The organism is Amycolatopsis sp. FU40 (assembly GCF_021903635.1).
GTDB classification, from domain to species: domain Bacteria; phylum Actinomycetota; class Actinomycetes; order Mycobacteriales; family Pseudonocardiaceae; genus Amycolatopsis; species Amycolatopsis dendrobii.
Map to the genome: position 1 here is coordinate 8976544 of NZ_CP091381.1, position 56477 is coordinate 9033020.

Genomic DNA, 56477 nt, shown 5'->3' on the forward strand with positions numbered 1-56477 from the left:
CGTCGGTACCGTCACTCCCGCAGGACACTCCGAACTGGAGAGCGGGCATGGACTTTTCTCTCATCGTCCTGGTGGTGATCGTCGCGGCGCTGGCTTTCGACTTCACCAACGGGTTCCACGACACGGCCAACGCGATGGCCACTTCGATCGCCACCGGTGCGCTGAAGCCCCGGGTCGCGGTCGCGATCTCGGCGGTGCTGAATCTCGTCGGCGCGTTCCTCTCGATCGAGGTCGCGAAAACCATTTCCGGCGGAATCGTCGACGACACCAAGGTCACGCCGGTGGTGATTTTCGCCGGATTGGTCGGGGCCATCGTCTGGAATCTCGTGACGTGGCTGGTCGGGCTGCCGTCGAGTTCTTCGCACGCGTTGTTCGGGGGGCTGATCGGGGCGACCTGGATCGCGTCCGGCGCCGACGCCGTGCACTTCGCGAAGGTCGTCGAGAAGGTGCTGATCCCGGCGATCGCGTCGCCGGTGGTGGCGGGCGTCGTCGCGATCGCCGGCACGTTCCTCGTCTACCGGATCACCGCCAAGGCGCGCCAGGACGTCGTCGGCAAGGGTTTCAAGACCGGCCAGGTGCTTTCGGCGAGCCTGGTCTCGCTCGCGCACGGCACCAACGACGCGCAGAAGACGATGGGCGTCATCACGCTCGCGCTGATCGCGGGCGGTTCGCTCGCGCCGGGGTCGAACCCGCCGGTGTGGGTCATCCTCGCCTCCGGCGCGGCGATCGCGCTCGGCACCTACTTCGGCGGCTGGCGGATCATCCAGACGATGGGCAAGAAGCTCACCGAAATCCAGACGCCGCAAGGGTTCGCCGCCGAGACGAGTTCCGCGGCGGTGATCCTCGCCTCGTCTCACCTCGGCTTCGCGCTGTCCACCACGCACGTCACCTCGGGCGGCATCATCGGCTCCGGGCTCGGCCGGAAACTCGCCGAGGTCCGCTGGGGCGTCGCGGGCAAGATGGTGATCGCCTGGGCGCTCACGCTGCCCGCCGCCGCGATCGTCGGGGCCATCGCCGCCGCGGTCTCCACGCGCGGCAGCTGGGGAACGGTCCTCGTCGGCGGTGTCGGAGTGCTGCTCGCGCTGGGCATCTGGCTCGCGTCGCGGCGCAACCCGGTCACGCCGGCCACCGTCAACAACGAGCCGGAGGCCGCCGAGGCCGCCCCGGTCGCGGCCTGAGGGAGCACGACATGGCGATCAACTGGGGTGCCCTCGGCATCGTTTTCGTGGTGGCGCTGGCGGCGGTCGTGGTGCTGACCGGGCTGTTCGCGTACGGGGTGCGCGGGTTGTCGGAGCGCGTGACGGCGCGGGCGCACGGTGGCAGCGGCACGGTTCAACTGACCGGCGCGGTGGTGTGTTTCGCGATCTGCGCCGCGGTGATCGGGTACGGGATCTACCTGATCGTGGCCTAAGCGAGCGCCGCCTCCGCGCGGGTTCGCAGTTCTTCCGGAAGCTCGTCGAGCAACGGCCGCACCGTCGCTCGGCGGGCTTCGTTCAGGTGGGCCAGCACATCCAGCGCCGGTGCCCACAGCGACTCGTCCGCCGCGGCCGTGCGGACCAGTGCGGGCAGGCGGTCGTCGCCGAGCAGGCCGAGGACGTGGTCGATCCGGCTCCGGTCGTCCAGCACGTACGCGGTGTGCAGGAGACCGGCGTCGTCCAGCAGGCCGATGCAGCGGCGGACCGTGTCGTCCGGCAGATGGCCGACGAATCGGCCCAGCGTGATCCAGTCTTCGCGGCGGGTCAGTTCCTCGGCGACCGCCACGACGGTAGCTACCGGGATCCGGGTGATGATGGACGTCGCGCGCCGCGGATCCAGTTCCGCCGCGACCGAGGCGAGGAACTTCGGCGACAGCCGCTTCGCGACGTCGACGCCGCGCGACACGTCGACCAGCCCGGCGATCCGCGCGCACAGCAGCGGGCCGAACACCTTTTCCGCGATCTTCGCGGTCACCCCGGCCGGGAGCAGCCTGCTCGCCAGCGCCATCCGCTCCAGCACGACGAGGTTCGCGTCGAACAGCGTCGTCGTCATCTGCTCGCGCAGCAGCCGCACCTCGCCCTGGTCGACGTCGGCGAGGTAGCCGAGCCGGGCGGGGTCGACGTCCAGCACCCGCGCGAGTTTCAGGATTTCCGGGTTCACAGGCCGACCGCTTTCCGCACCGCGCCGCGCAGCAGGGCGGGCACGTACTTCAGGCTTTCCTCACCCGCGCGGGCGAGCGCCTGCGCTTGCCGGTGCCGGGCGTCCCGCAATGCCGAGGACAAATCCTGTTTGTGCTGCTCAGGCAGGGATTCGATGCCGTCCGGCAGCGGGGAGCCGAGCTGTTCGGCCAGGGTGCGTTCAGCCATGGTGACCCATCATGCCTCACGATCTCGACCTTGACTTTCGGCAGTGGTGACGAATCGGGCGGCCCTTGTAGCGTCAGCGGAATGAAGGAGGCGACGCGAGTCCGCTGGCGCGTGACGTTCGACGTGCTGCTCTGGGCCGCGTTGTGCGGGTTCGTCATGCTCGACGGCCCGCTCGACCCGAACGTCTGGGAACTCGTCTACGGCCTGGTGTCGGTCACCTTGGCGATGGCCACCGCCCGCGTCTACCCGGCGTTCGCGCTGGCAGTGGCGATGTCGACGGCGCTCGTCATCGCGTTCGGCTGGGGCGGGCGGGTGGCGGTGTGGGAGTTCTTCCTGATCGTCGTGATCTCGTACCTGGCCGGTCTGCGGCTGGCCAGGGCGCGTGTGGCGATGATCTGCTTCTTCGCCATCGCGGTGGCCGGGATCCCGCTGGCTTTCCTGCCGAAGGCGGGCTTCGACGCGTGGGGCGCGGTGCTCGGCACGCTCGCGTTCGCCGGGGTCGCGCCGTGTTTGCTCGGCAGGCACGTGCGGCTGCGGCGCGAGCTCGCGCAGGACGGGTGGCGGCGCGCGGAGGAGATGGAGAGCAGGCACCGGCTGGTCGCGCAGGAAGCCCGGCTGCGGGAGCGGGCCCGGATCGCCAGCGACATGCACGATTCGCTCGGCCACGAGCTGAGCCTGATCGCGGTGCGCGCGGCGGCTTTGGAGGTCGACAGCGAGCTTGGCGAAGAGCAGCGCGAGGCCGCTGGACAACTCCGGGCGGGCGCGGCGACGGCGACGGAACGGCTGCGCGAGATCATCGGCGTGCTGCGCGAGGACGCCGCGCCGATCGAGCCGGTGCAGGGCGATCTGGGGGAATTGATCGACCGCGCGCGGGCGTCCGGGATCGAGATCGGCGCGCGGATCGACAAGCTGGACGGCGCACCGCCGATGGTCGCGCGGGCGGTCTATCGCGTGGTGCAAGAGGCGCTCACGAACGCGGCGAAGTACGCGCCCGGCGCGGCCGTCACGGTAGTGGTGACCAGCACTGATGAGTCGACTGACGTCCGGGTCCGGAACGCGCCGCCGCCTGCCGGACCGCTGCCCGGCCGGTCTGGGCAGCGGGGGCTGATCGGCCTGCACGAGCGGGTGCGGCTGGTCGGCGGGAGCCTGACGGCGGGCCCGGCGGACGGCGGGTTCGAGGTGGCGGCCAGCCTGCCGCACGATTCGGCGCCCGTGCCGGAGCAGGACGACGACGGGATCGGGCAGGCGGCGCGCGAGCTGGAACGTGCCCGTCGCGCCGTCCGGTCGAGCCTGGTGCAGGCGATCGTGGTGCCGCTGGCGCTGTTCGGAGTGGTCGTCGGCGGGGCGGGCGTGACGTTCCTGGTGCAGTGGTCGTCGTCGGAACTGCCGCCGGATTCGTACGCGCGGATCCAGCTCGGCATGCCACGCTCGGCCGTCGAACCGATGCTGCCCGGCCGCCAGCGCACGACGCTGCCGTCGATCAACGTGCCGCCGCAGCCCTACCGAAGCATCTGCGAGTACTACGGAGCCGGCCGGAGCTGGCTCAACTTCAACTATGCCGTCTATCGACTGTGCTTTGTGGACGATCGAGTGGCGAGCAAGGATCTTTACAGTGAGGACGAACCGTGATCCGCGTACTGCTGGCCGACGACGAAGCGATGATCCGCGCCGGCGTGGCCGCGATCCTGGCCTCGGACAAGGAAATCGAGGTAGTGGCCGAGGCCGCGGACGGTCGCGAGGCGGTCGAACTGGCCCGCGCGAACCGGCCGGACGTCGCGCTGCTCGACATCCGCATGCCCGGTCTCGACGGGCTCGCCGCGGCCGAGGAGATCCGCAAGCTGCTGCCGGACACCGGCGTCCTCATGCTGACGACGTTCGGGGAGGACGAGTACATCGAACGCGCGCTAGGCCTTGGCGCGAGCGGGTTTCTGCTCAAGGCGGGCGACCCTCGTGAGCTGCTCGCCGGGGTGCACGCGGTCGCCGATGGCGCGGCGTTTCTGTCGCCGAAGGTCGCGCATCGGGTGATCACGCGCTTGTCCGGCAGCCGGTTCACCCGGGCCGCGACCGCACGCGAGCGGGTGAACGTCTTGACGAACCGCGAGCGGGAGGTGCTGGTGCTGCTGGCCGAAGGACTGTCCAATGCGGACATCGCAGCGCGGATGTTCGTGGTGGAGGGCACGGTGAAGGCGCATGTGAGCACGATCCTGACCCGGTTGGACGTGCGGAACCGGGTGCAGGCCGCGATCACGGCTTTTGAAGCGGGGCTGGTGTGAGCCTCGGCGGTTGCCAGCGGCTGATGCTGGCGCCGACTCGGGTCGTGACCGCTGCGGGCAACAGCCGGGTGAAAGTCGCTCGCAGCGCGACCGCCGCCGGGTTCCGGAGGAGCGGCCCGCTGGCACCGGCCTGGATCGACGACTTCGCGACCTTCTGCGTACGCGGGCGTCGTTCCGCGTCGTAACGGCGGAGCGCTTCGTCCACTGTGGACGCCTGGACGTGTGAAGCCAGTACCACCGCGTCCTCCAACGCCTGGCAGCCGCCTTGCCCGAGAAACGGCGGCATCGCGTGCGCGGCGTCCCCGAGGAGCGCGATGCGGCCGCGGGTGTAGCTGGGCAGCGGCGTCGCCAGGTGATGCGTGTCGTGCAGCAGGATTTCCGGGGTGGCGTCGATGAGCTGCGGAATCGGGTCGTGCCAGCGGCCGTACTTCGCGCTCAGGTAAGCGCGCACGTCGTCGTGCCGGATCCCGGCCGGGCGGGCTTCGGAGACCCACCAGTACACCTCGTCGTCCAGCAGCGGCAGGACGCCGATCTCGATTCCGGCCGCCCACGTCGTGCTCAAGGTGGGCTTGAGCGGCAGTTTGGCGATCCCGCGGAACGCCGCGCCGCCGCTGTACTCCACGCGCGCGGCCGGGAAAAGCGCCTGCCGGATCGGGCTGTTGATTCCGTCGGCCGCCACGATGAGGTCCGCCTCGATCGAGCCGGAATCGTGGTGCACCAAGCCGTTCTGCTCAACGCTGGTCACTTCGACCCCGGTCTTGAGGCAGTCGTCGGGCAGCGCGGACCGCAGCGTTTCGATCAGATTCGCCCGGTGGATCGCGCCCAGCGGCAGTCCGTGGCTGCGCACGAAGAGGTCCGCGTCCCAGCTGGCCAGCCGACGCCCGCGCCAGTCGACCAGTCCACCGCCGCGCTGCGCGGAGATTCGCGGCTCGACGCCCAGTTCAGCCAGCGCCCGCTGCGCGTTGGGCCACAACGAGATTCCCGCGCCGATGGCGGTGAACTGCGGTGCCCGTTCGAGCACCGCGACGTCCCACCCGACCCGGCGCAACCCGATCGCCGCGGCCAGTCCGCCGATGCCGCCCCCGACCACGACCGCGCTTCGCGAAGCCATGCCGACCTCCTCTACGTCTGTAGAGGACTCTACACCTGTAGTGTTCCGAGGGTGGAACGGATAGCTGTGATCGGCGACGCAGCCATCGAGGTCATCGCGGCCGAGGGCATGCGCGGGCTGACTCACCGCGCCGTCGATCGTGCGGCCGGGCTGCCCGCGGGTTCGACGTCGTACTACGCGCGCACCCGCGTCGCACTGCTGGAACTGGCCGCGGACCGGATGGTCGCGCTGGACCAGGCCGAGGTCGCCCCGCCGGAAGGGAAACTCGCGGAGTTCCTGGGCGCGATGGTATACCGCTCGATCACCGCCGGCCGCACGAGAATGCTCGCGCGTTACGAATTCGCGCTTGAATCGACCCGGCGGCCGGAGTTGCGCGCCCGATACGACGCTGGCGGCCTGGAATTGCGCCGCCGATGTGCGGAAGTGCTTGCCGCGGCCGGTTCTCCGACTCCCGAGGACCACACCCGAGTGCTCATCGGCTGGCTCGACGGATCGATCTTCGACGCACTGGCAGGCACGGGCTCCGTCAACCCGCCGGCCGAAGCCGAACTGGTTGCCGGAGCCCGTGCCGTGCTCGCCGGATTGGGATTGCCGCGGGCTTGATCAGGCGTCGCGGCGGTTCAGCAGCGCGGTCCCGGCGGCGATTCCGGCGACCGCCCAGACGAGGCAGACCAGCACGCCGACCCAAGGCCCGTACGGCGGCGGGCTGCCGAACAACGGGTTCACGTCGCCAGGCGGCACCATGGCGTTGATCCCCGCGAAGGCCGGGAAATAGTCCATCGCGCCGGGAAGCACGTACGAGGACATCAGCATCGGCAACGGCAGCAGCAGCACGATCACCACCACCAGCGTGCCCGCCGCGCTGCGCAGCACGAACGAAATCCCCAGGCACAGCACGCCGAGCAGCGCGAAATACGTCCCCATACCCAGTGCGGTGATCGCCCCTTGTGACAGCGACGTGGAACCCCCAGCCCCACGCATCAGCACCGAGGCGACCCCCATGCCGAGAGCCGCGACGACCACGCCGTAGACGAACAGCACCGGTACCAGCACCGCGGCTTTGGCTGCGGTGACCCGGGCCCGCACCGGAACCCATTGCAGCGTCGAGCGAATCGACCCGCTGGTGTACTCGCTGGTCACGAACAACGTCGCGACCGCGAGCACGCAGAACTCGACCAGGTAGATCGCGCCGCTGTTGACGATGCCGTGCGCGGTCTGCTGCCGCTCGTCCCCGACGTGCTGGGAAATCCCCGAGACGACGGAGTAAAACGCCATCAACAGCACTCCGCCGATCAGCGACAACCACGTCGCCCGCACCGACCAGAACTTGGTCCACTCCGCCGAAATCGCCAGCTTCGTCATGCCGTAACCCCGTATTCCACCGATCCGGCGGTCAGTTCCATGTACGCCTGCTCGAGCGAAGCGGTCCGCTCGGCGAGCCCGTGCAGCCGGACGCCCAGTTCGTAGGCCAGATCCCCGATCTCGGCGGCGGTCGCCTCGTCGACGAGCAGTTCGCTGCCCTCCCCGGGCAGCACCGACCGGCCGTTGCCCCGAAGCCAGTCCGCGAGTTTCGCGCGCTCCGCCGGATCCGGCACGAGGACCGCGACCGACCGGCTCGAGTTGCCCGCGATGAAGTCGCCGATCGCCGCGTCGGCGAGGATCGACCCCTTGCCGATGACCAGCAGCCGGTCCGCGGTCAGCTGCATCTCGCTCATCAGGTGGCTGGACACGAACACCGTGCGTCCTTCGGCGGCGAGCGAGCGCATCAGCTGCCGCACCCAGCGGACGCCGTCCGGGTCGAGGCCGTTGACCGGCTCGTCGAACATCAGCACGCCGGGGTCGCCGAGCAGCGCGCCGGCGATGCCGAGCCGCTGGCTCATGCCGAGCGAGAACGTCCCGGTGCGCTTGCCCGCGACGTCGCTCAGTCCGACCGTCGAGAGCACTTCCTCGACGCGGCTCGCGGCGATCCCGTTGCTGCGCGCCATCGCGAGCAGATGTTTGCCCGCGCTGCGTCCGGGATGCATGGCTTTCGCATCCAGCAGCGCGCCGACTTCCCGCAGCGGAAACCGTAGTTCTGCATACGGTTTGCCGCGGATCAGCGCGTCGCCGGAGTCCGGCCGGTCGAGTCCGACGGTCATCCGCATGGTGGTGGACTTGCCCGCGCCGTTCGGGCCGAGGAACCCGGTCACCGTGCCCGTCTCGATGACCGAGGTCAGGCCGTTGACCACCGTTTTCTGGCCGTAGCGCTTCGTCAATCCGCGAAACGTGATCATAGGGCGAAGTCTGCGCCCGCGCGGGGTGCGCGGACATCAGCCGACCGTCCCGCGCCGACCCCGACTTTAGGCAGGGGTCACCGCGCCCTGCGGGTGGTGTGCCGGGTCGGTGTGGCGGTCGCGGGGTCTTCCGGCCACGGGTGTTTCGGATAGCGGCCGCGGAGGTCGGCGCGGACGGCGGCGTATCCGGTGCGCCAGAAGGATTCGAGATCGGCGGTGACCGCGGCCGGGCGACCGGCGGGCGACAGCAGGTGCAGCACCACCGGAACGCGGCCGTCGGCGAGCGACGGCGTCTCGGTCCAGCCGAAGGTCTCCTGCAGCTTCACCGCGAGTACCGGCTGGTCGCCGCGGTAGTCCACGCGGTAATGCGAACCGGACGGGACTTCGAGCCGGTCCGGGGCGAGTTCGTCGAGCCGCGCGGCCTCGGGCCAGGGGAGCAGGCCGCGCAAGGCGGTTCCGGCGTCGACGTTCGCCAGGTCGGCCCGGCGGCGGACCTTCGAGAGATCCAGCCAAGTGGCTGCCTCGGACAGCAGTGACTCGTCGTCCACGGAAGGCCACGGATCGCCCAGTACGCGGTGCAGGAAGGCCAGGCGTTCGCGGAGGCGGGTTCCGTCTTGGCTCCAGCGCAGCAAACCGAGGCCTTCGGCGCGAAGTCCGGTGACGACTGCGTCGTGGACCAGCTGCGGATCTGGTTTGGGTAAGGGCTTTTCCGACAGAACGATCGCGCCCAGGCGGCGGACGTGCCTGGCGACGACATCGCCGTCCCAACGCACTTCGTCCACTTCGGACACCAGGGTCGGCGCGGCTCGGGTCGCCAATGCTTCGTCGGCGGTCGCGGCGAGGCGGATGGTGCCGTGCACCCGGCCCGGGTCGCGGGTGGCTTCGGCGACGGCCAGCCATTCGGCGTCGCCCAAGCCGCTGCCGCTGGGCAGTTCTGCCGCGGTGCCGCCGGCCATCAGATACACCGGGGCCGATCCCGCGCGCCGCCGCGCCAAGCGTTCCGGATGGGCGAGGGCGACGACCAACGCGGCGTCCGGATTTGCTTTCGTTGGGGAATTGACCAATGCTGCCAACCGTTTCGCGTCCCGCTGCCATCGGCGGGCCGCGTCGTCGTGTGCGGAACGGAGCCGTCGCAGTTCCGCTTCGACGTCGGTCAGCGTCGCTCCGGTATCGAGCAGCGCGACCACTTCTGCCGCGGCCCGAGCACCGACGGCCTCAGCGCCGTCCAGCAACGCGCGCGCCAGCCGGGGATGCAAACCGAGGTCGGCCATCTTCTGTCCGCGCGGTGTGACCGCACCATCGGACGTGGTCGCGCCGAGCGTGACGAGCAGGCTTTGCGCGGCAGCGAGCGCGCCTTCGCCAGGCGGGTCCCACCAGGCGAGGCCGGTTCCGTCGGGGGTGGACCAGCAGGCGAGCTCCAACGCGAACCGCGCCAGTTCGGCGGTGCGGATTTCCGGCTCCGGATACGCCGGGAGCGTTGCTTGCTCGTGCTCCGGCCAGCAGCGGTACGCCCGGCCAGGCGCTTCACGGCCCGCGCGACCAGCGCGTTGTTCCGCCACCGCCTCCGAAACCCGCACCGTGGCGAGCCCGGCGAGACCGCGTCGGTGGTCAACTCGGGGGACGCGCGCGAGACCCGAGTCCACGACCGCGCGGACACCGGGAACGGTCAGGCTCGATTCGGCGACGGCGGTCGCGAGGACTACCCGGCGACGGTCGCGGGGCCGTAATGCTTCGTCTTGCCGGGCAGCGGAAAGCCGTCCGTGCAGTGGCAGCACATCCGCGTCCAGCGAACTCAACAACGCTGACGTACGCGCGATTTCCCCGGCGCCCGGGAGGAACGCGAGCACGTCGCCGTCGCCTTCGGAGAGGGCTTTCCGGACCGCTGAAGCGACCGCGGCTTCCGGACGTTCCCCACGCGCTGGAGCGCGGTAGCTCAGCTCAACCGGATACGTGCGGGCGTGTGCGGTGATCACCGGCGCGTCGTCGAGCAGTTCGGCCAGCCGTCCGGACGCGACCGTCGCCGAGGTCGCGAGCAGCCGCAGGTCGTCGCGCAATCCGGCACGGACGTCGAGGAGCAAAGCGAGCAGCAGATCGGCGTCGAGATGGCGTTCGTGGCATTCGTCCAGCAGCACCGTCGACACGCCGGCCAGTTCGGGATCGTGCTGCACCCGCCGCACAAGCAGCCCCGACGTGACCACCTCGATCCGCGTGCGCGAAGACACCTTCCGGTCGCCGCGCACGGCGTACCCGACCGTCTCGCCTACGGGTTCGCCCAGCAGAGCGGCCATCCGCCCGGCCGCGGCCCGAGCAGCCAGCCGACGCGGCTCGGCGACCACGACGCGTCCTTCGCCGCGGTTCAGCGCGAGCGGCACGAGCGTGGTCTTGCCGGTGCCGGGCGGGGCGACGAGCACCGCGGCGCCGTGGTCGTCGAGCGCGCTCAGCACGGACGGCAGCACCGCGCGGACGGGCAGGTCCGGCAGCGAGGCTAGGTCGGTCACTGCTCGGTGATCTCCGGTGGATTCGGCAACGGGTAGTTCGACGGCCCGATGTTCGTCTCCAGCGACTTCCGCCAGGCCCCGGTCGACACCATCTTCCGGATCGCGTCGTCGACCGCGTGCTGGCCCTCGGTGTCGCCCTTGCGCAGGCCGACGCCGTACCGCTCAGTGGAGAACGGGCGGCCGACCACCTTCAGCAGCTCCGGATTCTGCGCGGCGTACCCGGCGAGGATCACCGCGTCCGTGGTCACCGCGTCGACCTGGTTGGCCAGCAGCGCGGTCACGCAGTCCGGATACCGCGGGTACTCGACCAGCTTCACCATCTGCGCGAACTTGTCCTTCACCATCTGCGCCGGCGTCGAGCCGGTGACCGAGCACAGCCGTTTGCCGTTGAGGCTTTCCGGACCGGTGATGTCCGGCGAGGTGAGCCGCACCAGCAGGTCCTGGCCGGTGACGAAGTACGGGCCGGCGAAGCCCACCTGCTGTTTCCGCTTGTCGGTGATCGAATAGGTGGCCACGACCAGGTCGACCGCGCCCGAGGTCAGGTCCGTTTCGCGGCGGGCCGGGGTGGTCTCGTGCCAGGTGATGCGGTCCGGTTCGACCCCCAGTTCGCGCGCGACGAAAGTAGCGACGTCGACGTCGAAACCGGCGAGCCTTCCGTCGACGGTTCGCTGCGAAAGTCCCGGCGCGTCGAACCGGATTCCGATCGTCAGGTGGTTGCCGTCACGCGCCCGGGTGGGAAGCGGATCGTCCTTCGATACCTCCGAAGAACCGCACGATACGCAGCTGACCAGCAGAAACACGGCGGCGAGCACTGCGCGAAACCGCATCGGTGCCTCCGCTTCGCCGGTTGGCTGCTCACATAGTTCTCAGGTCAGACGGCTAGCCTAAGCGCGTGCGCCGACTGCCCCAACCTGTACTCGACACCATCGGCACGCTCGCCCGGCTCGGGCTGGCTGCCGTGTGGCTCGTGTCCGGCGGCCTGAAGATCGCCGATCCGGGACAGACGTACATCGCCGTGCAGGCCTACGACGTGCTCCCGCACGCGCTGGTGCGCCCGGTCGCCACCGGGCTGCCGCTGCTGGAGCTGGTGCTCGGGCTGCTGCTGCTCGCCGGGCTGGCCACGCGCTGGGTCGCGGGAGCCTCCCTGCTGCTGCTCGCCGTGCTCGTCGCGGGCATCGCGCAGTCGTGGGCACGCGGTCTGAGCATCGACTGCGGCTGCTTCGGCGGCGGCGGGCGCGTGGACGCCGGGCAGACCGAATACCCGCAGGAGATCCTGCGCGACACCGGCTTCGCCCTGCTCGCGGTGTGGCTGCTCGTCCGGCCGCGCACGTGGCTCTCGGTCGACGGCTGGCTCGGCTGGGGCAAGAGCGGGAAAGCCGGGAACTCGGACGAGGCCCCGGACGACTACCCCCAGAGCATCGCGGAAGGGAATTAGGAACAGTGGGTGGAGCTGCGCGCAACGCGCGGAAAAGCCGTCAGCAGGCGGCGGCCGCGAGGTCGGTCGCCCAGGCGCGGGGCTCGAAGAGCGACCGGAACAAGATCATCGCGATCGTGGTCGCCGTCGTGGTGGTCGCCGCGCTCGTGATCGGCGGCGTGCTCTGGATCAACTCGAGCAAGAACGCGACGCAGGACAGCGCGATCCAGCCGGGCACGACCTCGGCGCTCGGGCCGGGCGTGGTCGAGAAGCGCGACGGGGCTGTCGTGTCGGTCGGCAAACCGGGCGCGCCGAAGACCATGGACCTCTACGCCGACTTCCTGTGCCCGTACTGCGCCAAACTGCAGCAGGACTTCGGGCAGCGGATGGAGAAGGCGATCAACGACGGCCAGCTCACCGTGCGCTACCACATGGTGATCCTGCTCAACAAGAACTCGGACCCGCCTGGCTACTCGCTCGAATCGGCGAACGCCGCGCTCGCCGCCGCCGACCAGCAGAAGTTCACCGCGTTCCACGACGCGCTGTTCAAGAACCAGCCGCCGGAAGGCGGTCGCGGGTACGACAAGGCGCAGCTGATCAAGCTGGGCCAGGACCTCGGGATCAACGACCCGAAGTTCGCGCAGGCGATCAACGCCGGCGCGTACGACCAGCAGTTGCAGGCAGCGTTCCAGCAGATCCAGAACGACCCGAAGCTGCAGCAGGACTTCGGCAACGGCCAGGTCGGCTTCGGCACGCCGACGGTCGCGGTCGACGGCAAGGCCGTTCCGGCGCAGGGCGACTGGCTGACGAAGATTCTGGGCGGCTGACCTGATCCGGTCATTTCGCCTGTCCGGGCACAACCCGTCCGCTAACCTGGGCCGCAGGGTTCAGGGGAGGGGCGGGTTGTGTCCGGTTTTCATGTCGACGACGGCGCGTATGAGAACTACGCGAAGCAGGTCGACCCACTCGGCGACGAGGTACGTTCCGCGGCGAAAGCACACCTCGGTCCGCACGTGACGCTTTCTGGCGACGGGTTCTCCGCGATCGGGGACGAATCCGGGTTCGCCGGCGCGTACGGCGCGCGGATGCGGGCGTTGCAGGAACGGATGCACGCGCTCGGCGGCGGCTGGCACAACGTCGGCGAGGCCGCTCGCCGCACGCAGGGCAACTACGCCGCGGTGGAGCAGGAACACGGCGACGCGATGCGCAGGCTTTCGTGAACGCTCCCGTCGATCATCTGGTCCGCAACGGGCTGGACACCACGAATCAGTTCGCCGCGAAGCTGAAGCACGATCCGTCGGCGATCAACGGCGCGCGCGACGGGCATGTCGCGCTGCAGACGTCCGTCGGCCAGGCGAATCAGCACGCGGGTGCGCAACGGGTGAATCTGGCGCAGGCCAGTTCCGGGGCGACCTCGGAGCGCGCGGTCCAGACGTCGAAGGACCTGGAGAAGGAAGTCCAGGACCTTCTCGACGAGAGCGCGGAAATCGAGCGGGCGGTCGCGGAGGCGGCGGAGACGCTGCACGTCGGCGAGATCCGCAACGATCAGGTGCGGGACCAGATCCTGCGGGAGATCGCGTCCTCGATGAAGGCGCTGGCGGCGGTCAACGGGATTCAGCCGCCGGAGAGCCGGGCAGCCGCGGCTCGGCAGATTCTGCTGCAGCTGCAGACGAAAATCGGGCAGCTGACCGGGCAGGCGGCCACGTTCACCGAGGAGACGCTCGGGAAACTGACCGGACTGGGGCAGCGGCTCGGCGGATCGGAATCGACGTCCGCGAGCAGCGCTACGACGTCGGTGCCGCAGGCATTCAACAACAATGGCGCGCACGTCAGCCACGGTGGTGGCGGAGGCGGTGACATCGGCGGCGGAGGCGGCGGCGGGTATGCCGGGAAGCCGCGGTTGCCGGTGGCCGTTCCACCGCAGCCGGGCAGCGGCGTCGGGATCAACCTGCCGGGCGGGAAAACCGTGATGGCACCGAACGAAACCGCGGCCAAGGCGGTCCGGGCGGCGTTGTCTCAGCTGGGCGTGCCGTACGTGTGGGGCGGGACCGCGCGCGGGCAAGGGCTCGACTGCAGCGGGTTGACCATGACGTCCTATCAGGACGCTGGGTTGCAATTGCCGCGCACGGCGAAGCAGCAGACGGTCGGGGCCGAGGTGCCGTCGATCGATCAGTTGCTGCCGGGGGACTTGGTGGTGTGGTCCGGACACGTCGCGATGGTGATCGGCGACGGGCAGATGGTCGAGGCCGGGGATCCGGTGCAGATCAGCAAGATCCGCACGACCAACGCCGGACAGCAGTTCATCGGGTTCTACCGGCCGACGGGGTGAGTGGTGGCTGAATTCGACATGGACCGCGCGGTGGCGCGGGTGAGGGAAGAGGCCTCCCGGACCGGGGAAGCGGCTGCCGCCCGGTTCGAACGGGCCGGGCCAGTGGTCGGGAAAGCCGCTGCTGGCGGGGTTTCCGTCGAGGTCGCGCCTGGTGGGTTGCTGACTGGGCTGACGTTGACGCGGGCTGCGTTGCGTGGCGGGTCGGAGGCTGTCGCCGCGCAGATTCTGGAGCTGTCGCGGCGGGCCGAGCGGCGGGCCGCGGATCGGATGCATCAGGTTCTGTCGCCGGTATTGGGGGCGGAAGCCGTGGCTGCGCTGGGATATACGGCGTTGACTGAGGATGATCCCGATTTTTATGACGAAGAGCCGGTGGTGTTGTGAAGACTCGGGAGCTTATTGAGCTGGCGCGGGACCGGGAGGCGGCGTTGGCTCAGGTCGCGTCGTTGATGGGGGAGGCGCGGGGGTCGGCTCATGCCTTGGATGGGTCGGTTGAGGTGACTGTGGATGCGTTGGGGGCGTTGAAGCGGTTGTGGCTTGCGCCTGCGTTGGGGTCGGCGGATCCGTCTCGGGTTTCTGCGCTTGTGCTTGAGGTGGTACGGGTGGCTATGGCTGAGGCCGAGCAGGATTGCTACAACCGGGTGGGGTTGTTGCTGGGGGAGGAGGCCGGGTTGCTCGTGGAGGCGTTGTCTGGGCGGGCGGCGCCGGCTCGTGCTTCGGACGATGATCCGGGGATGACTGTGGAGGAGTTTCAGCGGTTGCGGGGGGAGCGGTTGGGGGAGAGGCGGTTTCCGGCTCCTGCGCCTGCTGCCGAGTCCACTGCGGAGTCTGCGGTGGAGGAGGAGTGGGAGAGTTTTGATCCGGCTTCGTTGCGGTCGGATCGGTGACGGGGGCCGGGTCGGTGAAGGGCCCGTCGGTTCGGTGTTTGGTGAGTTGAGCCGCTGGGTGGTCGGAGCCGTTTTGTGGAGGGCTGACGCCCCCATCGGGGGCGGTGGTTGCGTGGGGCACCCCGATTTTTGAGTGTTTTTGGCTTCGTATCGGGGGCGGGGGAGGTGTGGGTGCTTCGAGGGGTGGGTGCTTCGGTGCGGTTTGCGGTGGGGCTAGCGCTCCACTGGGCGGTTTGCAGTGGATTCGCTGAGGCGGTGTTGAGAGTCGGCAGGTTGGAAGGGGGCGCGGTTCTCTCCCTTGCGGGCTTGGGATCGCGCGTGGGCACTCCGCGTGCTCGGGGGTGCGCGGCTTCGCTCCCGTGCGGGCCTTGGCATCGCGAGCGTCGGGTACTCGCGCGATGCTGAGAAAACCCCGGTGGGCGGGCCGGATTCGTGGCTGGATGTGCGTGCGGGGAACCCTGTGGGAAGCAGAGTTCCTCAGGGTTCCCCGTACGGCTGGTGCTAGCCGCGTTCGATGAGGTGGCCTACTACTTCTGGGCCTGGGTGGGCGTGGCCCGAGCCGTCTCGCCGGAGGTCGATTTCCGGGAGTTCCACTGGGTCGCCGGTGCGGCTCGCGCCTGCTGGGCGGGGGCCCACCCAGGCGACCTGGACTTCGGTTTCTCCCTTGAGGAAGCGGTGGGTTCGCACGCCGCCGGTGGCGCGGCCCTTGGCGGGGTATTCGCTGAAGGGCGTGACCTTGACGCTCTGACCCGTTGCCGTCACGACCATCGGTTCGCCGTGTTCTTCGTCGTCGGTGCGGATGGCTCCGAAGAAGACAGCCTTGGCGTTCGCGGACAGTTTCACGCCTGCCATGCCGCCGCTCTTGGTGCCTTGCGGGCGGATCAGGCTCGCGGCGAAGCGGAGCAGGGACGAGTCGGACGAGATGAACGCCAGGGTTTCGTTTCCGTCGGTCAGCCAAGTCGCGCCGACGACCTCGTCGCCGGGCTTGAGGCTGATGACTTCGAATTCGTCCGAGCGCACTGGCCAGTCGGGAGCGCACACCTTCACTACGCCGCCGCGGGTGCCGATGGCCAAGCCTGGCGAGTTGCCTGCTTGTTCGCCCAGCGGGGCGATGCCTACGACGCGTTCACCCTTTTCCAGCGGTACCAGCTCTTTCGCTGCCATGCCGCCGCGCAAGGAGACAGTGCCTGCTTGTTCCGGCAGCACGGGCAGGGGCAGCACGTCTGTCTTGAACGCGCGGCCCCGGCTGGTCACCAGCAGCACCTGGCCGCGTGCGGTGGTGTGCACGACGGCTGACACGGCATCGTGTTTTACCCGGCCGTTTCGGCGGCGGACTTCCGACGCTTCTTCGGATTCCGCTGCGGTGCGGGCGACCAGGCCGGTCGCCGACAGGATCACCTGGCACGGGTCGTCCGCTACTTCCAGCGGGCCGGACGGCTTCGACGCGGCCAGGACTTCCTTCAGGTCGCCGTCGATGAGGCGGGTGCGGCGTTCGGTCGGGAAGTCCTTGGCGATCTTCGCCAGTTCCGTCGACACGAGCTTCTTCAGGACCGACTCGTCCTCGAGGATCGTGGTCAGCTCGGCGATTTCCGCGCGCAGCTTGTCCTGCTCGTTTTCCAGTTCCAGGCGGTCGTACTTCGTGAGGCGGCGCAGCGGGGTGTCCAGGATGTACGTCGCCTGGATCTCGGACAGCTTGAACTTCGTCATCAGGCCGTCCTTCGCGGCGGCCGCGTTTTCGCTTTCGCGGATCAGCCGGATGACCTTGTCGATGTTCAGCAGCGCGATCAGCAGACCGTCGACCAGGTGCAGGCGTTCCTCGCGCTTGCGGCGCCGGTAGCGCGTGCGCCGCGTGACGACCTCGTAGCGGTGCCGCAGGAAGACTTCCAGCAGCGCCTTCAGGCCGAGCGTTTGCGGCTGTCCGTCGACCAGCACCAGGTTGTTGATGCCGAACGACTGCTCCAGCGGCGTAAGGCGATAAAGATCCGCAAGCAGCGCCTGCGGATTGACGCCCACCTTGCACTCGATGACGAGCCGGGTGCCGTTCTCGCGGTCGGTGAGGTCCTTGACGTCCGCGATTCCGGTGAGCCGCTTGGACTTGTTGACCTCGTCGGTGATCTTCTCGATCACCTTTTCCGGGCCGACGCCGTACGGCAGCTCGGTGACCGTGATGGCCTGCCTGCCGCGGCTGCCTTCCAGCGGGCCGGTCTCGACGTTCGCGCGCATGCGGACCACGCCGCGGCCGGTTTCGTAGGCCTTGCGGACCTCGTCCAGGCCCAGCAGGCTGCCGCCGGTGGGCAGATCCGGGCCCGGGACGTACTCCATCAGCTTGTCGAGCGTGGCGTTCGGATGGTTGATCAGCCACCGCGCGGCGCCGATCACCTCGCCGAGGTTGTGCGGGATCATGTTGGTCGCCATGCCGACCGCGATCCCGGACGTGCCGTTGACCAGCAGATTCGGGTACGCGGCCGGCAGCACCGAAGGTTCCTCAAGCGAACCGTCGTAGTTCGGCCGGAAGTCGACGGTGTCCTCGCCGAGTTCGCCGACGAGCAGCATCGCCTCGTTCGACATCCGGGCTTCCGTATAACGCGAAGCGGCCGGTCCATCGTCTGGACTGCCGAAGTTTCCGTGCCCGTCGATCAGCGGGGCGTTCATCGAGAAGTCCTGCGCCAGCCGGACCATCGAATCGTAAATCGCGACGTCGCCGTGCGGGTGGTACTTGCCCATGCAGTTGTGGACGACGAAACCCTCGGCGGCGAATTCGTGGTCCTCGGTGCCCACCTGGATGTCGTAGGTGACCTCGGGCTCGACCCGTTCGACGGAAACGACTTCGAGGAACGAGAACCCGTTCAGTGCGTCGAGCCGGTCCGCGAGCGGGGATCCTATCCGGCGCAGCTTCTCGATCCAGCCGTCCTGACGCGCCCGGGAAAGCCGGAACGAGCGGTCGGCCAGCGCGGTGCCGTGCCGATCCTTTCCGTAGCGGACGGCGGCACCGGTCTCCGCCGACAGTGATGCCCGGAACGCGGATCCGGCGGTGTCGCGGAACCAGCCTCCGCCGCGATGCGCGGCGGAGAACTCGGCCATGATCCCCTTATTGGGCAGCCGGTCGTTCCCTTGCTTTCCGCCGTACTCGTAAGCGATCTCGGTGAGCTTTTCGAGACTGCTCTTCTTGTAACCGATGGTGGTCCACGGCAGCATGACGCGGGCCAGCACCGCGGCATCGGATCCGCTGACGGACAAGCCCAAAAGCGTCTTGTGACCGTTTTCCTTGGGGTTGCTCCAGTGGTGGCCGTGGATGCCGAGATCCGCGAGCATCGAGTAGACCTGCCGCACGAGTTTTTCGCTCGTGCTGACGTAGACGATCTCCCGGTGGTTCTTCCGGATGTAGCCGTCGCCGTCGAAAAGACCGGCGAGGTACGGGGCCCACGAGGCCCGGTCCGAGAGGACTTCCGCTGGGACGTGCTTCGCGTCGCTGAGCGGCTCGCCTGCCGCGAGCAGTCCGTCATGCCGGGCGAAGGTCAGGATGTGCTGGTCGCGCCATTCCGGTTTGGCCGCGACGCGAGTCCCGCGCGACACCCGCACGCCGTTGGCCGTCGCCCACTCGTGCACGGCGTCGAGGGGTTCGATGTCGCACATGTGGATCCGGACGCGTCCGTCCGCGGGGCGATTCCGGTCGACGGCGAATCCTTCGGCCGTGATCAAGCCGAGCAGATAGCTGTACCGGTCACCGCCTTGCGGCAGGCTTTCCCGGCGGCCGCTCCCGTAGGCGACGGTCAGCCGCCCGGTGAGATCGCGGGCGGGCGTCCAGTCCAGGGTCGAGTCTTCGGCCACCGTGCGGAACCGCTGCCCCGGGGTGACAGTCATGGTGTGGCCGTTCGACCAGGTGACGCGGACGAGTTCGTCCGGCGGGTTCTCGTAGACCTCGGCGACCGGCACGGCGTTGCCGTGGCTGTCGAGCACCTGGTCGCCGATCTCGATGGATTCGATCGGCCGGAGACCGCCCGGGGTCGACACCAGCGCGCCGCGCACGAAACAGTCCCCGACCACGCGCGACGACTTCACGTACGCGTGCGTCGGGCGGTAGCCGTTCTCGTTCATCGAGAACAGGATCCGGCGGTGCACCGGCTTCAGGCCGTCCCGCGCGTCCGGGAGGGCGCGCGAGTGGATCACCGAGTACGCGTATTCCAGGTACGAGTCTTCGATCTCCGTCTTCAGCGGGTTGTCGAAGACCTGCGCGCCCGGCGAGTCGAACGCGCTCGGGTCGACCCGGGTCACCGGGCTCTTGCTACGGCGAGCCATGGCTCACAACTCCTTGGGAACGAACGGAAAACTCAGACGTCGATGGCGTCGCGGTCGACGCGGTCGGACGATTCGACCAGCCAGTTGCGCCGTGGCTCGACCTTTTCGCCCATCAGCAGTTCCAGCGCCAGCTCCGCGGCCTCGACGTCCTGGAGCGTGATCCGCCGGACCGAGCGCGTCGCCGGGTTCATCGTGGTTTCCCACAGCTCGTCGGCGTCCATCTCGCCGAGGCCCTTGAACCGCGGCACTGGCGTGACGACCGTCTTGCCCGCCGCTTCGAGTTCGGCGACCTTTTGCTCCATCTCGCGCTGGGTGAAGGTGAAGATGGTCTCCGAACCGCGGCCCTTCGTGGTGATCTTGTGCAGCGGCGGCATGGCCGCGTACAGCCTGCCGTCCTCGATCACCGGGCGCATGTACTTCGCGAACAGCGTGATCAGCAGCGTGCGGATGTGCGAACCGTCGACATCCGCGTCCGCCATCAGGATCACGCGGCCGTAGCGCATCGTCGAGAGGTCGAATGTGCGGCCGGTGCCCGCGCCGAGCACCTGCACGATCGAGGCGATCTCGGCGTTCTTCAGCGTGTCGCCGAGAGACGCCTTCTGCACGTTGAGGATCTTGCCGCGCAACGGCAGCAGCGCCTGGTACTCCGACACTCGCGCCATGCGCGCCGAGCCGAGCGCGCTGTCGCCCTCCACCAGGAACAGTTCGCTGCGCGAGACGCCGGTGGTGCGGCAGTCGACCAGCTTCGGCGGCATCGCCGCGCCCTCGAGCGCGGTTTTGCGCCGGGCGGCGTCCTTCTGCTGTTTCTGGGTGAGCCGCACGCGCGCCGCGTCGACCACCTTCTGCAGCACGATCTTGGCCTCGGACTTGGTTTTCCGGTCCTCGGTCCAGGCGCGCACCTGCTTGTCGACGATGCCCTGGAGGACGCGCGTGATGCCCGCCGTCGACAGTTCGTCCTTGGTCTGCGAGGTGAACTGCGGTTCCGGCAGCCGGACGTGGATCACCGCGGTCATGCCCTCCAGCACGTCCTCGGTGGTCGGCGGGTCCTCCTTTGCCTTGAGCAGCCCGCGCGTCTTGCCGATCACGTCCTGCAGCGCACGGGTGACCGCGCGGTCGAAGCCGCGCCGGTGCGTGCCGCCGTGCACGTTGCGGATCGTGTTGGTGAAGCACTCCACGGTGCGCTCGTAGCCGGTGCCCCAGCGCAGCGCGACCTCGACCTCGGCGTGTCGCTCCACATTGGACTGCATGACGCCGTTGGCGTCCGCCGCGTTCTCCTTGTACGTGCCCTCGCCGGTGATCATCAGCGTGCCGCAGACGGGTTTTTCGCTGTCCGGGGCGAGGAAGTCGACCATGTCCGCCAGCCCGTTCGGGAAGTGGAAGGTCTCCTCGTTGATGGTGTCCTCGAACGTGGTGCGCAGCACGTACGTGACGCCCGGCACGAGGAACGCGGTGTTGCGCAGCTTCGTGCGCACGCCCTCGACGTCCAGCGCCGCGCCGGTTTCGAAGTACCGCGCGTCGTACCAGTAGCGGATCGACGTGCCGCTGCGCTCGCCGCGCTTCATCTTGCCGACGAGGTTGAGCCCGGAGCGGCGAGTGAACTTCGCCTTCGGGCCGGGGCCGTCGAACACGCCGGGCACGCCGTGCGCGAACGACATCTGGTGCACCTTGCCGTCCTGCTTCACCGTGACGTCGAAGCGGTGCGACAGCGCGTTCACCGCCGAGGCGCCGACGCCGTGCAGGCCGCCGGACGTCTTGTACCCGGAACCGCCGAACTTGCCGCCGGCGTGCAGCCGGGTCAGCACCAGTTCGACGCCGGAAAGGCCGGATTTGGCGTGGACGCCGGTGGGGATGCCGCGGCCGTCGTCGTCCACCTGGACGCTGCCGTCGGCGTGCAGTGTGACGACGATGCGCGAGGCGTGGCCCGCCACGCCCTCGTCGGTGGAGTTGTCGACGACCTCGGAGAAGAGGTGGTTGATGCCTCGGCTGTCGGTGGAGCCGATGTACATCCCGGGGCGCTTGCGGACCGCCTCGAGTCCTTCGAGGTGGGTCAGGTCGTCGGCCCCGTACAGAGTCTCAGCGGTCACGAGGTCGTTCTCCCGGATCGAGGCGTGCTGTTCGGTGGGCAAACAGGCGGCCGGAGCAGGGGCCCCGGGCCGTCACCGTACTGCAGGATATCCGCACCCCCTGACAGGAACTGGCCGCTGCGCCCCGGACGGTGTCCGGCAGCGTGTCCCAGGTCACCGGTATAGTCCCGTAGGAATACATCTTCCAAGCGAGTAGTTGTGCCGACAAGCAAGGTAGGAAGCAACCGGCTAGGGAGCGGTCATGCAGTTCGGAATCTTCTCGGTGGGCGACGTCACGACCGACCCCACCACGGGCGTTACGCCCTCGGAGCACGAGCGCATCAAGGCGATGGTCAAGATCGCGCTCAAGGCCGAAGAGGTCGGTCTCGACGTCTTCGCCGTCGGAGAGCACCACAACCCGCCGTTCGCCGCGCCGGCGAACCCCACGGTGCTGCTTTCGAACATCGCGGCGCGGACGGAGAAGATCGTCCTCTCGACGTCGACCACCCTCATCACCACCAACGACCCGGTGCGCCTGGCCGAGGACTACGCCATGCTGCAGCACCTGGCCGACGGGCGGCTCGACCTGATGATGGGCCGCGGCAACACCGGCCCGGTCTACCCGTGGTTCGGCAAGGACATCCGCGAGGGCATCCCGCTGGCCGTCGAGAACTACGCGCTGCTGCACCAGCTCTGGCGCGAGGAGGTCGTCGACTGGCAGGGCAAGTTCCGCACCCCGCTGCAGGGCTTCACCTCGACGCCGCGCCCGCTCGACGGCGTGCCGCCGTTCGTGTGGCACGGCTCGATCCGCAGCCCGGAGATCGCCGAACAGGCCGCCTACTACGGCGACGGGTTCTTCGCGAACCACATCTTCTGGCCGACCTCGCACTTCCAGCAGTTGATCGCGTTCTACCGGCAGCGCTTCGAGCACTACGGGCACGGCAAGGCCGACCAGGCCATCGTCGGGCTCGGCGGGCAGGCGTTCATCCGGCCGAAGTCGCAGGACGCGTGGAACGAGTTCCGGCCCTACTTCGACAACGCGCCGGTGTACGGGCACGGCCCGTCGCTGGAGGACTTCACCGAGCAGACGCCGCTGACTGTCGGCAGCCCGCAGGAGGTCATCGACAAGACGCTGACCTTCCGCGAGCACTTCGGCGACTACCAGCGCCAGCTGTTCCTGATGGACCACGCGGGCCTGCCGCTGAAGACCGTGCTGGAGCAGCTCGACCTGCTCGGCGAGGAGGTCGTGCCGGTGCTGCGCAAGGAACTGGACGCGAAGCGGCCGGCGCACGTGCCGGACGCCCCGACGCACGAATCGCTCAAGGCCGCTCGCGAAGCGCAGGCCGTCACCGCTTGACCTGGGTTTCGCCGGACTTAGTGGAGAGGTCATGACTGCACGCACTATCGCCGTGGTCACCGCGGGTTTGAGCCAGCCGTCGTCGACGCGGCTGCTGGCCGACCGGCTGGCCGAGGCCACCCGCGCCGCACTGGTCGACGAGGACGTGACGGTGAAGGTGTTCGAACTCCGCGACATCGCGGTGGACGTCACCAACAACATGCTCACCGGGTTTCCCAGCCCGCAGCTGCGGGAAGTGATCGACACCGTGACGCGCGCGGACGGCCTGATCGCCGTGACGCCGGTGTTCACCGCTTCCTACAGCGGGCTGTTCAAATCGTTCTTCGACGTGCTGGACAAGGAAGCGCTCGACGGCAAGCCGGTGCTGCTCGCCGCGACGGGCGGTACGGAACGGCATTCGCTCGCGCTCGACTTCGCGCTGCGGCCGCTCTTCGCCTACCTTCGCGCGACCGTGGTTGCGACAGGCGTGTACGCGGCGTCGTCGGACTGGGGCAGCGCCGAGGCGACAGGTGCGTTGCAGCAGCGCGTGGAGCGGGCTGGTCGCGAGCTGGCGCAGCTGGTCGCGGCGGCGCCTGAGGCGAAGCCGGACGACGAATACGCGTCGGTGTCGTTCGAGCAGTTGCTGGCTGGTCACTAACGGCGGCTCCTAGCGGTCAAGAGTGCCTGCGGCGCCGGGGTTTCCGGGTTGAGGAGCAGTTCGGCCTCGACGGTGAACCCGGCGTCTCGCAGCCATGTCGTCATGCGTTCTCGTGGGCGGCGGTGCACCTGGACCTTCATCGGGTGGCCGCCGTAGCCCTCGGTTTTGAGCCGGGTCTCGTCGCCGACGTGGAAGAGCAACTGAAGCAATCCGTTCGGACGCAGTGCCTGGCGGAAGTTCGCGAGGACGGCCGGGAGCAGGTCGTCGGGCAGGTGGATGACCGACTGCCACGCCACGATCCCGGCCAGCGCCGCGGCAGGCAGCGGATCGGTCATCGACCCGACCTCGAACCGCAGAGCCGGATAGTCGCGCCGGGCGACCTCGATCATGCCGGGGGAGAGGTCGACGCCGTACGCGGCTACGCCGAGGTCGTTGAGGTGGGCGGTCACCTGGCCGGGCCCGCAACCGACGTCGGCGACTGGGCCGTCGTCGACTTGTTCGGCGAATAACCGCAGTGCGGCAAGCAGATACGGCTGCTTGCCGAGCGCGTCGCGGACGAACGTGGCGTAGTCCTCCGCCACTGCGTCGTAGGACGTTCGGGTGTCGGTGAGCCATTCCATGTCAGCCCGCCGGACTCTGGGCGATGAGGACGGTGGCGCGCGTGCTCCAGCCCAGCGCCGAATACAGCTGGCGCCCGTCCGCTGTGGCGATGAGGATGCCGGTGGTCGCGCCGTGTGCCATGACGTTTTCCGCGAGCGAACTCATCACCACGCTGCCGAGACCGCGGCGGCGATGCTCGGGGACGGTTTCGATTCGGTCCGCGATCGCGTCGGCGCCGACCACGGCCATGGTCCCTCGTGCCGCGACGCCCGAGCCGGGATGTCGCAGCACGGTTTCGCACACCGCCCCGTTCATGGTGGTCGCCCCTGTGTAGGGCGGCGGGGCTGGACGCGGTGGATGTTGGCGCAGGGGAATGGTCATGAGCGCTTCGCGTGCGTCCCGCAGCTTCAGCCCAGCCTCGCGCACGATCGCCGCGACTTCCTCCGGCCGGTTCGTGGGCACGGTCAGCCAGGTCGGGCGTTCTGCTGCGGCGACCTCTTCGGCAAGACCGCGCAGGATGTCGGGTTCGGCGGACAACGCGATGACCTCGCGGTGCCGATCCGGTTGTTCGAGCAGGACGTGCAGCCCGCCGCGCGTTTCTCCGGCGGGCCGGAATCCTCGGGACGTGCCCCATCCCGCCTGCCAGCGGCGGATGAGGTCAGGCAGTGATTCGACCACGCTGAGCAGCTAACCACCCGGCACCGACAAAACGTCCCGCTCCGCTGCCGGGGTCCAGTATGGACAGTCCGGCTGGCAGTACCGCGAGCCCGGCGGCACACTGGCCCGATGGGATTGGGCAAGCCAGTGCGCCGGGTGCTCCTTTCGGTCGTCGGCGGGGCGCTGGTGATCGTCGGAGTCTTGCTGCTCGTGCTGCCGGGGCCGGGGTTGCTGCTGGTGCTCGCCGGGCTGCTGGTGCTGGCGTCGGAGTTCCCGGCGCTGCAGCGATTTGTCGACCCGGTGCGGACGCGGGCGATGCGAGCCGCGGAGGAAAGCGTGTCCTCGCCGCTGCGCATCGCCGGCTCGGTGCTGGCCGGGCTGGCGCTGCTGGCCGCGGGGATCGTGTGGGGGACGGTGCGGTCGTTGCCGTTGAGCGGGTGGAGCACTGGGACCAGTTTGATCTTGTCCAGCTTGATCTTGTTCGCGTTGCTGATCTGGAGTTATCGGCGGGTGCGGGCGAAGCGGGAAGAGCCGTGAAGGACTCCTTGAGGGAATCTAATTCCCTCAAGGAGTCCTTCACGGAGGTCAGGACGCGTAGAGCTTTGCCACCTCAGCAGCGGACAGCGCCCGGTCGTACAGATGCACTTGGTCCACTGCCCCGTTCAGGAAGTCGACCGGGTTCCCGCCGTACTTCCCGCGGCCGATCACGGTGTGGCCAGTGGACGCCTCGCCGAGACAGACGCTCTTCGACGCCGCCAGCTGACCGTCCACGTATAGCGCCAGCTGCCCAGTAGCGGCATCCCGAACCCCGACCAGGTGGTACCAGCGTCCTGCTTCCGGAGTGATCGGCGCGAGCGCCCGCGTACCCACGAAGCTGAACGCCAGCTTGTGGTCCGCGCCGGAATACTGCAGGAAGAACGCGCTGTGGTCGTTCCCGTCCTGGCTCACCACGGTCTGGAAACCGTCGCCGACCGCGTTGAACTTGACCCAGGCGGCGACGCTGTAGCTGAGGTCGGTCTTCACCAGCGGTGCACCGGCGTCCGCATACTGGCCGGAGCCGTTCACCGCAAGGGCCGAACCGCTGTGGCCAGCGGTCCAGGAAGCGCCGCCGACGAGGGTGGCGTCGTGGTGGCCCACGGTGTCCGCCGCGGTGGTGCCGCCGTTCTCGTCGAACGGGTAGGCGGCGATTCCGTCGATGCCCGGGGTGCCTGGCGGGATCACCGGACCCTGTTGTGGCGAGCCGTCGACGCCGTTGATCACCGACAGATTCGCGGCCCGGACGGCGGCGAAGTCCATCTTCTTCACCTGACGGTCGTAGGTGAAGAACCCGTTGACCTCCTTCTCCACGTCGGTGGTCTGCGTGTACACGCCTGCCGACACGCCGCATTGCCGTCCGGCGAGCAAGAGGCGTTGCTGGAGTTCGGCGTAGCGGCGGGTGAGCGTGGCGCTGTCTGGTTCCATCTCGTAGGCGAAGCTGCCTGCCGGGTCGAACTGGTGTCCGTCGACCTTCAGGCCCAGGCCGCCGTATTCGCCGTCGACCGCGGCGCGGTTCCCGTCCGGCACGGGGGTTCCGGGACCGGTGTAGGTGTGGTCGTCGTAGAGATCGCCGCGGCCGCTGTCCGGTTCGGAGCGACAGCAGTTGACGCCGGATTCCGCGTCCACGAGCCGGGTCGGGTCCCAGGCCTTGACCTGGTCGGCGATCCGGCCGACGGCGTAGTCGCCCCAGCCTTCGTTGAACGGGACCCAGGTGACGATCGACGGGAAGCTGCGGTGCTGGTCGATCATCCGGTGCAGTTCGGATTCGAAATTCGCCTGGGACGCGGGTGTCGCCTCGATGTCGTCCTTCATCGCGGGCATGTCCTGCCACACCAGCAGGCCGAGTTTGTCCGCGTAGTAGTACCAGCGGTCCGGTTCGACCTTGATGTGCTTGCGCACCATGTTGAATCCGAGCGCCTTTTCCTGTTCCAGGTCGAACTTCAGCGCCGCGTCGGTGGGCGCGGTGTAGATGCCGTCCGGCCAGAAACCCTGGTCCAGCGGGCCGAGTTGCATCACGAACTTGCCGTTGAGCAGCATCCGCTGTTTGCCGTCGGCGGTCTTGCCGATGGAAACCGAACGCAGGCCGAAGTACGAGCTGACGCTGTCCCCGGACGTCAGTGACACGCGCAGGTCGTACAGGAACGGATCGTCCGGCGTCCACAGGTGCGGCTTGTTCACCTTGAGCTTCAACGGGGTGTTCGCCGGCCCGGACGCGAAGCCGACGACGCGGCCGTGGTCGTAGGCGACGGCTTGCACGCGTTGTTTCGCCGGCCCGCCCACCACGGCGTTGACGGTGACCGATCCGCTGGCGACATCGGGAGTGGTGTCCACTCGCGAGATGTAGGCCGGGGTCACCGGTTCCATCCAGACGGTTTGCCAGATGCCGGACGTCGGGGTGTAGAAGATTCCGTCGCCGGGTTTGCGTTGTTTGCCGAGCGGTTGCCCGCCCGCGTCATTGGGATCCGTGACGCCGACGACGACTTCCTGGTCTTTCCCGGTGGTCAGCGCGTTGGTGACGTCCGCGGAAAACGCGTCGTAGCCGCCGGTGTGGCGGGCGACCTGATGGCCGTTGACCCACACCGTGGTGTCGTAGTCGACCGCCTGGAAGTGCAGGATCAGCCGCTGGTCCCGGCCGCCGACGTGCCAGCTCTTCGGCACCTGGAACGTCCGCCGGTACCACATCGACGTTTCGTGCCGCATGATTCCGGACAACGCCGATTCGACCGGGTACGGCACGAGGACGCGTTCGTCGAGACTGCGGTTGATCGGCGGGGAATCACCGGGTTTGGCGGCGGAGAATTCCCAGACGCCGTTGAGGTTTTGCCAGTTGTCGCGGGTCAGCTGCGGCCGCGGGTATTCGGGAAGGGCGTTGTCCGGCGAAACCTGGTTGGTCCACGGGGTGGTCAGGGGAGGGGCGAGGCGATGCCACTGCGGCGGATCGGCCGCGGCGGCGGGGACACTCGACAACCCGGACACGGCCACGGCGAGCGCGGCGGCCACCGTGGCCAACCGGCCGGGTCTGCGGGCAGGACGGACCATCGTCGAACCTCCTAGTGACAGGTGGATCAGTACGAAGGGGGAACTGCGCGGGTCAGGATCGGCGGGAACGGGCCAGCAGCCGCTGGATCACGACGACGACCAGCAGGAACGCGCCGCTGACCACCGTCTGGTAGTTGGAATCGAGAGTGCCGACCTGGTTGATGACGTTCTGGATCAGCGTCTTCAGCAGCACGCCGACGAGCGTGCCGATGACGGTTCCCGCGCCGCCGGTGAGCAGCGTTCCGCCGATGACCACGACGGAAATCGCGTCCAGTTCCGTGCCGACGCCGAGCACGGTGACGCCCGATTGCAGGTACGCCGCGGTGAGCACGCCGGCGAATCCGGCGAGCGTGCCGCTGAGCGCGTAGAGGGCGATTTTGGTGCGGGCCACCGGAAGACCCATCAGCAACGCGGACTGTTCCGAGCCGCCGAGCGCGAATACCGACTGGCCGAACCGGGTCCGGCGCAGCAGCACTCCGCCGAGTCCGAAAAGGACCAAAGCGAGATACACCGGTACGCCGATGCCGAAGATCTTGCCTTGTCCCAGCCAGAGCAACGCCGAACCTGGCTCCACTTTGTACGTTGTCGCGCCCTCGTTGGTCAAGGCCAGCAAGAGCCCGCGAGCGAACAGCAGCGAGGCGAGCGTGACGATGAACGGCGCCATCTTCGTACGGGCGATGAGGAGCCCGTTGACGAATCCGATCAGCCCGCAAACGACCAATGGCAGCAGGATCGCGACGACCAGGCCGTACCGGGAACCGTACGCGGCCAGCACGCCGCCGAGCGCGTACACCGAGCCGACGGACAGATCGATCCCGCCGGAAATGATCACGAACGTCATGCCCAGCGCGATCACGGCCAGAAAAGAACTTTGCAAGGCGAGATCGCGCAGGTTGTCCGCGGATCCGAAGCGCGGGAAGGCGAACCACGCGGCGGCCACGCCGAGCACGAGCACTACGGCCGCGCCTTGGCGTTGCAGGACTGCCGCGAACGCCGCGCCGCGTTCCGACGGCGGGGCGGCGGTGGTCGCGATCATCGCGTGCTCCGTTCCCGGGCGACGTACACCGCGGCGACGATGATGGCGGCCTGCACCATTTGCGCGGCGGAATCGGGCAGGTTGTGCTTGATCAGCGTGGCGTGCACCAGTTGCATGAGCAGCGCGCCGAACACCGTGCCGAGCACGCGCACGCGGCCGCCGGTGAGCGGAGTGCCGCCGACTACCACCGCTGTGATCGCCGAAAGTTCCATCAGCAGGCCGAGATCGTTGGGATCGCTCGCGGCGAGCCGTGCGGTGGACAGCACGCCAGCGATGGCCGCCAGCGCGCCGGACATGGCGTACACGCCGATCAGGACGCGTTTCACCGGCAGTCCGGCGAGCGTCGCAGCGGGACGGTTGCCGCCGACCGCGACCAAGTGCCGGCCGAAGGTGGTGCGCCGCACCAGCAATCCGGCCAGCACCGAGAGAACAGCGGCTACCAGGACCATGATCGGCACGCCGAGCACGTCGCCGGTGCCGAGCGCGAGGAAGTCCGGGTTGTGCAGCTGAACCAGTTGTCCGTGCGCGATCACGAGCGCCAGCCCGCGACCGCCGACGAGCAAGGCCAGTGTCGCGATGATCGGCTGAATACCGAGTTGAGCCACCAGGAATCCGCTGAACAGCCCGGAAGCGACCCCGGCGATCAGCGCGACCACGATCACCATCACCGGCCCGGCACCGAGATACAGCGGGACGAGCGCCGCGGCGACCGACATCACTGAGCCCACCGACAGGTCGATGCCCTCGGTGCCGATCACCAGCGCCATGCCGAGCGCGACGATGCACACCGGCGCGGCCTGCACCAGCTGCGTGCGGAAGTTGGCTGCGGACAGGAAGTTCTGCGTGAACGCGATGTTGAACAGCAGCAGCACGACCACGGCCAGGTACACGCCGTAGTTCTGCAGCCAGCTCGTGACGCGAGCTCGGTCAGGTCTCGTCAGTGTCGCGGTCGACATCGTTGTCACCCCCTGCGGCTATCGCCGCCAGCACGTTGTCTTCGGTCACCGCGTCGCCGGCCAGTTCGGTGGCGACGCTGCCGTCGCGCAGGACGACCACCCGGTCCGCGCCGTCGAGAATCTCTTCCAGCTCGGACGAAATCAGCAGCACGCCGAGCCCGTCCTGCGCCAGTTCGTCGATGAGCGCCTGCACCTCGGCTTTGGCCCCGACGTCGATGCCGCGGGTTGGCTCGTCCAGCAGCAGCACTTTCGGCCCGGTGGCGAGCCAACGCGCCAGCAAGACCTTCTGCTGGTTGCCGCCGGACAGCTCGGACACCTTCTGCTCCGGACTGGACGCCTTGATCCGCAACCGTTCCATGAACGTCTTCACCACCCGGTCCTGTTTGGACCGGCTGACAAAGCCGAAAGTGGACAGTCTCGGCAGTGCGGCGAGCACGATGTTCTCCCGCACGGACAGATTGGGAATGATCCCGTCCGCCTTGCGATCCTCGGCCAGCAGAGCGATCCCGGCCCGCATCGCGGCGGAGATCTTCCCGCGCTTCAACGGCTTTCCGGCCAGCAGGACAGTACCGCCGTCGAGCGGGAACGCTCCGACCACAGCCCGCGCGGTCTCGCTCCGGCCGGACCCGAGCAGCCCGGCCAGCCCGACGACCTCGCCCGGCCGCACGCTCACCGAAACGTCGTGCAGCTTGTTCCCGCCGGACAGATTCGAGGCCTGCAGCAACGGTTCCTTCTCCGCGTGATGCTCCTCGCCGAACGCGGTGACGCCCTCAGCGCGGATCTGCCGGATCTCCCGGCCGAGCATCATCGACACCAGTTCGATGCGCGGCAATGGCTTCAGCGGTCCACTGTGGACCACGCGGCCGTCGCGCAACACCGTGACGCTGTCGCACACCCGGTACAGCTCGTCCATCCGGTGGCTCACATAGAGCACCGCGATGTCGTCGGCGTGCAGCCGGGCCAGCACCTCGAACAGGGTGTCCACTTCGCGCGGTTCGAGCGACGACGTCGGCTCGTCCATCACGACCACGCCAGCCTTCGCCGACACCGCGCGGGCCAGCGCGACCATCTGCTGCGCACCGACCGCGAGCGTGTGCAGCGGACGCCGTACGTCGGTGTCGATTCCGTACCCGCTGAGCAGTTCGCGCGCCTGCTCGTTCATCGCGGACCAGTCGATCAATCCGGTGCGGGTGCGCGGTTCCCGGCCGAGGAAGACGTTGCTCGCCACGCTCATCAGCGGGACGAGGTTCACCTCCTGGTAGATGGTGGAGATCCCGGCGCGCTGCGCGTCGATCGGCCTGCGGAACTCGACCGGTTCGCCGAGGTGGCGCACCTGGCCCTCGTCCGGCCGGTACACGCCGGTGAGGACCTTGATCAAAGTGGACTTGCCCGCGCCGTTTTCCCCGACCAGCGCGTGGACTTCGCCGCGCCGCAGGCTGAAGGAGACGTCGTCGAGGGCCACGGTGCCGGGGAACCGTTTGGTCACCCCGGTCACCTCGAGCACCGGTGCGGTCATGGTCGCCACCTGGGTGTCGGCCGTGCTCGTCATCAGTACGCGTTCCCGACCTTCTGGGCCGCGTTCGATTCGTCGTAGGAGTCGTCGGTGATGACGATGCTCGGCGGGATCGGCTTGCCGTCCTCGAACTGCTGCAGCGTCTGGAAGGCCAGCTGCCCGAACCGCGGGTTGGACTCGACGACCGCGTTGTAGCTGCCGTCGACGATCAGCTGCACCGCGTTGCGGGTGCCGTCGACCGACACGACCTTCACGTCCTTGCCGGGGTTCTTGCCCGCGGTCTTGAGCGCGTTGACCGCGCCGATGCCCATCTCGTCGTTCTCCGCGTACACCGCGGTGAGGTCCGGATGGCTCTGGATCAGCTGCTCCATCACCGACTGGCCCTTGGACCGGTCGAACTCGCCGGTCTGCTCGGCGACCACGGTGAGGCCGGGCGTCTTCGCGAGTTCGTCCTTGAACCCCTTGGTGCGGTCGGTGGTCACGTTGTTGCCCGAGGAGCCGAGCAGGATCGCGACCTTGCCGTTTCCGCCGGTGGACTTGGCCAGCGCGGCGGCCGCGCGGTGGCCCTGTTCGATGAAGTTCGACCCGATGAAGGTGAGGTAATCGGTGCACGGCTTCGACGTCACCTGCCGGTCGATGGTGACGACCGGGACCTTCTTCGCCTTCGCCGCGTCGAGCGCGGGCTGCAGGCCGTCGGAGTTCAGCGGGGCCACGATGAGCAGCTGCGCACCCCGGTCCAGCAGCGATTTGATGTCCGAGATCTGCTTGTTGAGGTCACTCTGCGCGTTCGTGGTGAGCAGGTGGTCGGCCGGGATGCCGAGCTTGCCCGCCTCGGTGCGGATGGACTGCGTCTCGGCGATCCGGAACGGATTCGCCTCCTTCTCCGACTGGGAGAAGCCGACGATCGCGGTCTTCGGGTCGAGTTTCGGGTAGCCGGTCTTGCCGATGGTGCAGCCGTCGGCGCTCGGCGCGGCGGACGCGGCCGAGGCGGCCGGACCGGAGCCATTGCTTTGCGCGGCAGGGGTTTCCTCGCGGCTGGTGCACCCGGCGAGCACGAGTGCCGTGGCGGCGCCGGCGACCAGAGCGAAGCGGGCAGGGACGGACGGGGACACGGCGGACTCCTCGCAGCCGACGACTGGGGCAACCCGCTCGGCGGAGTGACGACCGTCACCCCGCTGAGCTCCGGCTATTTTTACATCGTTGGAACAACGTTGTAAACAGGCAAAACGTCGCTACACTACGTGGTCGTCGGGGCTGGTGCCGAGAGCCTCGCGGGCTCGTGATGGGCTCTGGGCGGACGAGATGAGGAGTCGGCGTGGCCGTGACCCTGAAGGACGTCGCGACGCTGGCGGGCGTTTCGGTGAAAACCGTGTCGAACGTGGTGAACGGCTACGCGTTCGTGAAGCCCGAGAACCGGCGGCGCGTCGAAGAGGCACTGGCCGCGACCGGGTACCGGCCGAACGTCGGCGCGCGCAACCTGCGGCGCGGGCGGACCGGGTTCCTGGCGTTGATGGTGCCGGAGCTGAGCATTCCGTACTTCGGCGAAATGGCCGGCCTGGTGATCACCGCCGCGCAGCGCCGCGGCTGGAGCGTGCTGATCGAGCAGACCCAAGGCACTCGCGACCGGGAGCGGGCCACGGTGGACTCGCTGGGCCCGCATCTGGTCGACGGCGCCCTGGTGCATCCCGAAGCGCTCGAAGCGGACGATTTCACTGACGCGGAAGGGAAAATCCCGCTGGTGCTGCTGGGCGAACACGCGGTGGACGTCGCACTGGACCGGGTGGCGATCGACAACGTGCGGGCCGCGCACGTCGCGGTGTCGCATCTGGTGTCGCTCGGCCGTCGCCGGATCGCGGCGATCGGCGCGAACCCCAAGCGCGGGACGTCGTCGCTGCGGCTCGCCGGTTATCGGGCCGCGTTGGCGGACGCTGGTCTGCCGTCAGCGGATTCTTTGGTGGAGCCGGTGGCGAAGTACCACCGCGCCGAGGGTGCGGCGGCGATGAAACGCTTGCTGGCACAGGAAGAACCGCCGGACGCGGTGTTCTGCTTCAACGACCTGCTGGCTGTCGGCGCGTTGCGTTCGGCGGCGGAACACGGGCTCCGGGTGCCCGGCGACGTCGCGATCGTCGGTTTCGACAACACCGAGGAGAGCGCGTTCAGCCTGCCCGCGCTCACCACGATCTCGCCGGACAAAGCGGCTATCGCCGAGGCCGCGATCGACCTCATCCACCGCCGCCTTGCCGGTACCGAGAGCGCTGCGCCGCGTTCGGTGCAGCCGCCGTTTTCCTTGGAGGTAAGGGAAAGCACGGTCGTTTCTTAGCCGGCTCAGCCTTCGGCTTTCACGAGTTCGCGGTACGCCCGCCGTTCGGTGAGCAGCGGGACGAAGTCGCGGACACGGGCGTCGTCGAAGGTGCGATAGCTGTCGCCGACCACGTCGGCGATGTGCCCGGCCGGATGGACGGCGGAGAACTTCGCGGTCAGCCGCTGAACGACCAGCCGGATTTCGAGGCGTTCACGGGGAGAACTGCGGGCGGGCATGATCCGGGCTCCTTCGGTGCGGGCAGTGGCCTCACCCTCAATCGTAGACACTGTCTACCTCGGGGAACGTGGGCTTGTGCCCCGGCGGCAGAGACTTTCGTCGTCAGCCGCCAAGGGCGAAAGGCTTCTCGATCGGCCCTCCGGCGCCCTGGTTCCGGCGCGAACGGATCCGGGATTCTGAGCGCGTGACGAAGGCACCACCCGGCAACGGACCCTCCACGGTCACCGAAGAAATCCAGCACCTGTTCGCCGTGCTCGCCGACGCCGAGTCCTACTGGGCGGAACGAGTCAGCGAAGTCGCCCCCGCCCATGCCGACGGCGCACGCAACCTCGCCCACTACTGGGCCGTGCGCCAGTTGGACCTGCGTGACCTCCAAGCTCGCCTGGCCGAGCAGGGCCTGTCCTCCCTGGGGCGCAGCGAACCGCACGTACGCGCCAGCCTGGAAGCCATCGCTTCGGCCGCCGCTGCCCTGGCCGGCACCGATACTCGCGAACGTCTGTCTCGCCAAGATTTCGCCACCGGCCCGCGCAGTCTCAACAGCAACTGCACGGCCTTGCTCGGTCCCGAACCCGCGCGGCGACGCACGCGCATCATGGTCACCTTGCCCACCGAAGCCGCACACGACCCCACGCTGACCCGCGCACTCGTCCGCGCGGGCATGGACCTCGCCCGGATCAACTGCGCCCACGACGGACCTTCGGAATGGGCGGCCATGGCAGCCCACGTCCGCGCCGCTGCCGAGGACGCCGGGCGGCGCTGCCTGATCGCCATGGATCTCGGCGGCCCGAAACTGCGCACCGGTCCGCTGGCCGACGGTCCGCGTGTCGTCAAACTCCGGCCGCGCCGCGACGAACTGGGCCGTCCGACCGCGCGGGCCTGGTGCTGGCTCACCAGCACCGCGACCCCGCCGCCGCGGCCGGATGCCAAGCTGATTCCAGTCCACGCCACGGGACTCGGCGCGCTGCGCCCCGGCCAGAACCTGAGCTTCCGAGACACCCGGGGCTCCCGCCGTCGTCTCGTCGTGGCATCCGCGAGCCCGGCCGGTGTGCTGGCCTCTGCTCGCCGCACCGCCTATCTCGCCACCGGAACCGTGCTGCGCGCGCAGGACGGCACCGAGGCCGAAGTCGGTGCACTGCCTCCGGTCGAGCAGTTCCTCACCTTGTACGAGGGCGACCTGCTCACCCTGACTCGCGACTGCACCCCGGTGGAAATCCAGCGGCCGCCCCGAATCGGCTGCACCCTTCCCGCTGTCTTCGCCGCGGCAGTGCCAGGCGACCCAGTCCTGTTCGACGACGGCCGGATCGGCGGCACTGTCGTCAAGACCGGTGAAGACGCCCTCACCGTCCGGATCACCAGCGCGCGCGACGGCGGTTCCCGGTTGCGCGCGGGCAAGGGCATCAACTTGCCGGAGACCGCGTTGCCGGTGCCCGCGCTGACCGAGGCCGATCGAGCCTGCCTGCCGTTCGTGCGCACGCATGCCGACCTGGTGCAGTTGTCGTTCGTCCGGACCGCGGGCGACGTCGAGGACCTGCTCGCCGAACTCGGCGGGCAGGACGAACTGGGGGTGGTCCTCAAAATCGAGACCAGGCAGGCCTTCGAGAACCTGCCCGAGCTTTTGCTGACCGCGATGCGCCGCCCGCGCACCGGCGTGATGATCGCCCGCGGCGACCTCGCGGTCGAATGCGGTTACGAACGGCTCGCCGAGTTGCAGGAGGAAATCCTCTGGCTGTGCGAAGCCGCGCACCTGCCGGTCATCTGGGCCACCCAGGTCCTCGATCAGCTGGCCCGCACCGGCCGCCCTTCCCGCGCCGAAATCACCGACGCGGCCATGGGCGTCCGCGCCGAATGCGTGATGCTCAACAAAGGACCGCACATCGTGGCCGCGGTGCTCACCCTCGACGACATCCTCCGGCGGATGGCCGACCACCACTACAAGAAGACCGCGCTGCTCCGGCCTTTGCGGTCGTGGCGGCCGTCTGATTGATCAGAGCAGCCGCACCGCCAGCACGAGGATCACCGCGCTGGACAGCAGAGCGGTGCCGAGCCGTCCGCGCGGACCGGTGAGGCCGCGTCCGAGCAACGCTCCGCCGACGGCAAGCAGCAGTTGCCAACTGGCCGAAGCGGCGAAGGCGGCGGCCGTGAAGACGGTGCCGTTGGCCGGTCGGTCGCCGAGGACGAGCGCGGTGAAGTAGATGATGGTGGACGGGTTGAGCAGGGTCAGGCCGAGCAGGGTCGCGTATGCCCGCAGCGGGTGCGGTTGCGTTGCCGGCAAAGGCGTTTCCGGGGCTCGATAACGCCGGATCGCCCGGATCGCGGTCCACGCGGCGAGCAGGAACAGCGCGGCGGCCGAGGTCAGCCGGAGCGGCGTGGTGATCGGGGCGAGCAACGGGGCCAGCGCGGCGCCGCCGGTGGTGGCGAGAACGGCGTAGACACCGTCCGCGGTGGCCACCCCCATCGCCGCGGCCGCCCCGACCCGCCACGACGTGCGGGCGGTGAGTTCGACCAGGTAGACGCCGATCGCACCGACCGGCATGGCGATCCCGTACCCGGCGACGAGCCCCGCGACCAGCGCGGCGCTCATCGCACGGCCTGGGCGGTCCCTTCCTGCTCCGTCTGCTGCTTGCCGCGCGCGGCGAGACAGTCGGACGGGCGGTGGCGGGCGGGTTCGGTGGTCATGGCCCGAATACTCGGCTGTCCGGCCAGGACTGGGCAACTGGATTTCCGCCGTGCCAGGATGGGCGGACGCCGGTTGAACTGCCTGTCTCGTTTGTGGTCCGGTACCGGGCGGCGGACCGGGAAACGGTGGGATCCGCGCTGGTGGACACTCCGCGCCACCTCGACGCCCTCGCCGAGGACATCGCGCGGCACGGAATCCGGACGCCGTCGCGGCTCGGGTTCTGCGAGGAGTTCGGCACGATCGAGGGCAATCACCGGATCGCCGTCGCACTGCGGCTCGGCCTGACCACGGTGCCGGTCACCGTGGTCAGGGAGCCGAACACTCCGCGTCCCGCGCACGCGCGACCGATGCGGGCAGCCGATTTCGCGGTGCTCGCGGCCGCAGCGGGGAAGCAGCCGCTACTTGCCGCGCGCCGCCACCTTGTCGATCACCGCGGCCACCGCCTCCGGCTGGGACAGCAGCGGATAGTGGCTGGCCGTCAGTTCGACACAGTCCGCCCCAGCCCGCTCCGCGAGCCAGCGCTGCAGGTCCGGGTGGAGAATTCGGTCCTCTGTGGACACTGCGTAAGCAGTCGGCAGGTCGCGCCAGGCTCCAGGACCCGCGGGTACGGCGAAGCATTCGGCGCGAGCGCGGCGTTGCACCGAGGCCAGCGCGGCGGCCCGTTCGGGAGCCACATCGGCGGCGAAGGCGTAGTGGAAGCGGTCCGGGTCGATCGACGACCAGCCGTCCTCGCGGAACACCATCGCGTCGTTGCCGGGCGAGGCGGGGAACTTGCCGTTCAGCGAAGGCACGTTCTCGCCTTCGTCCGGGACATACGCCGCGAAGTAAGCCAGCGCGCTGACCTGCGGATTGTCCTTCGCCGCACCGGAAATCACCGCGCCGCCATAGGAATGGCCAGCCAGCACGACCGGGCCGTCGAAAGCCGCGATCTCCCGGCGAACCTCGGCGATGTCGTCCGCGAGCGAGGTCATCGGCAGGTTCGCCGCACGGACCCGATGTCCTTGCCGATGCAGCGCTGGGATCACCCCCAGCCACACCGACCCGTCGCCCCAAGCGCCGTGAACCAGAACGATCTCCGCCATGAATGCCTCCCCTTCGTCTGAAGGCAAGCCAACCACCGGCGGTGCCCGGGGATTCCCCGTCCCCGCGAAAAGAGGAGGATTCCGACCGCGACCAGGGCCCGAACGGCGCTATCTGACAACGAAGCCTTGACCGGCGAAGCGGCGGCCGGGACGCACCCGGCCGCCGCCCGCTCAGCTGTGCGTCAGCCGACCGGCGAGTGGTCGTAAATCCGCTGCTGCGGTCCGGAGACCGCGCTGAGCCCGTTGGCCCACAGCCGCTGCACCCGGGACGCTTCCTGCGAGTTCGGGTTGGCGTTGTGGCAGGACGGGCCGGGGCCGCCGCCCGACATCAGTTCGGAGCACGGGCCCGAGTAGTGGTCCGGCAAGCCGAGCGCGTGGCCGGTCTCGTGCGCGGTGATCCGCGTGTTGTCGTACTGGCGGGCCTGGGTGTAGTCGATGAAGATGGTGCCGTGGCCGTGCCCGTCGGTCTGCGCGTACGAGCCGCGCGGGTCGTTGCCCTCGACGTACCGCAGCGTGGCTCCGGACGAACGCTCGACCAGCTTCACGTTGGTCACCGCGCGGTTCCAGTTCGCCGCGCCCGCGTTGATCGCGGCCCGGAACGACGGTGCGCCGGACGTCGAGTAATAGACCGTGGCGGACGCGACGGCGGACGGAGCCGGAGCGGCGACCGCTACGGCGCCCGAGAGCGGGGCGGCGGCCAGCGCGAGCGCGACCGCGCCGGACAGCACGAACTTCCTGGACATAAGAAAGCTCCTGGGGGGTGGGGGGAGTTTGCCGGGTTTGCGCGCGCTCAACCCAAAGTAGGCAGAAGCTCCCGTTATGTGACCCCCCATTCGTACGGTCCGGCAAATGGTGATTTCCCAGCACTAACGACGGGTTGACAACCCGGTCACCACGGCTGCATTTCGTCGTCGTCCTCGCCCGCGGCGCGCCTGCGGTGCGGACCGGACGTCGGCCGCGGCGGTTCGGGAGCCGGCGCAGGGGGCGGCGGGGTGGTGCCGGGAGGCGGCATCGGCGGACGGCTGTGCGTCGCGCCGCCCGGCGGGGGCATCGGGCGTCCGTAGGCCGCGCTTCCCGGCGGGGTGGTGCTGCCCGGCGGAGGTCCCGCGTAGCGGGCGGGGGGTTCGGACCGCGGCGGCTCCGGGGCGGGTTCCGGCTCTTCCTCGGGCTCCGGCAGATACGACTTGACCACGTTCATCATCTCGCTGTCGCCCGCGATCGGCTCGAACGCGTCGATGACGTCGCGCGACACCTGGCGCTGCGCCTTCCCGTAGGCGTCCATGATCGACGCGGTCAGCCGGGCGCCGCCGTGCCGCAGGGCGCGGTCGTCGATCTCGAGGTTCTTGAGCGCGCCGTTCGGGGCGACCGAAACCGACACCAGCCCGTCGCCCGATTTGGCGCGGCCCTCCGCGGTGCTCAATGTCTCTTGCAGGGCAGCGCTTTTCGCCTGCATTTCGTCAATCCGCCGCTGGAAGTCGTCCAGCCACCCCTGATCGTCCACCGGCGAACGCTATCGACCGCCCTCGCCCAGCTGGTGAACCTCGGATGGCTGACGGGCTACGAAACGATCGACATCCGCGGCGGGCCGGAGCGGTGCGGGGCAACGCGAGCGGTAACAATGGGCAAGTGTCCGAAGAAGTCCAGGCCCGCACGCGCAACCGCTGGGGCGAGGGCGAGCGGCTGCGCGGGGAAATCCTCGCCGCGGCCAGCAGGCTCCTGTCGGAACTCGACGGCGAGGACGCGCTCACCATCCGCGGGGTCGCGCGTGCCGTCGGCATCGCCCCGGCCAGCATCTACCAGCACTTCAGCGACCGGGCCGCGCTCGTCACCGGGCTCGCCGAGCACGAGTTCGGCCGGTTGCGGCTCGCGATGGAAGCCGCCGAATCCCGGGTTCCCGCCGACGACGCGGTGGGCAGGCTGCGTGCGCTGCTGCACGCGTACTGCCGGTTCGCGATGGACAACCCCGGCCATTACCGGCTGATGACCGCGAACGGGTCGAGCCGCACGTCGCCGGACGTCCGGCCGGAGGGTCCGACGATCGATTTCGTCGACCGGATCTCCGCCGCGTTCGCCCGCTGCGCCGAGTCCGGGGCCGAGCTCCGGGTGCCCGCCGAACGGGCCGGGGTGATCGCGTTCGTCGGCGCGCACGGCCGCGTCGCGCTGTTCCATTCGTCTGGAAGGCAGCCGGGCGAGGACGCCGTGGTGAACTTCGCCGACGAGCTGCTGTCGCTCATTTTCGCTTGAGCCACGGGCGTTTTCTCCCGTTTGCCATCCTCGTCCACGGCCATCCCGGTGATCTTTGGACCCGGGTCTGGGCAATCGTTCACCAAATCGCCTAACATGTGTTCGGTAAGTATCCGAACACTCGTTTGGTGACTTCTCCAGGAGGCTGTGATGGCCGACGCCCGGCCCGTAGCGCAGTTCCCGATGTCGCGCGGGCGCTGCCCGTTCGACCCGCCGCCCGACCTCGACCGCAAGCTGCGCGACGACCCGGTGTCGCGCGTGCGGATCTGGGACGGCAGCGAACCGTGGCTGATCACCCGCTACGAAGACGTCCGCGCGATGCTCACCGACCCGCGGGTGAGCGCCGATCCCACCCGCGCCGGCTATCCGTCGCAGACGCCCGGGGTCAAGGCGCGGCGCAGCCGGTTCCGGTCGTTCATCGGCATGGACGACCCGGAGCACGCCGCCCAGCGCCGGCTGCTCACCGGCGATTTCATGGTGAAGAAGGTCCAGCGGATGCGGCCGCGGATCCAGCAGATCGTCGACGAACTGCTCGACGAGATGCTGGCCGGCCCGAAACTCGCCGACCTCGTGCAGGCGTTCGCGCTGCCAGTGCCTTCGCTGGTGATCTGCGAGCTGCTCGGCGTGCCGTACGGCGATCGCGAGTTCTTCCACCGCTGCAGCAAGATCCTGGTCTCGCGGGAAGCGACCGCCGAACAGGCGCTCGCCGCGACCGAGGAACTGCTCGACTACCTCGCGCGGCTGGTGGAGAAGAAAATCGACGACCCGGCCGACGATGTGTTCAGCCGCCTCGCGACCGGTCAGGTCGCCACCGGCGCGATGACCGTCGAGGAAGCGGCTTCGATGGGCCAGCTGCTGCTTGTCGCCGGGCACGAGACCACGGCGAACATGATCGCGCTCGGCACTGTCGCGCTGCTGGAGAACCCGGACCAGCTCGCCGCGGTCCGCGACGGCGACGACGCCTTGCTGGCCAACGCGGTCGAAGAGCTGCTGCGCTATCTGACGATCGTCCACTCCGGACGCCGCCGCGTCGCGCTCGAAGACCTGGAGATCGGCGGGCAGACCGTGCGCGAGGGCGAGGGGCTGATCGCAGCCACGGACGTCGCCAACCGCGATGAGACGCAGTTCCCCGAGCCGGACAAGCTCGACGTCACCCGCAAGGCACGCCACCACGTCGCGTTCGGCTACGGCGTGCACCAATGCCTCGGCCAGCCGCTCGCGCGGGTCGAACTGCAGGTGGTCTACCGGACGCTCTACCGGCGGATTCCGACGCTGCGGCTGGCCGCACCGCTGGACGAGCTGAAGTTCAAGCACGACATGGTCGTCTACGGGGTGCACGAACTTCCCGTGACCTGGTGAAAGGAGTCGCGAAATGAAGGTGGTCGTCGACCAGTCCCGCTGCGTCGGGGCCGGACAGTGCGTACTCGTCGCGCCCGAGGTGTTCGACCAGCGCGACGAGGACGGGATCGTGGTGCTGCTGCGGGAAAACCCGCCGGAGGAACTGCACGCGCGGGCGAAGGAGGCGGCGCAGCTCTGCCCGGCGCTCGCGATCGAGGTGGACGGCTGAGCCAGCGGCCCCGGCGGTCCTTTATCCTGTAAGGGGAAAGGGGTCGCCGGTGGTCGTGTTCGCGGGGCAGGGCGACGCCCGCCGTTCGCTGGAGCTGCTGTGGCGCACGGGCAGCGAACCGCGCAGCGCGCCGGGGCCGAAACCCGCGCTCAGCGTGGATCTCATCGTGGCCGCCGCGATCGAGCTCGCGGACGCCGAGGGCATGTCCGCACTGTCGATGCGCGCGGTCGGCGAGCGGCTCGGGCGCACGGCGATGGCGCTGTACACGTACGTGCCGAGCAAGACCGAGCTGATCGACTTGATGTGCGACCAGGCGTTCGGAGATCTGCGCGACGACCACGACCTGTCCGGCGGCTGGCGTCCCGCGTTGCTCGAACTGGCCGGCGACCTGTGGGAATTCCATCTGCGCCACCCGTGGCTGCTGCAGGTGTCCTACGCGCGTCCGGTGCTGGGGCCGGGGGAGTTCCGGATGCAGGAAACGGTGCTGCGGGTGCTCTTCGCGACCGGTCTGCCCGCCGGTCAGGTGCGGCGGCTGGTGGGCGCGCTGCTCAACGTCGTGCGCGGCGCGGTGCAGATCGCCGCCGAATCGCGGTTGGCGCTCAAGGAAACCGGACTGTCCGATGAGGACTGGTGGCGCGCGCGGACGTCCGCGCTCGGCGAGCTGGCTCCGGATCTGGCGGAGCGGTACCCGAATGTCGCACGGCTGGGCGAAGAGAGCGCGCCACCGCCTGCCGGAGTGTCCTATTTGGAGCATGAGGCGCGGCTGAGCTTCGATGCCGGGGTGGCGGTGCTGGCGGACGGCATCGAGGCGGCGGTCTGCAGGGGGTCGTGAGTGTTTATGCCGGTTAGAACCGGCATTGCCGCTCACGAGGACTTGCGCGCCTCGATCAGGTATCGAGTAGTCGTCGCCACGAACGGCCCCTCCCGCAGTTCCTCGTGCAGTTCGCGCAACCGCGGCAGATACTCCTTCACAGTGAACCCTGGCACCATCCAGATCACCTTGCGCAGGAAGTAGATCACCGCTCCGATGTCGTGGAACTCGGTGCGCAGTTCCTCGAAGCGCAGGTCCACCACTTCAAGCCCAGCCTGCTCCGCTTCGGCCTTCGCCCGGTCCGGATGCCGGCTGTCGCGCACTTCCGGCGTCTGCGGCCCGAGGAAGTACTCGACCAGCTCGAACACACTCCACGGCCCGACCTGCTGCGACAGATAGCTGCCGCCGGGCTTGAGGACGCGGACGATCTCGTCCCACCACACCGTGACCGGATGCCTGCTGACGACCATCTCGAACGTGTTGTCCTGAAACGGAAGCGGCGGCTCGTCCGTGTCCGCGACGACGGTCGCGCCCCGCGGTTCCAGCAACGCGGCGGCCTTCTCGAGGTTCGGCGGCCACGATTCGGTGGCGACCGTCAACGGCGGCAGTACCGGCACGCCCGCCAGCACTTCGCCGCCGCCGGTTTGGATGTCCACAACGGACTGGACGTCCCGCAGCCGTTCGCCGAGCAGCCGCTGATATCCCCAGGACGGCCGCTGCTCGCTGGCCCGGCCGTCCAGCCAGGAGAAATCCCAGCCGTCCACCGACACCGACGCTGCCTCGTCCACCAGTTCGTCGAAGGTGCGCATCCGGTGATCGTCACAAATTCGGCGCGGGCGGGCCACTCGATTTCCGCTGCGGCGCCGGCGGCACGGGTTTGGCGGCGACCACCGCGGCCAACGGGACGACGACCAGACCGCGTTTGGTCTCGACGGTGCACGTGTCGGCGTCGCGGGCACGCAAGGGACCGAGGGCGTCGGTGAACCCGCCCTCGATCCGGTATCGCACGACCACCCGCGTGCCCAGTGGGAGTTCCGTCAGCGGAGTCACTTCGCGAGGTGCGCGTTCAGCTCGTCGTCGCTCGGTTCCACGAGGTGGCTGCCGTCCGCGAAGACGATGGTCGGGATCCGGCGAGCGCCGTCCTGCAGCTCGCGTACGCGAGCTTCGGCGGCCGGGTCGGCCTCGACGTCCACGTAGTCGTACTCGACGCCCTTCGCGTCGAGCAGCGCGCGGCTGCGTTTGACGTCCGGGCACCAGCTCGCGCCGTAGACGATCGGGTTGCTCATGACACTACCTCCGAGGGGACGACAGCGGGTTTGCCTTCGGCGGCACCGGGTTCCGGATGGCCGAGGAAGGTGAGCCAGTCGCGGAACACGCGGTGCACGGATTCCGCGCCGACGGGCTCGCCGGGTGCCGGGAACTCTCGCGGATGCAGCAGGAAGCCGCGCTGCTGCGGTCCGCCGAGCCCGCCGTGCGAGCCGACGTGCCGTTCGAACGGCGAGGACTGGTCGGAATCCGCGTCGTACCGGCTGTTGATCATGATGTCCGCGCAATGCGGGAAACTGTCGACGCGCTGGACGAGCTCGGCGGCGTACGGACCGTAGCCGGCCAGCGGGTCTTCGCCGATCACGACCCCGGTGGCCAGCCGCTTCAATCCGTCGCGGCCCAGCACTACCGGGCCGAACTCGCGGCTGCGGACCAGCAGGAACCCGACGCCGTCGTGGTCGACCAGCGTCGGCAGCAGGTCCGGGTACTCGCGTTCGATCGTCTCCAGTTCGACCCGGCCCTCGTGTTCGGTGAACGACACCATCGCCAGATGCCCGGACACGACGGCGACCACCCCGGGAGCCACCCGCGTGACCTGCCCCGGAGAGCCAGTCGCGGTGCGCGGCCGGTTCTCGGCTCCTTCCGCGCCTTCGACCCTGGCCCGCAACCGTCGCGCGATCAGGCCGCCGGTCGCGGTCGCCTCGGCGAGTGCCGCGTTGACCTGCCAGCTTTCCGCCTGCCGACGCTTTCCTTGCTCGGCAACGGGTTCGCCGCCGCAGAGCCGGCCGACGAGCGCCTCGACGGTCTCGCCGAACCGGTCGACGAACGCCTGACCCTGGGTTTGCCCGTGGTCGGACAGCCCGACGATGTGGTACTTCCGCGGCGAGAGCCGACCGGCCCGCAGCAGCCGGGCGAACTGCTGGTCGATCGACCGCAGCACCTCCAGCGTGTCGAACCGTTCGATGCCGGAGTGGTGCGCGACCTCGTCGTAGCCGAGGAAATCGGCGTACACCACCGGCCGTCCGGCGAGCATGTCGCCGATGATCGCGGACACCACGACGTCGCGCGCGATCACCGTCGTGCCCGGCCGGGCGAGCGGGTAGACGCCGCCGCGCGGGATCCGCGGCAGCACACCGGCGCGCCGCTGTTTGGCCGCCGCGGACAGTTCGCGGACGACGTCGGCGAGCGCGACACCGAACGTGCGCAACACGTTGACCGGGTTGGCGAAGTAGGCGCGATACCCAGCGCCGACCCGGCCCCGGCGCTTGCGCGGCGTGAGCACCGGCACCGAACTCATGGTCAGGCTGACGTGCGCGGCGTCGCCGGAGAACAGGTTGCCGTGGCTCGCGCCGCCGATCGACAGCAGGCCGCGGCCGTCGCTGTGCCGCCGTTCGATCTCGGCCGCGTCGGACGGATGCGCGCACGCCATGACGTGGTCGCGATCCTTTTCGTACCAGCGGAAACCGAGGATGTCGTGGTTCGAGCCGTGCAGGATCCCGCAGACGCTCGCCCCGGTCTGCGAACTCCAGTCGGTGTGCCAGCGGGTGAGCGAATGCGTGCCCTCGGACAGCCACTTGGCGAAGGTCGGCATGTCCCCGTCCCGCACGGCGCGGCGGACGGTGTCGTAACCGAGCCCGTCGATCTGCAGGAAGACCACACCGGGCGGTTGATCGGCGAAATCGGTGCGGTGCTTCGCTTTCCGGCGACGGCGAGCGGCGCGCCGGAAGAAGATCTCGTCCTCGTCGACGGCCAGCACGCTGGAGATCACCGCGCCTACCGCGGACATCGCGACGGTGATGACGACCGCCGTCGAAAAGCCGTGCAGCTCAACGCCGGGTACGGCCTGGAGAATCGCCAACGCCGCGGCGCTGAGCAGGATGTACGTGCCGACGCCGAGGGTGAAGTACGCGATCGGCCACGCCACCCGCACCACGAGCGGCCACACCACCGAGACGAGCAGGCCGAGGATCAGCGCGCACACCGTCGGCTGCCACCACGACTGCATCGTGAAGCCGTCGAGCCACGCGTCGAGCAGCCGCAACGCGCCGGTGACCGCCACCCAGACCAGCAGGACCCGCGCGACGACCCGGCCGCCGCGCAACAACCGGCCCTTCGCCGGAGCAGGTGTGCTCATCGGTGTCCTCCCGCCTGGTGGGCCGCCCGTTTCTTGGAGATCAACGTCGTCACCACGGTCACCAGCAGCACCAGGACAGTGGCGAGCAGCGTCGCGATCAACGGCGAGTCGAAGATCCCGCCGCTGAGGATGCCCAGCAACGAGTACGCCACCGCCCACAGCACACACGCCAGCAGGCCGGACGGCAGGAACTTGCGCCAGGGATAGCCGAGCGTGCCCGCGGCGAGCAGCACCGGGATGCGCCCGGCGGGCACCAGACGGCCGATCACCACGAGCTGCCAGCCGCGTCTCGCGAACTGCTCGCGGCCTTTCGCGAGGCGTTCGGCCTGCTGGCGGCGTTCCACGAAACGCAGGAGAGGTTCACTGCCGAAGCGCGGGACGGCGAAGGTGATCACGTCGCCCAGGTACGCGCCCGCTACCGCCAGCAGGATCACCAGCGGGAGCGAGAGGTGGTCGGTGGTCATCGCGACCGCGGCGGCTGCCCCGACGACCGCGCCGGTCGGGACGATCGGGATGACGGAGCCGAGCAGTACTCCGCCGAACAGCGCCGGGTAGCCGATCGCTGACGGGTCAGTCCAATTCACCCGCGCTCCTCGCGAGTGGGGAGCAGGACGTCGGAACCAGGGCGGGTGTGCAGCACCTCGGTGTCCAGGCCTTTGCAACGGACGTGGTGCGCGAAGGTGCGCGGGGGTTCCACGAGGAGCTGGCGCATCTTGGCGGTGCGATGGATGCCGGGAACGGCGAGGGTGCCCCAGTGGACCGGGACCGCCGTGCGGGCCTGGAGCAGGGCGGCGGCCTCGGCGGCTCGCTCCGGGGTGAGGTGGCCTGGGCCGAGGTTCGGGCCCCAGCCCCAGACGGGGAGGAGGGCTACGTCTACCGGGCCCAGGTCGGCCATGCCGGGGAAGAGGTCGGTGTCGCCTGCCGAGTAGAGCCGGTGGTTGTTTCCCTCCAGGAGGTGGCCTAGGGCGGGGCTCTGGGGACCGTGGGTGAGGCGCGGGCCCCAGCGATGGCCGGAATGGACTGCTTCGGTGGCGGTGATGCGGAGGTCGCCGGAGGTGATGGTTTGGCCTGGGGAGAGTTCCTCCACCTCGGTGAAGCCTCGTTTGGTCAGCCAGGAGCCCGCGCCTCGCGGGACGACGATCCTCGTGGCTTTGCCGAGGAGTTTCAGGGAGGGGAGGTGGAGGTGGTCGCCGTGGAGGTGGGAGATGAGGACGATGTCCACGGCGGTCCAGGCGGAGATGTCCGGCTTCGGTGCTACTCGGGTCAGGGGGCCGACCCAGCGGGTGAGGACTGGGTCGGTGATGGCGACCTGGCCGGCTAGTTCCACGCGGGTGGTCGCGTGGCCCAGGAAGTGAAGGTTCGGGCTGGTCACGGGTTCGAGTATTGCTGGATGTGCGGTGGGATGCTCGGTGGAGTGGTGGGGGGCACCCTTTGGGGCTGCTCGTCGCCTGGCGGCGACATCGGGCCCTTGGTGGCGTGGGGCACCCCGTTAGCTCATTGTGCTGACGGTTCGGGGGTGCTTGTCAAGGCGGGAAAGATGCCTTGACAAGCACCCCCGAACCGCAGGGCGGCTTTGTATCGGGGTTGGGGGAGGGCTGGGTGCCTCGATGGGTGGGTGCAGCGGCTGCGGTTTGTTGCGCGGCTTGGGTGTGTGGGTGCGTGAGGTGAGGCGGGGTGCGGTTAGCGCCCCAATGTGGCATTGGGTGCGTGGGATGCACCCAATGTGGCGTTCGGTGCGTCGGACGCACCCAATGCCACATTGGGGCGCATCCGGCATTCGTCAGTGCGGGGTGGAGTTGGCGGGGGCTGGGATGTGCAGGGATTTGGTGCCGAGGCCGGTTGCGGTCAGGCGGAGGCGGGGTTTCGCGTCGATCGGGACGTATGGGGTGCCGGTGCAGCCTGGGTGTTCCATGGCTTTGGCGGCCGGGGGTTTTGTCGGCTCGCTCGGTTCGGCGGTGACCGGTACGTCGCGGACTCGGTCTAGTTCCTCGTCCGTGTACCGGGCGCTTTCGTGGTGCCAGTTCGCGATGCCGGTCATCAGGTTCTTCAGCAGGTCCGCGTAGCCGGTGAGCGTGTCGCGTGCTTCCGCGTCCAGGCCGTAGTCGGCGAAGAGGCCGGGCAGGCCTACGTCTGCTGCGTGGCGGAACTCGGCGAGTCGTGCTTCTGCCAGGTCGGCGACGATGCGGATGGCTCGGTCTTGCCCGACGTCCAGGAAGGACCGCACCACCAGCACTGCGTTGTGCAGGCCGCCTTCGTACTCGATTTCCTTGCGGTAGGAGAACAAATCGTTGATCAGCCAAGCGTAGTCGGCGGCGGAGTCTTCCAGTGCTTCGATGACTCGGTTCCGGTGGATTTCCTTAGGCACGGTGCGGCTGTTGGTCAGCCTGCTGATGCTGGTCACCAGGTCGGAGCCGAAGGTGCGGCGGCGCATTTCGACGTAATCGATGGGGTCGGGTATGCGGTTTTGGACCTGGCCGGCCACTTCCCACACCCAGGCGTCGATCATCGACTCGACCGTCGCGCGGAAGGCTTCGCGTTCGGCGGGGCTCAGCGGGCCGGTGGTGCGTTGCCACAGGTCCGCCAAGCCGGTTTCCAGCGCGGTTTGCGGTGGGGGCGGAGGTTCTCCGTCGGTGGGCATGAAGAGTTTGAGGCGTTCGGTGGTCAGCCTGGCGGCGGGCAGGTCGTGGGCGAGGACCTCCGCGTAGTAGTCGTCGGCGTAGGTGCCCCAGGTGAGCCAGTCGTTGGTGAGGGACACCTGCTCCGCAGGCGCGTCGGGGCAGAGGCCCGCGGTGGCCAGCGGCACGTCGGACGCGCGCAGGCGGACGATGTCCCAGATTCCCTCGGACAGGATGCCCATCCGGCGAGGCCAATCGGCGATTTTCTTGCGTTCCGCGGCTAGCTGCGGGCTGAGTCGCAAGGGGAAAGGCAAGGGCAGGGAGGGCAGAGTGACTGGGCCAAGCTGTTCGTGCGGTTGGTGCGTGAAAGCCCGTGTGCGTTGCGGGGCGGTAGTGGCGATGGAGCGGAAGATTCGGGCGGCGGAGGTGCCGAGGCCGGACGGGCCGCCGAGCAATTCCGGGCCGCCGCGGGCGTCCAGGGCGCCTTTGTTCATGTAGCGGCTGGAGCGCAGGTGCCATTCGTGTCCGCCGGATTGCCAGTCTTGCAGGCCTTTGACGTAGGCGAAGGTTTCGGCTCGTCCGGGTAGTTGCACGCCGTGTTCGTCGAATAGGGCGGGAACTTCGGTCAGGGCGGTGTGTTCGAATTGATGCAGGCGCGACGTCAGCAAGTCGTTTACCGCGTCCGCGGCCTCTTGGGTGGTGCAGCTCAGGAACTTTTCGAAGACCAGAACACTATTGGACAGTTCGCCTTCGTCCTCGACTTCGCGCTGGTAGGAGAAGAGGTCGTTGCGGAGGTGCACGGCGTCGGCGAAGCAGTCGCGGAGGACTTCCATGGGGCGTTTCGCCGCGATTTCGTCGGGCACCTCGGCGTTCAGGGAGTGTTCGATCAGGTTCGCGGACCAGGGTGCGCCGCCGACCTTGCGGCGCATGGCGACGTATTCGATGGGGTTCGCGACGCGGTTTTCGTTGATGTTGGCCAGTTCCCAGAGAGATTCGTCGAGGAGGTTGCGGGTGCTTTCGCGGAAGCGTCGCCGCCAGGCCGCTGACCGGTGCGGGACGGTGCGGTTCCACAGGTCGGTCAGGCCGCGTTCGACGGGGTTTTCCGGGGTTTCGGTGATTTCGCCTTCGGCGGGCATGAAACGCGCGATCCGGTCGAGGTAATCGCGTGCGTGTTCGATGTCGCCGGTGCGTTTGAACAGTTCCAGGAAGTGGTCGTCGAAGTAGAATACCCAGACGTACCAGTCCGTGACGAGGTCGAGTTCCCGCGGGGCGGCGTCGGGATGGGTGTAGGAGCACAACAGGGCGTAATCGTGGGAGTCGAGGTCGTGCTCGTTCCAGATGACGGTGCCGTGCTGGGGCACGTCGACCATGTCCATCGTGTACGCCCATGCCTTGCTGTGCTTCCGCGCGCCGTCCAGGTGCGGGTTCAGCCGGGCCGGGTACGACAGATAGAACTCGGGCAGGACGAACGGCTGCACGCGGGCTCCCCTCGCGGTCGCGGGTACCGACACCACGAGGCAAACAGACCGCACCGGCGCGGCGGAAGGCCCGCGCGGGCACGCCACTCCCGCGGTCGTGGCGCATCGCTCATGCGGCCGAGGGCGAGGGCTGTTTTGATGGGCGCTGAGTACATCCGCGTCGCTCGATGGTGGAGATCGAGGCGCCGACCAACGAGGAGCCGAAGATGAGCGAGGAAGAGCCCCGGGTCTCCCGCAACGACAGCGAAAACCGCTACGAAGTGTATGCGGACGGCAAACTCGCCGGCTTCGCCGAGTTCACGCCGAAGGACGCCGAAACCGTTTTCACGCACACGGAAATCGGCGACGAGTTCGGCGGTCGCGGGCTCGGCAAGGTGCTGGCGAAGGCCGCGCTGGACGACGTCGTCGCGCGGGGCGGCGTGATCGTTCCGGTGTGCCCGTTCATCGCCGGGTACCTGCGCAAGAACGAGGGCTACGCCGGGCACGTCCGCTGGCCAGGAGAGCACTGACGCAGGTCAGCAGCGCCGTTCGGGGTATTCCAGGTGGCCCGAACGGCGCAGCGGTGTCCGATTGGTCCGCATTTTTTGGTTATTAACCAACCTTCGTCGGTTTCGCGTTGGTTGCCGGGCAACAAAAGTGTGGGGCGTCCCACCGGTCGGTTTCAGCCCACCTGGAGGAAGATCCATGACTTCCCGGAAGACGCTCGTCGCGGGATTCACCGCACTGTCGGCCGCGGCCTTGACCGCGGGCATGTGCGTGAACGCCGCCTCGGCAAGCCCGATGGCGTTCGCCCAGATGCAGGCACAGGCGATCACCCAGGCGACGCAGGTCGCCGACACGCTCGGCGCCGGAAACGGCGGCATCTACCTCGAACGCGGCAAGGCGGTGCTGAACGTCACCGACGCCGCGGCGCAGGAGAAGGCCGAGGCCGCGGGCTTCGCGACGAAGCTCGTCAAGCACAGCTTCACCGCGCTCACCGGCGCGAAGAACCAGATGGACACAGTCAAGAACGTGCCGCAGACGTCGTGGGGCATCGACACCAAGACCAACCAGGTCGTGGTGAAGATCTACGACTCGGCGTCCCAGGCCACGAAGGACAAGGTCGCGGCGGCCGCGGCGAAGCTGGGCGACGCGGCGCGCGTCGAGCACCGCTCCGGCAAGCTGTCCACCTATATCGCGGACGGCGACTCGATCAACAACGGCCAGTTCACCTGCTCGCTCGGCTTCAACGTGACCAAGGGCGGCCAGCCGTACATGCTGACCGCGGGCCACTGCACCAACGAGGGCGGCACCTGGTCCGGCGGCGACGTTTCCGGAGCCCAGGTCGTCGAAAGCGACTGCCCCGGAGCCGACTCCGGCCTGCTGACCCGCCCGAACGGCACCGGTGACGGCGCGATCAACACCGGCCAGAAGATCAGCAGCGCGGGCACTCCGACCGTCGGCGAGCAGATCCAGAAGATGGGCCAGACGACCGGCGGCGGCAGCGGCGAGGTCACCTCGGTGGACGAGTCGGTCAACTTCGACGTCGGCGTCCTGAACCACGAGTTCGGCACCACCGCCCACACCGACCACGGCGACTCGGGCGGCCCGGCGTACGACGGCGAGAAGGGCCTCGGCACCCTCTCCGGCGGTGACACCCAGACCAGCTACTTCTACCCGCTGACCCTGGAACTGCAGTCCTACGGCCTCGAGCTCGCCTGAGGCTTTCAGCTCCACGGCCCGCCGTCCCGCTTTCGGGGCGGCGGGCTTCTTCGCGCGGCGGTTCTTGTCGTACCCGGGGCTTAGAGTTCCCCGCATGAAGCCGAACCCGGCCCGAGACCTCTGGACAGCCATAGAACCCCTCCACGCAGTCGTCTACTTCGCCCCGGAACCCGCCGCGGCGGCGAAGGACGTCGGCCTGCGCGGCTGGTGGATGGGCTACTTCGCGGGCCGGGCGGCGCCACTCGGCCCGATCGGACCGGAACCGGTCACGTCGATGTTCTTCGGGTTCGCGCCGCGGATGGTCGAGCGAGCGCTGCCGGACGCGTGGACGTTCGCTTCTCCCGCCGACGTGCTGCGCACCCGGGTGGAAGCGGTCGAAGCGGCACTGACGCGGCTGCTCGGTCCGGACACTGTGGACGAACTGGTGACGCTGCTGGAACAAGCCGTCGCAGCCTGCCGATTCGACGCCCGTCCGCTCGCCGCGGCCTGGTCCGCGGTGCCTCGTCCCGACCGGCCGCTGGCCCGGTTGTGGCTGGCGACTGCTGTCCTGCGCGAACATCGCGGTGACGGCCACGTCCTGGCCGCCGTCGCCTCCGGGCTGAGCGGGCTGGAAACCACCCTTACGCACATCGCCACCGGAGCCACCGGTCGCGAGCAAGTCCAGCGCGCCCGAGGGTGGACTGACGAAGAATGGTCTGAGGCAACGGAAAAACTGGTCGAGCACGGCCTGCTCGACGCTGGCGGATTGACCCCAGCAGGCGCGGAAGTCCGCCGCACCATCGAAGAAACCACCGACCGGCTGGCCGCCGCCCCGCTCGACGCACTGGGCCCGGCAGGCGTCGACCGGGTGCTGGAACTGGCAGTCCCGCTCAGCCGGCGGATCATCGACAGGGGAGGTGTTCCCATCCCCAATCCGATGGGCGCGAAACGTCCCTGAGCACGATGTCGATTCCCCGGTTCCCCGCTCGACGCACTGGTGACAGGCACGAGAAGGGAGCCCGGAAGATGCTGCTCGAAGGCAAAAACGCGGTCGTGTACGGCGCCGGCGGAGGAATCGGCGGCGCGTTCGCTCGAGCGTTCGCCGAGGAAGGCGCGCGAGTCTTCCTCGCCGGACGCACCCGCGAGAAGCTGGACCGAGTCGCCGACGACATCCGCGCTGCTGGCGGCACCGCCGACGTCGCCGTAGTCGACGCGCTCGACGAGAAGTCCGTCGACGCCCATGCCGACGCGGTCGTCGAAGCCGCGGGCAGTCTCGACATCTCGGTGAACGTGATCAGCCACGGCGACGTCCAGGGGACCCCCATGGTCGAGATGTCGTTGGCCGACTACGAACAACCGGTGGTCAACGGCGTGCGCACCACATTCCTCACCATGCGTGCAGCGGGCCGGCACATGAAACGCCAAGGCAACGGCGTCGTCCTCCTCTTCGGCGGCGACGGCGACCCGGTGCGCAACCACGCGGTCGGCGGCCTGCAAGTGGGCTTCTCCGCGCTGGAAGCGATGCGCCGGCAACTCGCCGCCGAACTCGGCCGGTACGGCGTGCGCACCGTGACCCTCCGGACCGGCGGTGTCCCGGAAACGCTCCCCGCGGATTTCCCCGGAGCCGAGGAACTCACCGCGGAACTCGCCGAGCCGACCATGCTCGGCCGCACCGCGACGCTGGCCGATGTCGGTGCGGTAGCGGCGTTTGTCGCGTCCGACCGAGCCCGCACGATGACCGCCGCGACGGTGAACGTCAGCTGTGGCGCGCTGGTGGACTAGGCGGACGAGTACAAACGCGACAGACGGAGACGACGGACCTCGGCCCGGGAGGGCGGGTGCTGCGGATTCGGCCGAATGCGAAGGCTCGGTCTTGAACAGCATCCAGGCGCCCGCCCCTGTCGCCGCGCCACGAACCACGAGCTACTGCGGTACGAGAACCAGTTGCCGCAGCGCGGCGACTCCGGGCTACCTCTTGGCGCGGGCGGAGATCTGCTGGACTGACCAGCTGTTGCCGTCGGGATCGGCGAAGTGGATGAACCCGATGTTGTCGAGGTCTTCCAGCGCCCCGGTGCCCGGATCCGAGCCGTAGACCTGGAGCTCGCCGACGTCGACGCCGCGTTCGACCAGTTCCTCGCGGGCCTTCCGCACATCGGCGACGACCAGTTGCAGACCCTTCAGCGACCCCGGCGGCATGTCCGGGACCATGCCCTTGCCCAGGACGATCGAACAGCCCGATCCCGGCGGCGTCAGCTGCACGAGGCGCTGGCCCGGTCCCGGGTTGATGTCGTGGTCGAGGTGGAAGCCGACCTGGTCCACGTAGAACGCTTTCGCCCGGTCCACATCGGTGACCGGGACGACGACGACCTCGAGAGTCCAGTCCATGAGACGAGTTCTAGCGGGGGCCCGAGCAGGCGGTCAAGCGCTCGCCAGCTCCACCCGGTTCCGGCCTGCCTGCTTGGCCCGGTAGAGCGCGGCGTCGGCGGCCACCAGCACGTCGTCGACGCTGGAGAGGTGCTTCGCCGGGTACAGCGCGCAGCCGATCGAGACGGTCAGGTCGCTGATCACCGAATCCTGATCCGGCAGCGCGACGACCACCTGCGGGATCCGCCGCCGGATGCGGTCGGCGATGTGGCCGAGGTGCTCGGCGCTCGGGATGTCCGGCAGCGCGATCGCGAACTCCTCGCCGCCCCAGCGGCCGCACACGTCCTGCTCGCGGACTTCGTCGCGCAGCGACAGCGCGATCTCGCGCAGCACCAGGTCGCCGGTGGGGTGGCCGTAGGTGTCGTTGATCGCCTTGAAATGGTCGAGGTCGAGCAGCAGCACGCCGACGCTGTCCTGGTTCGCCCGCGCGCGTTCGAGGTAGCGCTCGGCGACCGTGCGCCACCAGCGTTTGGTGGCCAGCCCGGTGGTGACGTCGGTGCGCGCGTCGCGCTGGAACTGGGTGAGCAGCAGCCCGCGGTGCAGTGCCACGAGCGCGATCACGACGCCCGCCAGGATCAGCGGGTTGGCGAGCAGCAGGAGCGCCGCGGTGACCAGGCCGAGGCCGATCGCGCCCGCTTCGAGAAGCTGGTCGCCGAAGCCGGAGAACAGGTCGGCGAACGACCGCGGCGGGCTCGACAGCGCGATCGCGACCATGACGAGCGCGGTGTTGATCGCCCAGCGCAGTCCGGCGGCGAGCACGAAGACGATCAGGTCGACCAGGCCGGGCCCGAAGCCGTCGGCGAGCACCCCGGGGTATTCGTGCATCCCGAGCGCGAGTACCGCGACGGCGGCTTGCGTTCCGCACAGGACGGACGCGCAGGAGAAGATCCAGCGGTGCGGCAGAACCGGCCGTTCACGCGGCCAGATCCGCCACCACGCGACGGCGTAGGTGAGCACGACCATCGCCGAGGCGAGGATCGCGGGCAACGCCACCACGGCGGCGATGCTCCACACGGCCTTGGTGTCGACGTACGCGACTGTGGGCGCGCGGCTGTATTCGCGCTGCCGTTCGATGTGCCGGGTCGCCTCGATCGCCAGCGCCGCGCACACGGCGAGAACCCCAAAGCGGATCAGGTCGATCTGACGCACTGGCGCGAGCCACGCGGTGGCGAGGGTGGTGCCCACTGCCACGACGTTCACCAGCAGCACGTACATGCGGACGTGAGAGGGCAACCGCCATAGGCGCCAGCCTGTGAACCACCCGGCAACTCGTCCGCGCACTCTTCACCTCACCCGATTGGCTTCTACGGTAAACGACGAGGCGCGTTGTGTGCTGCCTGTCGTCCGGACTCTGGGAAGCACCGGGGCGATTTCGCCCGGACAGCCCAGCGCCAGACGGCCGGCGAGGGGAGGTGGCCACTGTGAGTAGCGGCCGACTGCTCCGAATCCGGGCCGGACCAGGGGATCCACGAGGGTCCCTTTTGGACCCCCATGGCCACTTTCGGTGACCAGCCTACCGGCGATGACGTGCGAAAACCGCCGAAGGCGCGACTCTGAAACGGAGGTGACGACAGTGCGCGACAACAACTGGACGGCTCTTCGGTGACCTCGGTCTCCCTCACGGTCTCGACTCGAGGTCGAGACTTCGGTCTTCGCAGATGAGAGGAGGTGCCCACAGTGCGGGACAACAACTGGTGAATGGCGCCGAGCAGGGAATCCGGGATGCGGAAAGGAGGCGGCGAGATGCGCGACAACAACTGGACCCGCTGAGGACCGTCGGCCGATCGGAGTCGTTCGAAAAGGAGGTGGCCGCGGTGCGTGACAACAACTGGGCCCGCTGAAACGGCTGAAACCACGGAACGAAATGCAGTCGGAGGAGGTGAACAACTGCCATGCGCGACAACAACTGGACTCGCTGAACCTGCTGATCGCCGACCGTCGATTCGGGAAGGAGCTGCCGTCGTGCGCGACAACAACTGGAACCGCTGAAGCCCGCTGGCTGATCGCTGAGGAGGAAGGAGAGCGCTGTGCGTGACAACAACTGGACTCGGTGAGTTCCGCTGATTACTGGCCGTCGAGCTGCGAAGGGAGTCGCCGCGATGCGCGACAACAACTGGACCCGCTGAGCCCCGCGATCACTGACCGCCGACATCGCGAAAGGAGTCGTTGCAGTGCGCGACAACAACTGGGCTCGCTGAGCCTCGCCGATCGCCGACCGCCGAGCCATGAAGGGAGTCGCCGCGATGCGCGACAACAACTGGACCCACTGAACCCCGGCAACCACCGCCCGTCGAGCCACGAAAGGAACCGTCCCGTGCGCGACAACAACTGGACCCGCTGAGCCCGCTGACCACCGCCCGCCAACTCGTGAAGGGAGCCGCTGCCGCGATGCGTGACAACAACTGGGCTCGCTGAGTCCCGCCGATCACCGCCCGTCGAGCCGTGAAAGGAGCTGCCGCGATGCGTGACAACAACTGGACCCGCTGAGCCCCGCCAACCACCGCACATCAAGCCGCGAAGGGAACGCCGCCATGCGTGACAACAACTGGGCTCGCTGAGCCCCGCCGTCCATCACCCACCGAGCCATGAAGGGAGCCCCGCCATGCGTGACAACAACTGGACCCGCTGACCGACCCCCAGCCCGCC

At 68.8% G+C, this 56477-nt stretch carries 55 protein-coding genes; 25 read left to right on the plus strand and 30 right to left on the minus strand.

What is annotated here, in order from left to right; all coding sequences use genetic code 11:
* Positions 1–47 precede the first annotated feature (47 nt).
* Both L3Q65_RS42575 and L3Q65_RS42580 read left to right on the plus strand, forming a co-directional pair.
* A complete protein-coding gene (locus L3Q65_RS42575; RefSeq protein WP_182895321.1) occupies positions 48–1178 on the plus strand; it encodes an inorganic phosphate transporter in 1131 nt (376 codons plus the stop codon).
* 11 nt (positions 1179–1189) lie between these two features.
* Positions 1190–1411 carry a hypothetical protein gene (locus L3Q65_RS42580; RefSeq protein WP_182895320.1) on the plus strand — a complete coding sequence of 74 codons (222 nt, stop codon included), beginning with the start codon at positions 1190–1192 and terminating at the stop codon, positions 1409–1411.
* On the opposite strand, the gene L3Q65_RS42585 is transcribed toward L3Q65_RS42580, so the two are convergent.
* Together L3Q65_RS42585 and L3Q65_RS42590 are read right to left on the minus strand one after the other, a co-directional pair.
* Positions 1408–2136: a hypothetical protein gene (locus L3Q65_RS42585; protein ID WP_182895319.1), complete on the minus strand. Its 729-nt coding sequence runs from the start codon at positions 2134–2136 to the stop codon at positions 1408–1410. The genes L3Q65_RS42580 and L3Q65_RS42585 overlap by 4 nt on opposite strands.
* The gene (locus L3Q65_RS42590) at positions 2133–2342 is read right to left on the minus strand and encodes a hypothetical protein (protein ID WP_182895318.1); all 210 of its coding nucleotides are present in this window, start codon (positions 2340–2342) and stop codon (positions 2133–2135) included. The genes L3Q65_RS42585 and L3Q65_RS42590 overlap by 4 nt, the downstream gene beginning before the upstream one ends.
* 81 nt (positions 2343–2423) lie before the next feature.
* Between L3Q65_RS42590 and L3Q65_RS42595 the strand changes: the two genes are divergently transcribed.
* Both L3Q65_RS42595 and L3Q65_RS42600 read left to right on the plus strand, forming a co-directional pair.
* On the plus strand, positions 2424–3971 hold the full coding sequence (locus tag L3Q65_RS42595; protein WP_182895317.1) for a sensor histidine kinase: 1548 nt from the start codon (positions 2424–2426) through the stop codon (positions 3969–3971).
* The gene (locus tag L3Q65_RS42600; RefSeq protein ID WP_182895316.1) at positions 3968–4615 is read left to right on the plus strand and encodes a response regulator transcription factor; all 648 of its coding nucleotides are present in this window, start codon (positions 3968–3970) and stop codon (positions 4613–4615) included. Before L3Q65_RS42595 ends, L3Q65_RS42600 begins: the two co-directional genes overlap by 4 nt.
* Here L3Q65_RS42600 and L3Q65_RS42605 read toward each other — a convergent pair.
* Positions 4587–5726 (minus strand): FAD-dependent monooxygenase, encoded by a 1140-nt coding sequence (locus tag L3Q65_RS42605; RefSeq protein WP_182895315.1) that lies wholly within the window; start codon positions 5724–5726, stop codon positions 4587–4589. The genes L3Q65_RS42600 and L3Q65_RS42605 overlap by 29 nt on opposite strands.
* A 108-nt stretch (positions 5727–5834) precedes the next feature.
* On the opposite strand from L3Q65_RS42605, the gene L3Q65_RS42610 reads away from it, so the two are divergent.
* Positions 5835–6329 carry a TetR/AcrR family transcriptional regulator gene (locus L3Q65_RS42610; RefSeq protein WP_182895397.1) on the plus strand — a complete coding sequence of 165 codons (495 nt, stop codon included), beginning with the start codon at positions 5835–5837 and terminating at the stop codon, positions 6327–6329.
* Here the strand turns inward: L3Q65_RS42610 and L3Q65_RS42615 are convergent, their stop codons facing one another.
* From L3Q65_RS42615 to L3Q65_RS42630, 4 genes are all read right to left on the minus strand, one after another.
* Positions 6330–7088, minus strand: coding sequence for an ABC transporter permease (locus L3Q65_RS42615; protein ID WP_182895314.1), 759 nt, complete (start codon positions 7086–7088; stop codon positions 6330–6332).
* On the minus strand, positions 7085–7999 hold the full coding sequence (locus tag L3Q65_RS42620; RefSeq protein WP_237598151.1) for an ATP-binding cassette domain-containing protein: 915 nt from the start codon (positions 7997–7999) through the stop codon (positions 7085–7087). Before L3Q65_RS42620 ends, L3Q65_RS42615 begins: the two co-directional genes overlap by 4 nt.
* 77 nt (positions 8000–8076) lie before the next feature.
* A complete protein-coding gene (gene hrpB, locus L3Q65_RS42625; RefSeq protein ID WP_237598152.1) occupies positions 8077–10497 on the minus strand; it encodes an ATP-dependent helicase HrpB in 2421 nt (806 codons plus the stop codon).
* Positions 10494–11324 carry a glutamate ABC transporter substrate-binding protein gene (locus tag L3Q65_RS42630; RefSeq protein ID WP_182895311.1) on the minus strand — a complete coding sequence of 277 codons (831 nt, stop codon included), beginning with the start codon at positions 11322–11324 and terminating at the stop codon, positions 10494–10496. Before L3Q65_RS42630 ends, hrpB begins: the two co-directional genes overlap by 4 nt.
* Before the next feature lie 98 nt (positions 11325–11422).
* Here L3Q65_RS42630 and L3Q65_RS42635 point away from each other — a divergent pair, with 98 nt between their 5' ends.
* The 6 genes from L3Q65_RS42635 (at position 11423) to L3Q65_RS42660 (ending at position 15124) form a co-directional block, all read left to right on the plus strand.
* Positions 11423–11932, plus strand: a complete 510-nt coding sequence (locus L3Q65_RS42635) for a MauE/DoxX family redox-associated membrane protein (protein WP_182895396.1) — start codon at positions 11423–11425, stop codon at positions 11930–11932.
* A 5-nt stretch (positions 11933–11937) separates the two neighbouring features.
* Positions 11938–12738, plus strand: coding sequence for a thioredoxin domain-containing protein (locus tag L3Q65_RS42640; protein ID WP_182895310.1), 801 nt, complete (start codon positions 11938–11940; stop codon positions 12736–12738).
* Positions 12739–12816: 78 nt separating this feature from the next.
* Positions 12817–13131: a hypothetical protein gene (locus tag L3Q65_RS42645; protein WP_182895309.1), complete on the plus strand. Its 315-nt coding sequence runs from the start codon at positions 12817–12819 to the stop codon at positions 13129–13131.
* Positions 13128–14240 carry a C40 family peptidase gene (locus tag L3Q65_RS42650; protein WP_237598153.1) on the plus strand — a complete coding sequence of 371 codons (1113 nt, stop codon included), beginning with the start codon at positions 13128–13130 and terminating at the stop codon, positions 14238–14240. The genes L3Q65_RS42645 and L3Q65_RS42650 overlap by 4 nt, the downstream gene beginning before the upstream one ends.
* Entirely contained in the window at positions 14241–14621 is a 381-nt protein-coding gene (locus tag L3Q65_RS42655) for a YbaB/EbfC family DNA-binding protein (protein ID WP_182895307.1), read from the plus strand.
* A 65-nt stretch (positions 14622–14686) separates the two neighbouring features.
* A complete protein-coding gene (locus tag L3Q65_RS42660; protein WP_370648241.1) occupies positions 14687–15124 on the plus strand; it encodes a YbaB/EbfC family nucleoid-associated protein in 438 nt (145 codons plus the stop codon).
* A 501-nt stretch (positions 15125–15625) separates the two neighbouring features.
* Here the strand turns inward: L3Q65_RS42660 and L3Q65_RS42665 are convergent.
* Together L3Q65_RS42665 and L3Q65_RS42670 are read right to left on the minus strand one after the other, a co-directional pair.
* Positions 15626–19420 carry a DNA topoisomerase (ATP-hydrolyzing) gene (locus L3Q65_RS42665; RefSeq protein ID WP_182892575.1) on the minus strand — a complete coding sequence of 1265 codons (3795 nt, stop codon included), beginning with the start codon at positions 19418–19420 and terminating at the stop codon, positions 15626–15628.
* Positions 19421–19452: 32 nt separating this feature from the next.
* A complete protein-coding gene (locus tag L3Q65_RS42670; RefSeq protein WP_182892574.1) occupies positions 19453–21504 on the minus strand; it encodes a type IIA DNA topoisomerase subunit B in 2052 nt (683 codons plus the stop codon).
* 241 nt (positions 21505–21745) lie between these two features.
* On the opposite strand from L3Q65_RS42670, the gene L3Q65_RS42675 reads away from it, so the two are divergent.
* Together L3Q65_RS42675 and L3Q65_RS42680 are read left to right on the plus strand one after the other, a co-directional pair.
* Positions 21746–22840 (plus strand): LLM class flavin-dependent oxidoreductase, encoded by a 1095-nt coding sequence (locus tag L3Q65_RS42675; protein ID WP_182892573.1) that lies wholly within the window; start codon positions 21746–21748, stop codon positions 22838–22840.
* Between the two features lie 31 nt (positions 22841–22871).
* Entirely contained in the window at positions 22872–23477 is a 606-nt protein-coding gene (locus L3Q65_RS42680) for an FMN reductase (RefSeq protein WP_182892572.1), read from the plus strand.
* Here the strand turns inward: L3Q65_RS42680 and L3Q65_RS42685 are convergent.
* Both L3Q65_RS42685 and L3Q65_RS42690 read right to left on the minus strand, forming a co-directional pair.
* A complete protein-coding gene (locus L3Q65_RS42685) occupies positions 23474–24097 on the minus strand; it encodes a trans-aconitate 2-methyltransferase (RefSeq protein ID WP_220507482.1) in 624 nt (207 codons plus the stop codon). The two genes, L3Q65_RS42680 and L3Q65_RS42685, sit on opposite strands and share 4 nt — an antisense overlap.
* Before the next feature lies 1 nt (position 24098).
* Positions 24099–24755 carry a GNAT family N-acetyltransferase gene (locus L3Q65_RS42690; RefSeq protein WP_237598155.1) on the minus strand — a complete coding sequence of 219 codons (657 nt, stop codon included), beginning with the start codon at positions 24753–24755 and terminating at the stop codon, positions 24099–24101.
* A 108-nt stretch (positions 24756–24863) separates the two neighbouring features.
* Between L3Q65_RS42690 and L3Q65_RS42695 the strand changes: the two genes are divergently transcribed.
* Complete coding sequence (locus L3Q65_RS42695) at positions 24864–25271, plus strand: PGPGW domain-containing protein (RefSeq protein WP_237598156.1); 408 nt, start codon at positions 24864–24866, stop codon at positions 25269–25271.
* A gap of 48 nt (positions 25272–25319) precedes the next feature.
* Here the strand turns inward: L3Q65_RS42695 and L3Q65_RS42700 are convergent, their stop codons facing one another.
* The 5 genes from L3Q65_RS42700 to L3Q65_RS42720 are packed head-to-tail and all read right to left on the minus strand — an operon-like array spanning position 25320 to position 32426.
* Positions 25320–27809, minus strand: a complete 2490-nt coding sequence (locus L3Q65_RS42700) for a LamG-like jellyroll fold domain-containing protein (protein ID WP_237598157.1) — start codon at positions 27807–27809, stop codon at positions 25320–25322.
* Positions 27810–27861: 52 nt separating this feature from the next.
* Entirely contained in the window at positions 27862–28845 is a 984-nt protein-coding gene (locus tag L3Q65_RS42705; protein WP_182892569.1) for an ABC transporter permease, read from the minus strand.
* Complete coding sequence (locus L3Q65_RS42710; protein WP_037818333.1) at positions 28842–29801, minus strand: ABC transporter permease; 960 nt, start codon at positions 29799–29801, stop codon at positions 28842–28844. The genes L3Q65_RS42705 and L3Q65_RS42710 overlap by 4 nt, the downstream gene beginning before the upstream one ends.
* A complete protein-coding gene (locus L3Q65_RS42715; protein ID WP_237598158.1) occupies positions 29773–31350 on the minus strand; it encodes a sugar ABC transporter ATP-binding protein in 1578 nt (525 codons plus the stop codon). Before L3Q65_RS42715 ends, L3Q65_RS42710 begins: the two co-directional genes overlap by 29 nt.
* The gene (locus L3Q65_RS42720) at positions 31350–32426 is read right to left on the minus strand and encodes an ABC transporter substrate-binding protein (RefSeq protein WP_182892567.1); all 1077 of its coding nucleotides are present in this window, start codon (positions 32424–32426) and stop codon (positions 31350–31352) included. The genes L3Q65_RS42715 and L3Q65_RS42720 overlap by 1 nt, the downstream gene beginning before the upstream one ends.
* A gap of 203 nt (positions 32427–32629) precedes the next feature.
* Between L3Q65_RS42720 and L3Q65_RS42725 the strand changes: the two genes are divergently transcribed.
* Entirely contained in the window at positions 32630–33634 is a 1005-nt protein-coding gene (locus tag L3Q65_RS42725) for a LacI family DNA-binding transcriptional regulator (protein WP_237598159.1), read from the plus strand.
* Positions 33635–33639: 5 nt separating this feature from the next.
* Here the strand turns inward: L3Q65_RS42725 and L3Q65_RS42730 are convergent, their stop codons facing one another.
* Positions 33640–33852 carry a three-helix bundle dimerization domain-containing protein gene (locus L3Q65_RS42730; protein ID WP_182892565.1) on the minus strand — a complete coding sequence of 71 codons (213 nt, stop codon included), beginning with the start codon at positions 33850–33852 and terminating at the stop codon, positions 33640–33642.
* Between the two features lie 185 nt (positions 33853–34037).
* On the opposite strand from L3Q65_RS42730, the gene L3Q65_RS42735 reads away from it, so the two are divergent.
* Positions 34038–35837 (plus strand): pyruvate kinase, encoded by a 1800-nt coding sequence (locus L3Q65_RS42735; protein ID WP_182892564.1) that lies wholly within the window; start codon positions 34038–34040, stop codon positions 35835–35837.
* Here L3Q65_RS42735 and L3Q65_RS42740 read toward each other — a convergent pair whose 3' ends face one another.
* From L3Q65_RS42740 to L3Q65_RS47535, 4 genes are all read right to left on the minus strand, one after another.
* Positions 35838–36434 (minus strand): LysE family transporter, encoded by a 597-nt coding sequence (locus tag L3Q65_RS42740; RefSeq protein ID WP_237598160.1) that lies wholly within the window; start codon positions 36432–36434, stop codon positions 35838–35840.
* 494 nt (positions 36435–36928) lie between these two features.
* A complete protein-coding gene (locus L3Q65_RS42745) occupies positions 36929–37612 on the minus strand; it encodes an alpha/beta fold hydrolase (RefSeq protein WP_182892561.1) in 684 nt (227 codons plus the stop codon).
* Positions 37613–37794: 182 nt separating this feature from the next.
* On the minus strand, positions 37795–38355 hold the full coding sequence (locus L3Q65_RS42750; RefSeq protein ID WP_037818340.1) for a snapalysin family zinc-dependent metalloprotease: 561 nt from the start codon (positions 38353–38355) through the stop codon (positions 37795–37797).
* Between the two features lie 146 nt (positions 38356–38501).
* Positions 38502–39113: a YbaB/EbfC family nucleoid-associated protein gene (locus L3Q65_RS47535; protein WP_182892560.1), complete on the minus strand. Its 612-nt coding sequence runs from the start codon at positions 39111–39113 to the stop codon at positions 38502–38504.
* A gap of 125 nt (positions 39114–39238) precedes the next feature.
* Here L3Q65_RS47535 and L3Q65_RS42765 point away from each other — a divergent pair, with 125 nt between their 5' ends.
* From L3Q65_RS42765 to L3Q65_RS42780, 4 genes are all read left to right on the plus strand, one after another.
* Positions 39239–39856, plus strand: coding sequence for a TetR/AcrR family transcriptional regulator (locus L3Q65_RS42765; RefSeq protein ID WP_182892559.1), 618 nt, complete (start codon positions 39239–39241; stop codon positions 39854–39856).
* Between the two features lie 150 nt (positions 39857–40006).
* The gene (locus L3Q65_RS42770) at positions 40007–41215 is read left to right on the plus strand and encodes a cytochrome P450 (RefSeq protein ID WP_237598161.1); all 1209 of its coding nucleotides are present in this window, start codon (positions 40007–40009) and stop codon (positions 41213–41215) included.
* Positions 41216–41228: 13 nt separating this feature from the next.
* Positions 41229–41423 (plus strand): ferredoxin, encoded by a 195-nt coding sequence (locus L3Q65_RS42775; protein WP_182892557.1) that lies wholly within the window; start codon positions 41229–41231, stop codon positions 41421–41423.
* A 49-nt stretch (positions 41424–41472) separates the two neighbouring features.
* Entirely contained in the window at positions 41473–42255 is a 783-nt protein-coding gene (locus L3Q65_RS42780; RefSeq protein WP_182892556.1) for a TetR/AcrR family transcriptional regulator, read from the plus strand.
* 32 nt (positions 42256–42287) lie between these two features.
* On the opposite strand, the gene L3Q65_RS42785 is transcribed toward L3Q65_RS42780, so the two are convergent.
* From L3Q65_RS42785 to L3Q65_RS42815, 7 genes are all read right to left on the minus strand, one after another.
* Positions 42288–43043, minus strand: coding sequence for a methyltransferase domain-containing protein (locus L3Q65_RS42785; RefSeq protein ID WP_182892555.1), 756 nt, complete (start codon positions 43041–43043; stop codon positions 42288–42290).
* A 10-nt stretch (positions 43044–43053) separates the two neighbouring features.
* Positions 43054–43284, minus strand: coding sequence for a ferrous iron transport protein A (locus tag L3Q65_RS42790; protein ID WP_182892554.1), 231 nt, complete (start codon positions 43282–43284; stop codon positions 43054–43056).
* Entirely contained in the window at positions 43281–43520 is a 240-nt protein-coding gene (locus L3Q65_RS42795; RefSeq protein WP_182892553.1) for a glutaredoxin domain-containing protein, read from the minus strand. Before L3Q65_RS42795 ends, L3Q65_RS42790 begins: the two co-directional genes overlap by 4 nt.
* Entirely contained in the window at positions 43517–45634 is a 2118-nt protein-coding gene (locus L3Q65_RS42800; RefSeq protein ID WP_182892552.1) for a phage holin family protein, read from the minus strand. The genes L3Q65_RS42795 and L3Q65_RS42800 overlap by 4 nt, the downstream gene beginning before the upstream one ends.
* Positions 45631–46218, minus strand: a complete 588-nt coding sequence (locus L3Q65_RS42805) for a DedA family protein (RefSeq protein WP_182892551.1) — start codon at positions 46216–46218, stop codon at positions 45631–45633. Before L3Q65_RS42805 ends, L3Q65_RS42800 begins: the two co-directional genes overlap by 4 nt.
* A complete protein-coding gene (locus tag L3Q65_RS42810) occupies positions 46215–47006 on the minus strand; it encodes an MBL fold metallo-hydrolase (RefSeq protein ID WP_237598162.1) in 792 nt (263 codons plus the stop codon). Before L3Q65_RS42810 ends, L3Q65_RS42805 begins: the two co-directional genes overlap by 4 nt.
* Before the next feature lie 408 nt (positions 47007–47414).
* The gene (locus L3Q65_RS42815) at positions 47415–49727 is read right to left on the minus strand and encodes a germacradienol/geosmin synthase (protein WP_237598163.1); all 2313 of its coding nucleotides are present in this window, start codon (positions 49725–49727) and stop codon (positions 47415–47417) included.
* A 206-nt stretch (positions 49728–49933) separates the two neighbouring features.
* Between L3Q65_RS42815 and L3Q65_RS42820 the strand changes: the two genes are divergently transcribed.
* The 4 genes from L3Q65_RS42820 to L3Q65_RS42835 all read left to right on the plus strand — a co-directional run bounded on the left by L3Q65_RS42820 (position 49934) and on the right by L3Q65_RS42835 (position 53189).
* On the plus strand, positions 49934–50236 hold the full coding sequence (locus L3Q65_RS42820; protein ID WP_237598164.1) for a GNAT family N-acetyltransferase: 303 nt from the start codon (positions 49934–49936) through the stop codon (positions 50234–50236).
* 175 nt (positions 50237–50411) lie between these two features.
* Positions 50412–51428: a S1 family peptidase gene (locus tag L3Q65_RS42825; protein WP_182892547.1), complete on the plus strand. Its 1017-nt coding sequence runs from the start codon at positions 50412–50414 to the stop codon at positions 51426–51428.
* A gap of 94 nt (positions 51429–51522) precedes the next feature.
* On the plus strand, positions 51523–52365 hold the full coding sequence (locus L3Q65_RS42830) for a hypothetical protein (protein ID WP_237598165.1): 843 nt from the start codon (positions 51523–51525) through the stop codon (positions 52363–52365).
* Positions 52366–52433: 68 nt separating this feature from the next.
* A complete protein-coding gene (locus L3Q65_RS42835) occupies positions 52434–53189 on the plus strand; it encodes an SDR family NAD(P)-dependent oxidoreductase (protein WP_237598166.1) in 756 nt (251 codons plus the stop codon).
* A gap of 186 nt (positions 53190–53375) precedes the next feature.
* Here the strand turns inward: L3Q65_RS42835 and L3Q65_RS42840 are convergent, their stop codons facing one another.
* On the minus strand, positions 53376–53792 hold the full coding sequence (locus L3Q65_RS42840; RefSeq protein ID WP_182892544.1) for a VOC family protein: 417 nt from the start codon (positions 53790–53792) through the stop codon (positions 53376–53378).
* A gap of 33 nt (positions 53793–53825) precedes the next feature.
* Positions 53826–55112, minus strand: a complete 1287-nt coding sequence (locus L3Q65_RS42845; protein WP_182892543.1) for a diguanylate cyclase — start codon at positions 55110–55112, stop codon at positions 53826–53828.
* Between the two features lie 583 nt (positions 55113–55695).
* Between L3Q65_RS42845 and L3Q65_RS42850 the strand changes: the two genes are divergently transcribed.
* Positions 55696–55866 (plus strand): hypothetical protein, encoded by a 171-nt coding sequence (locus L3Q65_RS42850; protein WP_182892542.1) that lies wholly within the window; start codon positions 55696–55698, stop codon positions 55864–55866.
* Positions 55867–56477 lie beyond the last annotated feature (611 nt).

Coding starts and splice junctions, on each gene's coding strand:
- L3Q65_RS42575 (WP_182895321.1), top strand. CDS start 48: ATGGACTTTTCTCTCATCGTCCTGGTGGTGATCGTCGCGGCGCTGGCT.
- L3Q65_RS42580 (WP_182895320.1), top strand. CDS start 1,190: ATGGCGATCAACTGGGGTGCCCTCGGCATCGTTTTCGTGGTGGCGCTG.
- L3Q65_RS42590 (WP_182895318.1), bottom strand. CDS start 2,342: ATGGCTGAACGCACCCTGGCCGAACAGCTCGGCTCCCCGCTGCCGGAC.
- L3Q65_RS42595 (WP_182895317.1), top strand. CDS start 2,424: ATGAAGGAGGCGACGCGAGTCCGCTGGCGCGTGACGTTCGACGTGCTG.
- L3Q65_RS42605 (WP_182895315.1), bottom strand. CDS start 5,726: ATGGCTTCGCGAAGCGCGGTCGTGGTCGGGGGCGGCATCGGCGGACTG.
- L3Q65_RS42610 (WP_182895397.1), top strand. CDS start 5,835: ATGCGCGGGCTGACTCACCGCGCCGTCGATCGTGCGGCCGGGCTGCCC.
- L3Q65_RS42615 (WP_182895314.1), bottom strand. CDS start 7,088: ATGACGAAGCTGGCGATTTCGGCGGAGTGGACCAAGTTCTGGTCGGTG.
- L3Q65_RS42620 (WP_237598151.1), bottom strand. CDS start 7,999: ATGATCACGTTTCGCGGATTGACGAAGCGCTACGGCCAGAAAACGGTG.
- L3Q65_RS42630 (WP_182895311.1), bottom strand. CDS start 11,324: ATGCGGTTTCGCGCAGTGCTCGCCGCCGTGTTTCTGCTGGTCAGCTGC.
- L3Q65_RS42660 (WP_370648241.1), top strand. CDS start 14,687: ATGGGGGAGGCGCGGGGGTCGGCTCATGCCTTGGATGGGTCGGTTGAG.
- L3Q65_RS42665 (WP_182892575.1), bottom strand. CDS start 19,420: ATGGCTCGCCGTAGCAAGAGCCCGGTGACCCGGGTCGACCCGAGCGCG.
- L3Q65_RS42675 (WP_182892573.1), top strand. CDS start 21,746: ATGCAGTTCGGAATCTTCTCGGTGGGCGACGTCACGACCGACCCCACC.
- L3Q65_RS42680 (WP_182892572.1), top strand. CDS start 22,872: ATGACTGCACGCACTATCGCCGTGGTCACCGCGGGTTTGAGCCAGCCG.
- L3Q65_RS42685 (WP_220507482.1), bottom strand. CDS start 24,097: ATGGAATGGCTCACCGACACCCGAACGTCCTACGACGCAGTGGCGGAG.
- L3Q65_RS42695 (WP_237598156.1), top strand. CDS start 24,864: ATGGGATTGGGCAAGCCAGTGCGCCGGGTGCTCCTTTCGGTCGTCGGC.
- L3Q65_RS42700 (WP_237598157.1), bottom strand. CDS start 27,809: ATGGTCCGTCCTGCCCGCAGACCCGGCCGGTTGGCCACGGTGGCCGCC.
- L3Q65_RS42705 (WP_182892569.1), bottom strand. CDS start 28,845: ATGATCGCGACCACCGCCGCCCCGCCGTCGGAACGCGGCGCGGCGTTC.
- L3Q65_RS42710 (WP_037818333.1), bottom strand. CDS start 29,801: ATGTCGACCGCGACACTGACGAGACCTGACCGAGCTCGCGTCACGAGC.
- L3Q65_RS42715 (WP_237598158.1), bottom strand. CDS start 31,350: ATGACGAGCACGGCCGACACCCAGGTGGCGACCATGACCGCACCGGTG.
- L3Q65_RS42730 (WP_182892565.1), bottom strand. CDS start 33,852: ATGCCCGCCCGCAGTTCTCCCCGTGAACGCCTCGAAATCCGGCTGGTC.
- L3Q65_RS42740 (WP_237598160.1), bottom strand. CDS start 36,434: ATGAGCGCCGCGCTGGTCGCGGGGCTCGTCGCCGGGTACGGGATCGCC.
- L3Q65_RS42745 (WP_182892561.1), bottom strand. CDS start 37,612: ATGGCGGAGATCGTTCTGGTTCACGGCGCTTGGGGCGACGGGTCGGTG.
- L3Q65_RS42750 (WP_037818340.1), bottom strand. CDS start 38,355: ATGTCCAGGAAGTTCGTGCTGTCCGGCGCGGTCGCGCTCGCGCTGGCC.
- L3Q65_RS42770 (WP_237598161.1), top strand. CDS start 40,007: ATGGCCGACGCCCGGCCCGTAGCGCAGTTCCCGATGTCGCGCGGGCGC.
- L3Q65_RS42775 (WP_182892557.1), top strand. CDS start 41,229: ATGAAGGTGGTCGTCGACCAGTCCCGCTGCGTCGGGGCCGGACAGTGC.
- L3Q65_RS42785 (WP_182892555.1), bottom strand. CDS start 43,043: ATGCGCACCTTCGACGAACTGGTGGACGAGGCAGCGTCGGTGTCGGTG.
- L3Q65_RS42795 (WP_182892553.1), bottom strand. CDS start 43,520: ATGAGCAACCCGATCGTCTACGGCGCGAGCTGGTGCCCGGACGTCAAA.
- L3Q65_RS42800 (WP_182892552.1), bottom strand. CDS start 45,634: ATGAGCACACCTGCTCCGGCGAAGGGCCGGTTGTTGCGCGGCGGCCGG.
- L3Q65_RS42820 (WP_237598164.1), top strand. CDS start 49,934: ATGAGCGAGGAAGAGCCCCGGGTCTCCCGCAACGACAGCGAAAACCGC.
- L3Q65_RS42825 (WP_182892547.1), top strand. CDS start 50,412: ATGACTTCCCGGAAGACGCTCGTCGCGGGATTCACCGCACTGTCGGCC.
- L3Q65_RS42830 (WP_237598165.1), top strand. CDS start 51,523: ATGAAGCCGAACCCGGCCCGAGACCTCTGGACAGCCATAGAACCCCTC.
- L3Q65_RS42835 (WP_237598166.1), top strand. CDS start 52,434: ATGCTGCTCGAAGGCAAAAACGCGGTCGTGTACGGCGCCGGCGGAGGA.
- L3Q65_RS42840 (WP_182892544.1), bottom strand. CDS start 53,792: ATGGACTGGACTCTCGAGGTCGTCGTCGTCCCGGTCACCGATGTGGAC.
- L3Q65_RS42850 (WP_182892542.1), top strand. CDS start 55,696: ATGCAGTCGGAGGAGGTGAACAACTGCCATGCGCGACAACAACTGGAC.